49 protein-coding genes (1 of these 49 cut by a window edge) are annotated in these 57,671 nt (G+C 30.9%); 15 read left to right on the top strand and 34 right to left on the bottom strand.

The genetic code is table 11. The features are described 5' to 3' along the window. Nucleotides 1–218 precede the first annotated feature (218 nt). The gene (locus KPL50_RS07250; RefSeq protein WP_216297790.1) at nt 219–449 is read left to right on the top strand and encodes a hypothetical protein; all 231 of its coding nucleotides are present in this window, start codon (nt 219–221) and stop codon (nt 447–449) included. On the opposite strand, the gene glpK is transcribed toward KPL50_RS07250, so the two are convergent. The 6 genes from glpK to KPL50_RS07280 form a co-directional block, all read right to left on the bottom strand. Continuing rightward, on the bottom strand, nt 421–1,911 hold the full coding sequence (glpK, locus tag KPL50_RS07255; protein ID WP_216297791.1) for a glycerol kinase GlpK: 1,491 nt from the start codon (nt 1,909–1,911) through the stop codon (nt 421–423). The genes KPL50_RS07250 and glpK overlap by 29 nt on opposite strands. A gap of 199 nt (nt 1,912–2,110) precedes the next feature. Then, the gene (locus tag KPL50_RS07260) at nt 2,111–3,169 is read right to left on the bottom strand and encodes a GerMN domain-containing protein (protein ID WP_216297792.1); all 1,059 of its coding nucleotides are present in this window, start codon (nt 3,167–3,169) and stop codon (nt 2,111–2,113) included. Nucleotides 3,170–4,053: 884 nt separating this feature from the next. Continuing rightward, nucleotides 4,054–5,496: an MDR family MFS transporter gene (locus KPL50_RS07265; RefSeq protein WP_216297793.1), complete on the bottom strand. Its 1,443-nt coding sequence runs from the start codon at nt 5,494–5,496 to the stop codon at nt 4,054–4,056. A gap of 157 nt (nt 5,497–5,653) precedes the next feature. Further along, complete coding sequence (locus KPL50_RS07270; protein WP_216297794.1) at nt 5,654–6,667, bottom strand: hypothetical protein; 1,014 nt, start codon at nt 6,665–6,667, stop codon at nt 5,654–5,656. Between the two features lie 11 nt (nt 6,668–6,678). Beyond that, complete coding sequence (locus KPL50_RS07275; protein WP_290443210.1) at nt 6,679–8,049, bottom strand: MBOAT family O-acyltransferase; 1,371 nt, start codon at nt 8,047–8,049, stop codon at nt 6,679–6,681. A gap of 409 nt (nt 8,050–8,458) precedes the next feature. Next, entirely contained in the window at nt 8,459–9,058 is a 600-nt protein-coding gene (locus KPL50_RS07280) for a 50S ribosomal protein L25 (protein WP_216297796.1), read from the bottom strand. A 368-nt stretch (nt 9,059–9,426) separates the two neighbouring features. On the opposite strand from KPL50_RS07280, the gene KPL50_RS07285 reads away from it, so the two are divergent. Next, nucleotides 9,427–10,530 carry an AI-2E family transporter gene (locus tag KPL50_RS07285; protein ID WP_216297797.1) on the top strand — a complete coding sequence of 368 codons (1,104 nt, stop codon included), beginning with the start codon at nt 9,427–9,429 and terminating at the stop codon, nt 10,528–10,530. A 54-nt stretch (nt 10,531–10,584) separates the two neighbouring features. On the opposite strand, the gene KPL50_RS07290 is transcribed toward KPL50_RS07285, so the two are convergent. Then, nucleotides 10,585–10,872 carry a hypothetical protein gene (locus KPL50_RS07290; protein ID WP_216297798.1) on the bottom strand — a complete coding sequence of 96 codons (288 nt, stop codon included), beginning with the start codon at nt 10,870–10,872 and terminating at the stop codon, nt 10,585–10,587. Between the two features lie 171 nt (nt 10,873–11,043). Continuing rightward, nucleotides 11,044–12,435, bottom strand: coding sequence for an amino acid permease (locus KPL50_RS07295; RefSeq protein WP_216297799.1), 1,392 nt, complete (start codon nt 12,433–12,435; stop codon nt 11,044–11,046). A 651-nt stretch (nt 12,436–13,086) separates the two neighbouring features. Between KPL50_RS07295 and KPL50_RS07300 the strand changes: the two genes are divergently transcribed. Then, nucleotides 13,087–14,052, top strand: coding sequence for a hypothetical protein (locus KPL50_RS07300; protein WP_216297800.1), 966 nt, complete (start codon nt 13,087–13,089; stop codon nt 14,050–14,052). 371 nt (nt 14,053–14,423) lie between these two features. Here KPL50_RS07300 and KPL50_RS07305 read toward each other — a convergent pair whose 3' ends face one another. Next, entirely contained in the window at nt 14,424–15,122 is a 699-nt protein-coding gene (locus KPL50_RS07305; protein ID WP_216297801.1) for a LiaI-LiaF-like domain-containing protein, read from the bottom strand. Between the two features lie 451 nt (nt 15,123–15,573). Here KPL50_RS07305 and KPL50_RS07310 point away from each other — a divergent pair, with 451 nt between their 5' ends. Beyond that, nucleotides 15,574–16,260, top strand: a complete 687-nt coding sequence (locus KPL50_RS07310; protein ID WP_216297802.1) for a DUF1287 domain-containing protein — start codon at nt 15,574–15,576, stop codon at nt 16,258–16,260. Nucleotides 16,261–16,552: 292 nt separating this feature from the next. On the opposite strand, the gene KPL50_RS07315 is transcribed toward KPL50_RS07310, so the two are convergent. From KPL50_RS07315 to KPL50_RS07330, 4 genes are read right to left on the bottom strand one after another with little or no spacing between them, the layout of a single operon-like run. Further along, complete coding sequence (locus KPL50_RS07315) at nt 16,553–16,705, bottom strand: hypothetical protein (RefSeq protein WP_216297803.1); 153 nt, start codon at nt 16,703–16,705, stop codon at nt 16,553–16,555. Nucleotides 16,706–16,735: 30 nt separating this feature from the next. Next, nucleotides 16,736–17,674, bottom strand: a complete 939-nt coding sequence (locus tag KPL50_RS07320; protein ID WP_216297804.1) for a type II toxin-antitoxin system PemK/MazF family toxin — start codon at nt 17,672–17,674, stop codon at nt 16,736–16,738. An 11-nt stretch (nt 17,675–17,685) separates the two neighbouring features. Further along, the gene (locus KPL50_RS07325; protein WP_216297805.1) at nt 17,686–17,862 is read right to left on the bottom strand and encodes a hypothetical protein; all 177 of its coding nucleotides are present in this window, start codon (nt 17,860–17,862) and stop codon (nt 17,686–17,688) included. After that, nucleotides 17,843–18,037, bottom strand: a complete 195-nt coding sequence (locus KPL50_RS07330) for a hypothetical protein (protein WP_216297806.1) — start codon at nt 18,035–18,037, stop codon at nt 17,843–17,845. The genes KPL50_RS07325 and KPL50_RS07330 overlap by 20 nt, the downstream gene beginning before the upstream one ends. Before the next feature lie 552 nt (nt 18,038–18,589). Between KPL50_RS07330 and KPL50_RS07335 the strand changes: the two genes are divergently transcribed. From KPL50_RS07335 to KPL50_RS07345, 3 genes are all read left to right on the top strand, one after another. Further along, on the top strand, nt 18,590–18,832 hold the full coding sequence (locus tag KPL50_RS07335; RefSeq protein WP_216297807.1) for an SHOCT domain-containing protein: 243 nt from the start codon (nt 18,590–18,592) through the stop codon (nt 18,830–18,832). Nucleotides 18,833–18,934: 102 nt separating this feature from the next. Further along, complete coding sequence (locus KPL50_RS07340; RefSeq protein WP_216297808.1) at nt 18,935–19,630, top strand: response regulator transcription factor; 696 nt, start codon at nt 18,935–18,937, stop codon at nt 19,628–19,630. A gap of 22 nt (nt 19,631–19,652) precedes the next feature. After that, a complete protein-coding gene (locus KPL50_RS07345; RefSeq protein ID WP_216297809.1) occupies nt 19,653–21,062 on the top strand; it encodes a HAMP domain-containing sensor histidine kinase in 1,410 nt (469 codons plus the stop codon). Between the two features lie 50 nt (nt 21,063–21,112). On the opposite strand, the gene KPL50_RS07350 is transcribed toward KPL50_RS07345, so the two are convergent. The 3 genes from KPL50_RS07350 to KPL50_RS07360 all read right to left on the bottom strand — a co-directional run bounded on the left by KPL50_RS07350 (nt 21,113) and on the right by KPL50_RS07360 (nt 23,793). Further along, nucleotides 21,113–21,964 (bottom strand): DMT family transporter, encoded by an 852-nt coding sequence (locus KPL50_RS07350; protein WP_216297810.1) that lies wholly within the window; start codon nt 21,962–21,964, stop codon nt 21,113–21,115. Between the two features lie 238 nt (nt 21,965–22,202). After that, on the bottom strand, nt 22,203–22,757 hold the full coding sequence (locus KPL50_RS07355; protein ID WP_216297811.1) for a GNAT family N-acetyltransferase: 555 nt from the start codon (nt 22,755–22,757) through the stop codon (nt 22,203–22,205). A gap of 112 nt (nt 22,758–22,869) precedes the next feature. Continuing rightward, nucleotides 22,870–23,793 carry a DUF2156 domain-containing protein gene (locus KPL50_RS07360; RefSeq protein WP_216297812.1) on the bottom strand — a complete coding sequence of 308 codons (924 nt, stop codon included), beginning with the start codon at nt 23,791–23,793 and terminating at the stop codon, nt 22,870–22,872. 370 nt (nt 23,794–24,163) lie between these two features. Between KPL50_RS07360 and KPL50_RS07365 the strand changes: the two genes are divergently transcribed. Together KPL50_RS07365 and KPL50_RS07370 are read left to right on the top strand one after the other, a co-directional pair. Continuing rightward, complete coding sequence (locus KPL50_RS07365) at nt 24,164–24,868, top strand: cytochrome c biogenesis CcdA family protein (RefSeq protein ID WP_216297813.1); 705 nt, start codon at nt 24,164–24,166, stop codon at nt 24,866–24,868. 86 nt (nt 24,869–24,954) lie between these two features. After that, entirely contained in the window at nt 24,955–25,575 is a 621-nt protein-coding gene (locus KPL50_RS07370; RefSeq protein ID WP_216297814.1) for a TlpA disulfide reductase family protein, read from the top strand. A gap of 124 nt (nt 25,576–25,699) precedes the next feature. On the opposite strand, the gene gnpA is transcribed toward KPL50_RS07370, so the two are convergent. The 5 genes from gnpA to KPL50_RS07395 form a co-directional block, all read right to left on the bottom strand. After that, nucleotides 25,700–27,865, bottom strand: a complete 2,166-nt coding sequence (gene gnpA, locus KPL50_RS07375; protein WP_216297815.1) for a 1,3-beta-galactosyl-N-acetylhexosamine phosphorylase — start codon at nt 27,863–27,865, stop codon at nt 25,700–25,702. 76 nt (nt 27,866–27,941) lie between these two features. Further along, the gene (locus KPL50_RS07380; protein ID WP_216297816.1) at nt 27,942–28,106 is read right to left on the bottom strand and encodes a DUF6903 family protein; all 165 of its coding nucleotides are present in this window, start codon (nt 28,104–28,106) and stop codon (nt 27,942–27,944) included. Nucleotides 28,107–28,112: 6 nt separating this feature from the next. Then, complete coding sequence (locus KPL50_RS07385) at nt 28,113–28,997, bottom strand: carbohydrate ABC transporter permease (protein ID WP_216297817.1); 885 nt, start codon at nt 28,995–28,997, stop codon at nt 28,113–28,115. A 9-nt stretch (nt 28,998–29,006) separates the two neighbouring features. Then, on the bottom strand, nt 29,007–29,897 hold the full coding sequence (locus tag KPL50_RS07390; RefSeq protein WP_253200498.1) for a carbohydrate ABC transporter permease: 891 nt from the start codon (nt 29,895–29,897) through the stop codon (nt 29,007–29,009). Between the two features lie 99 nt (nt 29,898–29,996). Then, a complete protein-coding gene (locus KPL50_RS07395; protein ID WP_216297818.1) occupies nt 29,997–31,355 on the bottom strand; it encodes a carbohydrate ABC transporter substrate-binding protein in 1,359 nt (452 codons plus the stop codon). 168 nt (nt 31,356–31,523) lie between these two features. Between KPL50_RS07395 and KPL50_RS07400 the strand changes: the two genes are divergently transcribed. Continuing rightward, nucleotides 31,524–32,387, top strand: coding sequence for an AraC family transcriptional regulator (locus tag KPL50_RS07400; RefSeq protein WP_216297819.1), 864 nt, complete (start codon nt 31,524–31,526; stop codon nt 32,385–32,387). A 90-nt stretch (nt 32,388–32,477) separates the two neighbouring features. Here the strand turns inward: KPL50_RS07400 and KPL50_RS07405 are convergent, their stop codons facing one another. Then, the gene (locus KPL50_RS07405; RefSeq protein ID WP_216297820.1) at nt 32,478–35,882 is read right to left on the bottom strand and encodes an ATP-binding protein; all 3,405 of its coding nucleotides are present in this window, start codon (nt 35,880–35,882) and stop codon (nt 32,478–32,480) included. A gap of 284 nt (nt 35,883–36,166) precedes the next feature. On the opposite strand from KPL50_RS07405, the gene KPL50_RS07410 reads away from it, so the two are divergent. The 3 genes from KPL50_RS07410 (at nt 36,167) to KPL50_RS07420 (ending at nt 39,904) form a co-directional block, all read left to right on the top strand. Further along, nucleotides 36,167–37,552, top strand: a complete 1,386-nt coding sequence (locus tag KPL50_RS07410) for a sulfurtransferase (protein WP_216297821.1) — start codon at nt 36,167–36,169, stop codon at nt 37,550–37,552. Nucleotides 37,553–38,231: 679 nt separating this feature from the next. Then, nucleotides 38,232–39,476, top strand: coding sequence for an HlyC/CorC family transporter (locus KPL50_RS07415; protein WP_216297822.1), 1,245 nt, complete (start codon nt 38,232–38,234; stop codon nt 39,474–39,476). Between the two features lie 236 nt (nt 39,477–39,712). Further along, nucleotides 39,713–39,904, top strand: a complete 192-nt coding sequence (locus KPL50_RS07420; RefSeq protein WP_216297823.1) for a hypothetical protein — start codon at nt 39,713–39,715, stop codon at nt 39,902–39,904. Between the two features lie 135 nt (nt 39,905–40,039). Here KPL50_RS07420 and KPL50_RS07425 read toward each other — a convergent pair whose 3' ends face one another. After that, nucleotides 40,040–41,146, bottom strand: a complete 1,107-nt coding sequence (locus KPL50_RS07425; RefSeq protein ID WP_216297824.1) for a DEAD/DEAH box helicase — start codon at nt 41,144–41,146, stop codon at nt 40,040–40,042. 183 nt (nt 41,147–41,329) lie between these two features. After that, on the bottom strand, nt 41,330–41,908 hold the full coding sequence (locus KPL50_RS07430; protein WP_216297825.1) for a hypothetical protein: 579 nt from the start codon (nt 41,906–41,908) through the stop codon (nt 41,330–41,332). A gap of 303 nt (nt 41,909–42,211) precedes the next feature. On the opposite strand from KPL50_RS07430, the gene namA reads away from it, so the two are divergent. Next, a complete protein-coding gene (namA, locus tag KPL50_RS07435; RefSeq protein WP_216297826.1) occupies nt 42,212–43,255 on the top strand; it encodes an NADPH dehydrogenase NamA in 1,044 nt (347 codons plus the stop codon). Between the two features lie 93 nt (nt 43,256–43,348). Here namA and KPL50_RS07440 read toward each other — a convergent pair whose 3' ends face one another. After that, nucleotides 43,349–44,164, bottom strand: coding sequence for a ZIP family metal transporter (locus tag KPL50_RS07440; protein WP_216297827.1), 816 nt, complete (start codon nt 44,162–44,164; stop codon nt 43,349–43,351). Nucleotides 44,165–44,422: 258 nt separating this feature from the next. Next, nucleotides 44,423–44,812, bottom strand: coding sequence for a DNA mismatch repair protein MutT (locus tag KPL50_RS07445; RefSeq protein ID WP_216297828.1), 390 nt, complete (start codon nt 44,810–44,812; stop codon nt 44,423–44,425). A 216-nt stretch (nt 44,813–45,028) separates the two neighbouring features. On the opposite strand from KPL50_RS07445, the gene KPL50_RS07450 reads away from it, so the two are divergent. After that, the gene (locus KPL50_RS07450; RefSeq protein WP_216297829.1) at nt 45,029–45,736 is read left to right on the top strand and encodes a lipopolysaccharide assembly protein LapB; all 708 of its coding nucleotides are present in this window, start codon (nt 45,029–45,031) and stop codon (nt 45,734–45,736) included. 33 nt (nt 45,737–45,769) lie between these two features. On the opposite strand, the gene KPL50_RS07455 is transcribed toward KPL50_RS07450, so the two are convergent. The 8 genes from KPL50_RS07455 to KPL50_RS07490 all read right to left on the bottom strand — a co-directional run. After that, the gene (locus KPL50_RS07455; RefSeq protein WP_216297830.1) at nt 45,770–46,207 is read right to left on the bottom strand and encodes a DUF2383 domain-containing protein; all 438 of its coding nucleotides are present in this window, start codon (nt 46,205–46,207) and stop codon (nt 45,770–45,772) included. Between the two features lie 54 nt (nt 46,208–46,261). Continuing rightward, entirely contained in the window at nt 46,262–47,398 is a 1,137-nt protein-coding gene (locus KPL50_RS07460) for an ABC transporter permease (RefSeq protein ID WP_216297831.1), read from the bottom strand. Then, complete coding sequence (locus tag KPL50_RS07465; protein WP_216297832.1) at nt 47,376–48,080, bottom strand: ABC transporter ATP-binding protein; 705 nt, start codon at nt 48,078–48,080, stop codon at nt 47,376–47,378. Before KPL50_RS07465 ends, KPL50_RS07460 begins: the two co-directional genes overlap by 23 nt. Nucleotides 48,081–48,098: 18 nt before the next feature. Then, a complete protein-coding gene (locus KPL50_RS07470) occupies nt 48,099–49,238 on the bottom strand; it encodes an ABC transporter permease (protein ID WP_216297833.1) in 1,140 nt (379 codons plus the stop codon). Nucleotides 49,239–49,366: 128 nt separating this feature from the next. Further along, entirely contained in the window at nt 49,367–50,041 is a 675-nt protein-coding gene (locus KPL50_RS07475) for a response regulator transcription factor (RefSeq protein WP_216297834.1), read from the bottom strand. 49 nt (nt 50,042–50,090) lie between these two features. Beyond that, the gene (locus KPL50_RS07480) at nt 50,091–51,281 is read right to left on the bottom strand and encodes a sensor histidine kinase (protein WP_253200499.1); all 1,191 of its coding nucleotides are present in this window, start codon (nt 51,279–51,281) and stop codon (nt 50,091–50,093) included. 128 nt (nt 51,282–51,409) lie between these two features. Then, nucleotides 51,410–54,661 carry a DEAD/DEAH box helicase gene (locus tag KPL50_RS07485; protein ID WP_216297835.1) on the bottom strand — a complete coding sequence of 1,084 codons (3,252 nt, stop codon included), beginning with the start codon at nt 54,659–54,661 and terminating at the stop codon, nt 51,410–51,412. Nucleotides 54,662–54,783: 122 nt separating this feature from the next. Continuing rightward, nucleotides 54,784–57,671, bottom strand: partial view of a diguanylate cyclase gene (locus KPL50_RS07490; RefSeq protein ID WP_216297836.1) — the 3' portion only. The gene runs 2,554 nt beyond the window's last position; 2,888 of the gene's 5,442 nt are visible here — the last part of the coding sequence; its start codon lies beyond the right edge, outside the window; the stop codon is at nt 54,784–54,786.

The following is a 57,671-nucleotide window of genomic DNA, read 5'->3' on the forward strand; positions in this document are numbered from 1 at the left end:
CCTTCATCAAAGTTTACTATTATTACTTCAGAATATACCACTGGGGGTATATTAGAGAAGTATTATTTATCTTTAAATATGTTTATCCTTAGTGCATTTATAATTTCAATTTTGATGCAAAAAAAATCCAGCTCAATTGCTGAATTTTAAAAAAACTATTGATTTTGTATCCAATTTATCATACTATATAATAAATACAAAATGAAAGGATGATTCATATGAAGAAGTCTAAAAAACAATTAATTCAAGGTATGTCCTTCACAATTGACATGAACAAACTGAATTTAAATAGAAGAAAATTTAAATCCAGTGAAATTGGAAGAGGCACAGGAGTTCAAAAGATCAAAAAAGGAAAAGGTTCTTATACCCGCAAGAATGTCAAAGTAGATGACAGTTATTGTGGGTATTTTTTATTCCACCCTATTCAAGCTTTATACCTGATCTCCTAACAGCTATATGCCATCCATGAAGTAATTCTTTTCTTTTTTTCTCTGTCATAGATGGTTTAAAACTTCTTGATATTGCCCAATGCTTCGATACTTCATCTCTGCTCTTCCAATATCCTACTGCAAGGCCTGCAAGATAAGCTGCGCCCAGTGCTGTAGTTTCTGTAACTACTGGTCTGTCTACTTGAACGTTTAAAATATCAGATTGAAACTGCATTAAGAAATTATTTGAGCAAGCTCCTCCATCTACTTTAAGTTCTGTAAGTGTAATTCCCGAATCTTCTTGCATTGCTTTTAAAACATCGTGTGTTTGGTAAGCAAGCGCTTCGAGAGTCGCTCTTATCAAATGTTCTTTCTTTGCTCCTCTTGTAAGCCCTACTATTGTTCCTCTTGCATAAGGATCCCAATAAGGGGCTCCAAGTCCAACAAAAGCAGGAACAACATATACTCCATTTGTATCTTCTACTGCATTTGCATATTCTTCGCAATCTGCAGCATTATCAATCATTCTAAGCTCATCTCTTAACCATTGTATAGCTGCTCCTGCTATAAATACACTCCCTTCAAGTGCATACTCGACTTTTCCATCTATCCCCCAAGCAATAGTAGTAAGTAATCCTTGCGAAGATTCAATTGCCTTGTCCCCTGTGTTCATAAGCATGAAACATCCTGTACCATATGTATTTTTAGCTGTTCCCGGTGCATAACAAGTTTGTCCAAACAAGGCTGCTTGTTGATCTCCAGCTGCTCCTGCAATAGGAATTTCTCCTCCAAACAAGGAAGCATCTGTATGTCCATAAACACAACTAGAAGGTTTAACTTCTGGAAGCATTGATTTTGGTATGTTCAAGGTTTCTAAAATTTCTTCATCCCATGTAAGTTTATGAATATTGAATAGTAATGTTCTTGAAGCATTTGAATAGTCTGTAACATATGTTTTTCCTTTTGTTAAATTCCAAATTAACCATGTATCTATATTACCAAACAATAAATTACCTGCTTCTGCCTTTTCTCTAGCGCCTTCTACATTGTCTAATATCCATTTTATTTTTGTTCCAGAAAAATAAGCATCTAAAATCAATCCCGTTTTAGCTCTTATTACTTTATCAAAGCCCTTTTCAGTTAATTCATCACAAGTTTCTGCTGTTCTTCTACATTGCCATACAATTGCATTATATACTGGGACTCCTGTTCGCCTGTCCCAAACCACGGTGGTCTCTCTTTGATTTGTAATACCTATTGCTGCTATATCAGACGCCGTAGCATTAATTTTAGCCATTGCTTCTGTTGCAACACTAATTTGACTTGACCATATTTCCATTGGGTCATGTTCTACCCAAGCTGCTTTCGGGAAAATTTGAGTGAATTCTTTTTGTGCAGATGTTACAATAAGTCCCTTTTTATCGAATAGAATACATCTTGAACTTGTTGTCCCTTGATCTAGTGCCATTATATATTTAGCCATTGTGAAAAACTCCCTTTTTAAATTAGTCATATTGAACCGTTTACAATTTAATACATAAAAAAAGCCACATCAAAATAAAGTATAACACTTTATAATAACGCGGCTCATATTCTTTGCCATTTATTATCTATTAATAGGATAAGTATAACTTATTATTAGATTTTTTGCAATGTAAATGGTTTCCTTTAGTCACTATTCTTTATTTTAATTCAACACTATTCTTATAATCTACAGTAAAAGACTCACCTTTTTTCATCATTATATGTCCTGAAGAGTAAGGGCTGCCTTCTATTGTTATATAAACACTATCTACACCATAATATGCGCCCAATGTATTTGTAATAGACTGTAAAATCATGCCTTCATATCCGGACCCTGCATTCATTTCACTAGTTAATTCCTTTGTGAAATCCACGTAAACCCTATTATCCTTATTTAGATAGAGACTTTTTATTTTGACATTAGGTCCAAGCACCTTGCCCAAATCTTCTTTAGGTAAATCCTTAAAAGCACTTTCAAAAATCATTTTTGTTATATCATTAGTTTTAAAAGAAAGTTGCTTATTTACGAAATATAACTTATCGTCATTTGCATTTGGATAATAAAATTTTACTGTTTGTGTAAATGCTTTATCCTTTTCTATCTTGCTTAAGGAAGAGGTAATCTCATCACTATTTAAAACAAATGCTGTTTTTACTAAACCAACATTTGGTGCATAATAATCTAAGTTCTTTCCTTCTTTATTCTCTGTAGTAACCTCAAGTGCTTTATATTTACCTAAAGGCGTAGTCACTTCTACATCCACATTTGAAATATATCTTTTCCTATTATCAGAGAGTGTCCAAGTGGTTCCTTTTATTAGTGGCTCTTTTAACAAAATTTCTTCCTTACTACTAGGACTTTGGGTTAAATTCTCTCTATAATAACATTCAGCTCTAGATAGCTGCATAGTCAATTTTCCATCTTTATTTTCTAGCACTTTAACCACTTCTGTACCACCATTATTAGTTCTTAGTTGCACACGATTTTCTGCTAAATAATCCACAAAAACATTAAATGCAGCATATTCATTTCCTTTACCCTCATACACATATTGGGAGTTTTCATTAAAGGAAAAATAATCTTTAATAGTAAGTGGCAGCTTAGTAACTATTGGAACTGATTTCTCTATAACAGGCACAACAACCTTCTTATCTGTGCAACTGCTTAGAAATACAAGTGAAAAAATCAAGCTAATAATTATCAGAAGTTTTTTCATTTTTTTACCTCCTTTAAGTCTCATTTTAATATTATTATACATCTTTTAATCTTTTATTCCAATATCACTTTATATACGAATTTTTCACTATATTAGTTCACGCTAAAGTTAAAGTATTTGACTATATTTCAACAAAAATAAAGTTGAAACACTTGAAGGCGCTAAAAAAATAGAAGCTAATTCCCCATATATTAATCCCGATGGGTTTAGCTTCTATTTCCTAATAAATTCTTCTTTCAATGATTCTCTCCTAACTAATTTCCCGCTCATAAATAATAATGATTCTAATATTGTTGATATTAAACTCTTAAGGTTTAATCTGGTACGGGTAACTTCAAATTATTTTTTATTAATGTTAGCAATGGATCAAAGTATCTTTTATAGGCCTAATCGATATTTTTTCCACTACTTATGAATTAAGTTTCTTGTCTATGCTGATTCAGCAATTTTCAACTAATTTTTTTAAATATACAAATCAGTTTAAATTGATTTTCCTGGTGTAACCACCCCACTTTCAATTATAATAAATGGTTTTTTAATATTATTAATTTTTGGGCCACACCCTTTCGTTCTTAAGATTTTTTCAATGTTTTTTAATACTTTTTAATATTTAACCTTACACTCTGAATTGAAAGCTTTCTTCTTTGTGTAACATCAGTATACTTCCCTTTTTTTACTATGTCAATAGTTATTACTAATTAATATTATGAATAATTGGTGAATTATTCTGACAATTATTAGGTTTCATATTCTAATAGCTGTTACAATGAGCATTTTTCATCTGCAATTCGGTCAAAAAAAAAAGGGCCTCCCCCTTGAGGAGGCTTCCTTTCAAGCACTTTAGCTTACTATCATTTGAATCAATATTAACAAAATATATCCTTTTATTCTAAAATGCTATATTTTGAATTTGCATCAAATCTAAAAGAAAGTATCAGTGAAATTATAGCAATTATGATAAATGCTATAAATACTACATGAAGTCCTGAATTTAAGGATAGTTTTATTTGCTGCAAACTTACTCCACTGCTTAAAGCGGTGGTCTGAGAATATAAATTACTTGGTTGTATACCCTTAATTCCCAAATTATTAAAATATTTAACTATATTAGTATTTAATATGATTCCAAACATACTAACTCCTATAGTTTGACCTAAGGTACGTACTAGTGCATTTACTGCTGTGGCCGCGCCTCTTTTACTATATCCTACAGACGCTTGTACCATTATTGTTAATGTAGTAAACGCTCCCCCAAAACCAAATCCCATGATAAACCCAGAAATTATAACTGACATTATTGGAGATTTAATAGTTAAAGTAGTTAGTAATCCACAACTAATAATCAAAATTAAAGTAGATATACCAATGATTATTTTTTCACCATATTTAGGAATAGCTTTAGATAAAACAAATGAAGATAATAGCCATGAAATGGACATAGGTGCCATAGAAACTCCAGAAGCTGTAGCCCCAAATCCCAAAACATTTTGCATATATATAGGTAAGTAAACCTCCACACCTATTAAAATTCCTGAAGCTAAAAAGCTTATGGAATTTACAATAGTGCTAGTTTTCGTAAAAATTTCAAAAGGTATAATGGGTTCCTCTGCCTTTTTCTCCACATAGTAAAATAAGATCAATAATGCCATTGTAACTACTAAAGCTACTATAATATTATTTTTTTCACCAGATAAACTGCCTAGTAAAAACGTTATAATTGCAAGGGAAAATAGTAAAGTACCTACATAATCCATCTTATGTTTTTTCCTTTCAAAAGTTTCAACTAAGTTTTTTTGTAAAAGTACTATAGAGATTATTCCAAAGGGTAAATTTATAAAGAAAATCCAATTCCACGAAAGATTTTCTATTAAAAACCCACCTAAAAAAGGTCCCATTAAACTTGCTATTCCCCATACTGTACTTAACCATCCTTGAACCTTTGGTTTTTCTTCTACAGTAAAAATGTCACCCACGATAGTGTAGGTAACCGTAAATATTGCTCCCGCTCCCAATCCTTGAACTGCACGAAATGCTATAAGCTGGTACATATTTTGTGATATTCCACAAAGAGAACTTCCCAGTAAAAAAATTATTATTCCAATTGAAAGAATATTTTTTCTTCCATATAAATCAGATAATTTTCCATATATTGGCGTCGAAATAGCTGATGTCAATAGATAAGCAGCGAAAACCCAACTTATAAGCTCAAACCCATTTAATTCTTTAACTATAGTTGGTATGGCAGTAGTTATTACTGTTCCCTCTACAGCGGCGAGAAACATTGACACCATTAATGCAATGACTATACTCGTTTTTTTTGATTCCATACTTTGTGTCACTTCCCTCATTATAATGATTAATGCCTATATTTAATGTATACAAAAAATAAACAGCAAAGGCTATTGTATCATTAATCCATAAAATTTGCACAGTAAATTAAAAAACAGGCCCTCTACTAACAATTACTTAGTATAGGACCTGCTATTACTGTGAATAACGGATATAATCTGATTGCCACTTTTTATATTTTACATCCTTGCGATGGTCAGTTAAGGTATAGTTTTCTTTTAGAAATTCACCTAACTTCAAAGTAATTTTATTAGAACCAGAAATATTTAAATGACCTATATTAAACATATCTGTTTTAAAGTCAAATCCCATTTCATCAAATATTTTGTTATAATTAATAAATGGAATGTTATTGTTTTTTGAAATCTCTGCTATCTTATTAAACATCTTAGCAGGTTCCTTCTCCCAACTCTTATTTGTAGATGTACTATTATAATCATGAGGAGTAGTGGTAAAAATTAATTTGAACCCTTCTTTTTTAGATAGATCAATAATTTTATTCAGATATTCTTCTGACTTAGGTGAAAGATCTACCATTTCTGTTGTTGAAATATCTGAAGTACTTTCTTTTCCATACTTTTCAATACCAGCTTTAAATCCTTTTTCATAATAAGCATCTGCAGTGTCAAATTCAAAATCATTTTTTGTTAACTCTTTCCAACGATCATGATATTTTAAAATGGGAAAAAAATAGTCAACCCATTGGTATCGCGGTGTAGAATTAATAATAGCGTCTACTTTATTTAAAGAAAATTTTACGTTATCTAAAGCATTTCTTACATATCCCTCAGCACCAAATTTGTCAGTTAAACCTAAATAATATAAATCCACTACAACAATTGGATTTTTATGGTTTTTTATAACATCTTTCAGTATATAATAGGTCACATCTATTGGTTGTCCGCCAGTGGCATAGTTAAAGCTTGTTATACCATACTTATTCCAGAGTTCATTAGGATTTATTCCACTATTCATATGGCTTGAACCTAATAAAACAACATCCAATTGGTCGTCTGTATTAGCATATATCCCTTGTAATAGTTTCGCGCGATGATTTGTTTTTAAGATAAAAATAGAGTTAAGCATTGAAACAATTAGCAATACTATAATAACAAAGATAGACCCTTTAAAAAATGCTTTTTTAACCATGGGTTGTCCTCCTAAAATTGTGAATAAATAAACTGTTTCATACTATATCCCGGTCCATACATTCCGAGGATTAAGATAACTACAATTACAGATATATATATAGTCCATCTAAATATTATGTTTTGTTTAGATAATTGAATTCGCAGATTCCATTTTTTTTGCATAAGATCTACTATTATAACTAAAAATATACCAACAATTGCAATTATAAATTCTTTTGAGTCTAATCCTAATTTAAAGATAGAACCATCCAAAAATACACGTGGATTAAAGTAAAAAGAGTTCTTAATTATTCTTAAAGCATTTAAAAATGTATCAGCTTTAAAAAATATCCATGCAAAGTTAACAAGCATAAAAGTTGTTATTACTTGAAGAAACTTGAAGCTAAATGCTTCGGTGTTAATTTTAAAAGATTTTATAGCCTTTTCTTTAATGGGTTTAGTCAGATATCCTGTAATCTGATAAAGCCCATGAAGTCCTCCCCAAACTATAAAATTAAAAGTAGCGCCATGCCATAGACCACTTACTAAGAATACAATCATAATGTTGTAATAAGTTCTTAATTTACCACGTCGATTTCCACCTAGGGGGAAATACAAATAATCTTTAAACCAACTAGTAAGTGAAATGTGCCAGCGACTCCAAAATTCTTTTATTGATTTTGACAAGTAAGGTTGCTTAAAATTATTAGTTATTTTAAAACCTAAAACCTGAGCCGCGCCTCTTGCTATATCTGAATAAGACATGAAATCAAGGTAGATTTGAAAAGTGAAAAATACTGTAGCTATTAAAATAGTAAATCCTTTATAATTATTAGGCTTACTATAGACAGTATTAACTAGTAGTGCTAACCTATCTGATACTACTATTTTCACAAAAACGCCCCATAACATTAACAAAAGACCGTTTTTAACTCTCTCATAATCAAAAACATGTTTCTCATCAAACTGATGTAACATATTCTTAGATTTTTCAATAGGACCTGCCACAACTTGTGGAAAGAATGATACAAATAGAGCTAATTTCCCTAAATTTCTCTCTGCCACTACATCTTTTCTATAAACATCTATAATATAGCTTAGAGCTTGAAGAGTATAAAAGGATATCCCTAAGGGCAACAGATATCTAAATAATGGCATATGAATTGAAATGCCGAATATATTTAATCCCCGCACCAAGCTAACATTAAAAAAATTATAATACTTAAACAAAAACAAAATGCCTAAATTACTAGAAAAACTTGAAATTACCCAGAATTTCTTTAGTTTCATTGCTCTTTTTTCATTGCTTATTTTATTTGCATTTTCTATTAATAGTCCAGTTAAATATGTAATGATAGTAGATGTTGCTATAAATACTATATATTTAGGATTGGCTCTCATATAAAATAAGTAACTGCACATTAGAAGCCAAACCCATCGAAACTTATGTGGAATTATAAAATATAGGGTAGAAATAATTAAGAAAAAAGCAAAAAAATTAAATGACGTAAATTGCATCCATATACCTTCTTTCTATGTAAAATGATATCCATAGGCATAATACATTTTTTTATTCTAAAAAAACACTAGTTTCAAGTCAGTGCTAGCTCCAATATTTATTTAGGCGTATCTATGTTCTTATAATATACTTTTATTGTGACAGACAAATGTCATATGTGATAATAATTTATGAACAACACTTTTTATCTCTATCCATAATTTATAAAAAAAATAAGAATGTTGATGAAAATACAATTTTCATCAACATTCTTATTAGCTATATATTGTTTATATTAGATAAATGCTCTAATTAAGCCTCAACTACAGGTTCAGCAACCGCTTCATCAGTAGTATCTTCTGCAACTTGTTCTTTTACTTGTACTATAACTGCATAAACTTGATCTTCTTCATCAGTGATTTTTATTTTCTTATCTAAATCAAAATCCTTTATTGTAATTGTATCTCCAAGTTTTTTTTCTGCCACATCAACGCTTACTGCATCTGGCATTAAAGCCATAATTCCAGTAACATCTATGTCGGATTTTTGAACCTGTAACTGAAGTTGATTATCTAAAAGATTAGCTTCACCTTTAAAAGATAAAGGTAATTGCAACTTTATTTCTTGATCTAAAGAAACAATTTGTACGTCTATATGGTTAATTATTGCTGATACAGGATGTCTTTGGATTGCTTTTACAAATCCAAATTTCTTGTCCTCTCCGTATTTAACCCATACTTTCGCATTAGAACCATGTTTTCCAAGAATCTTTTTTAGTGGTACAAGTTCAAACTTTACAGGAATTGCTTCCTTGATCTTATCGCCATAAATTACGCCTGCAATAAAACCGTCTTCTTTAAATTTTTTATTTCCTGGAATTCTTTCAAATGCATCTAAAATAACTTTTTCCATAATAATAATACACTCCTCTTGGCTTACAAAGCCATTCTTTGGCCTATAAAGCCTTTTGCTTATTCTTTTGCATACATATGTTACCGATAATAATTTTCATATTATATTATTTTGTTTTTATAACCAAATAAAAAAACCAGCGTCATTACTCAAAAGGTAACATTAGTAATTAAAACATATTTATATTATAGCACATAATAGCAAAGAGAAGTTATTCAATATTTTATCATTTTTTTAGTATAAAAAGGAATATAATAATAATAATAACATTAATCAATTAAAAACTTTGATCTTCGTTAATATAACGCTTCAATTATTTTCACAAACTGATATACTTATATTTATAGATATTGATTGGAGGAATTACATTGTTTCGATATAAAAAAATACCTTTTATACAGCTTATCCCAATGATTATAATCACTTTTCTTCTTTTTAGAATAATAAATAATCTTGAAAGCATTGGTTCAGTATTCAATAAAATATCTTCTTTACTTACTTATTTTATTTGGGGTTTCTTTATAGCTTATTTACTTAATCCACTTATGGTATATATTGAAAAGGAAACAAAAATAAAAAGAATTTATAGTATAGGAATAATTTATACATTATTTATAGGGTTAATATTCTTAATAATCACTTTGGTTACCCCTAGTGTTATTAAAAGTGCCGCTGATTTATTTAATAACATTCCAGAATTTGCAGATAAATCATATAAGTGGTCTACTAATATTCTATCTGAAAATAAACTATTAAATAAATTTGATATTACCTCTTACTTAAAAAATTACCTTACTACTTTTAATAAAGAAATATCAACATATTTTGCCCCAGGTTTACAAGTGATAATTGATTACCTAATGGGTTTAAGTTCACTGTTTATAAAATTACTGTCTGGGATTGTAATTTCAATTTACTATTTGATTGATAAAGAGTCCATTATCTTTAATTTCAAAAAATTCATTTATTCTATTTTTAGTGAAACCCATGCTCTTAAGTTACTTGATTTTTTAAAAATAGTTAATTCTACTTTTAAAAAATATTTTGTAGGAAAAATAATCGATTCCATTATCTTTGGTATTATTACTTTTATAGGGTTTATGATATTAAAAATACCTTATGCACTGCCTTTTAGTTTAGTAATAGGAGTGACAAATATGATCCCTTACTTTGGAAACATTATGGGAATGATCCCAGCTGCTGCAATAACATTATTCTTTAGCCCCATAAAATCTGTAGAATTAGTACTATTTATTATAACCTTAAGTAATCTTGATGGATGGTTCATACAACCAAAAATTATTGGAGATAAGGTAGGAATTAGTCCACTTCTTATAATACTAGGGATTGTTCTCGGTGGAGGGCTTTTTGGAATTTTAGGAATGTTGCTTGGGGTTCCCACTATAGCTTTAATAAAGATCTTGTTGGAAGAATTTATGAATAAAAGAACTGAAGGTAAAGATATTCAATAAGTATAATTATATGGTTTAATAAAAAAAAGTACGAAATATTTCGTACTTTTTTGATTACTCTTCTATATAAGTAATATTACCATCAAAAATATAAGTAAGTGAAGTTTTTGTACCTTCTACCACATACATCATTTTTTCAATTACAACTTGCTCTTCCTTATTGGTTGTTATAGAAAGTTTATCTTCTTCATTAACTTCAGACTTTAACCCAAATTCATATATAAAATCATTTATGAGTCTTATCCACTCAGCTGTGTCATTAGACCCTGTGCTTTGATTCTTCGCGAAATTTTTTAGTGTTTTATCTAATTGTTTTTTTGAAAACATCAATATATTTGCCATTCTTTTTGCCTCCTAATTCTAGCCCTATTAAATTATAACATAAAAATTGAACTCACACCTAAGTTTATACCTACTTAATAAGAAGAGCTATTAAAGCAATACAAAAACGCCCTTGTAATTTTATAAATTACAAGGGCGTTCCTCTTTCATTTCTATCTATTAGTCAAAGATCTATGCCTGCATGTCTTTTCTTAATCCATCAACTTTTTTGTCTTTTTTATTGTTTTGAAGCATCATGTATAAGTATACTGGAATACCTAGTAGCATAAGTAGAAACCCATACATTACAACCTGTGAACCTGTTCCATAAATTGCATATAAAGAATATGCAAAAGCAAGCAATGCTACAAAAGAATTCTTCAAGAAATTCCAAACATTAAAATCTGATGAATGCTTCTTTAAAAGAACTATATCTGCTGCCACCGAAAAAGAATAAGCAGGTAAAAATGCCAATGTAGCAAGTAATATCATAAAGTTAAATGCAGCATTTAATGAACCTACGTAATTTAATATAAGAAGTATATTAGCTGCAACACCGCTTATTACAAGTGAAGCAACAGGAGTTTTATATTTGGGATGTATTTTCCCAAATACTTCTGGAAATAATTTATCCTGAGAAGCGCCAAAAGCACTTCTAGCAGTGGTTAATACCCATCCTGAAGTAGCTCCTAGTGTGGATATTATAGCACCTATTGCTATAAAGTTTCCACCCCAAGTTCCACCAGTTGCCGCGTTAATTATATCCGCAAGAGGCGCTTTTGAACCAGCTAAAGTTTCCTGATCTAGAACACCCATAGCAACTACTGAAACAATTAAATATACAGCTGCTGCAATTAAAGTACCATATATTGTGCTTTTTCTAATATTTTTTTCAGGATCTTTAATTTCCCCTGCAGGAACTGTTGCACTTTCAATTCCTACGAAAGCCCATAATGCGATTGCAATTGCTGCTGGTAAGGTACTCATTCCTGAAACTTCCGCACTAGATACTGTACTCAGCATATCAGGATTAAAATTTGAACCTGCAATTACTACAAATACTACTAGAGCACTTAGTTTTAGCACAGTTGTTACAATACTAACCATACCGGCTCCTTTAACACCAAGAATATTTACGATAGTGAAAAACCACAATACAACTGAAGTAATTAAAAACGCCATTATTGGAGTTGTTGCCCCTGGGAAAAAGTATGTGAAATAAAGCATAAAGGCAGTTATAATGGCGGCGTTTCCAACCCAAGCACCTATCCAATAGGTCCACGCAATTAAGAATCCTGCAAAATCTCCAAAGGCAGCTCTAGTATATACAATAGGCCCCCCTGTTCTTGGCATAGCTGTTCCTAGACTAGCAAAACTTAATGCAATTAGTAGTGATCCGATAGCTGTAATTACCCAAGCAATCATAGCAGTTTTAGGATTTGATGCAGCAGCTAGTGATGCAGCAGAGGTGAAAATACCTGAACCTATACAGTTACCTACAACTATAGCAGTTGCAGCAGCAAGACCAAGCTCCCTCTTTAACTTCACGTTTCCTGAATCGTTAATGTCATTGACTTTACTCATAATACGCCCCCTTATTATTGTGAATAAATCATTATACTATAGCAATACAAATAAATGGTTGTCCATAAAACTTGTAAACTATAAATAAATATATCTAATTATATATATTCCTTAATTCAATCTCATATGTTAGTTGTATAATTGTTATTACCATTATTAAATCAAGTAATTATATAAATATATATTAATATATCATATTTTTATTAAAAAAACGATATAATTTTTTAAATTTTCTAAATATTTCAATAATTCTTTTATTATTCTCATCATACCTATCTGGAAATACGAACATCTTAAAATTAAAACACTGATTTTGCAACTTTTTTCTTAAAATAACAGTTAAAAAACCAAAAACCTTATATGAAAAATTGCCTCAGCTTCTAAATAGGAGAATAGAAGTACCAGTTTCTTATATTTATACATTTTGCTTAGTCATATTTATTAGCTCTACCTTATCAACATTTATAATAACAGATAGTATGAGAATGGATAAAAAACTCCAAGGATATACTAATATTCGAATTTTGAATATTAGTATTATATAGGTGATGTTTATACTCTGCTTTATGCTATTTATTCTTCTGAGATGAATTTTGAAAAGGCTACTGAGTATTATGGAAAACAGAATAATGAAAGGCAAAATATTATAATTTGAGAGATAGTAGATTTATTGGTTTAAATACTTTTAGCAGTACTGAAAAAGGATACCCACTGTGGACGGATGCCGAAGGTAATTACTCAATTTCTAATTTACCTAAGGGAGAGTATAACGTTGAATTAGATATTCCTTTAATACTATTAGCTAAAAACAGAACAGTTTATCAGAATAACATTGGCATAGATAGGATTATATACCTTTCTGAAAATGAACACAAAGAATTAAATTTCAACTTCGTACCACCTATAAATATAAAGCCAAAAGGAATAACTTACCCTCAAGATAATAAGGTAAATATTAAGTGGGAAAAGGTTGAAGGAGCTGCGTATTATTATGTAAATATAACAACTATGTATGATCCAATTAATTTAGTGGGAAGCAGTGGTGCTTTTCCAATTAATCAAAAAATAGCTGATACAAGTTATACCCTTGATATTGAGAAGATGAACAACCAGAATCTAGCGCAATTTACAAACGAAGATGGCTTAGTAAATAATTATGAATGGGCCATAGAACAGATTTTAAAACTACCTAAAGAAGATATTAAAGAAGAGCAATATTCAAATTTAGCTGATATATATTTAAGGCTTAAAGACTTTAATGGTGCTAAAGGGTGTTTCAATAAGGCTAGAACCTTAGGGCTTGATTATTTGTATGATTATCCACTACTAGAACTATACCTTGAAGATTTTAATGAAGCATTAAAATTATCTCAGAATATAAGTGGTTTTCTGTATAGTGGCAACAAAAATAATTTTATTGAAGCTCTTAAAGAAATTAAAAATGTAGATAAGACTTCCGAAGATTACAAGGCTTTTAGAGAAATTTTAAGAAGTGTATTAAGTAGAGAAAAAGATTACAAGAAAAAATATAAAGACAACAATTCTAAGATTAAAAATTCAACATTAAGTAAAATGATGACTGAAATCGCAATAGACTACAACTTGAATGAAGAGTAAATATTATTCCCCCCCAAGCACGGTTACTTTTAGTAAAAAAGGCTATAACTTGAATGAAAAACGTTAACTGATTTTGTAATTTATAATCATAGAGGTGAAAGCATGTAGGAGTGTTAATATATAATATAGGTTTTTCTTAAGTCACAGTTACTTTCAATGTGAATTTTCTCCGGAGTGACTTGCAATAAGAAGCGAAGAAACTATTAAATTCCATTTAGAAATTCTTCTTTTGCGAATGTAAAATCCTCGTAAGCCTGCCAGGACGGCGAATGTGAGCGGTAGAGGATTTTATATGAGCAAAAGATTAGAATTTCTTAATGGAATTTCAAGTTTATAGCTCTTATTGCAAGGCACGCAGGAGGATTTGCTACTTAATTATTCCTATCTAAGTTTTTTACATCCACCCCTCCAAAAGCTACAAAACATTGCAAAGTTAAAACTGGTGCCTCTGGATTAACATAATTTTTGCCTCTAGTTTTATTGGACCATCCTCCGAATATAGGAATGCCTTTTACTATAACCTTCCATTCAGGAGGAACTATTATGTTCACTCCACCAAAAGCAGCCGTTACATCTATTCTTGCACCATCATTTAAAATACAAGCATCTCGAAGATCCAAATCAATTCCTCCAAAAAGAGAAACAAGACTCCCCCCCCTAAAGTTTTTAGATATATTTCTTGTTTTTACACCTGAGAAAAGCGCTAAGTTATCCACCACATCCTCGTCAATTTCGCTTTTACTAAATTCATGATTCTCTTTTTTTAAGGTTTTAGGCACGAGCATTGATACACCAATAGCTATAATTATTGCAGGCCAAAAAAATCTCATCAGACTAACTGTAATGATATCAAGCTTTTTCAATTGAAGTAATACACCAATAACTACTAATGTAATACCTGAAGTCTTAGAAACAGGTCCTTTACTTAACTGACTTATTCCAGCTCCTACTAGTATAAGTGGCCACCACATTGATATTAGGTTACCTAAATGAAAAAGTCCTAGTTGTTGAAATAATGCTCCAATTCCAATTAGTATAAAGATGATTCCCAAATAAAATTTACTCTTCAAAATAATCCCCTCCAGTATTCCTTATAGATACATAACCGTTGTTAACTGCTATGCACTTTGAATTTTATATATTTAAATTATATGCATCTCATTATACCATTATATGGTTTTTTGTACTAATACAAAATTAATTGCTATAGTTTTCTTATCTTCTCTAGTAGATTTCTTCATTAGTTTTTCATTTTATAAAATAATCCTCATAATTATAGTCAACCATGCTGCCAATTATTTTGTTATTTCAATGTGATTTTTTTAAATTATCACTTGAAGTTAAATCTAAAATGGTTATAATTAGTATATTAGTTCATATTTTTATAATTATCAAAAAATTGGAGTAATTATATATGAATAAAGCTATTGAGGTTGTAGAAAGAGTTCCATCAATTATGGAAACAAATCTTCATAATATTTACTTCTTAATCAGTATCCTCTATCAAAGAAAGGTGATAATATGAAAAAAAAGTCTCTTTTTATTTTAATAATTATATTTTTAATCCTAACTTCCATTTATCTATTTATTCCATATAAGCAACTTATTATTGAATATATTTTCAACATTTTCAAACCCAAATTTCAAGTATCCGAAAATTTTTCAAAAGTTGATAACAACAAAAATGGAGTTGCAGATGTATTAGATATAGTTAATGGCGCTAATAATGAAGTTAAGCGTAAAACAAAGTATATTAGTAATTATTATAGTGGCGGATACCCACCTGAAAGTGAAGGAGTATGCACCGACGTTATTTGGAGAGGATTTAAAGCTGCTGACATTAATTTAAAAGATCTTATTGATGAGGACATAAAAAGCAATACTAAACTTTACCCTAGAGTACAGCTCAAACCTGACCCTAATATTGACTTTAGAAGAGTACCTAATCAAGATGTGTTTTTTAGCAGATACCTCCTAAGTCTAACCACTGAAGTTAAATCTAGAAATCAGGAAAATTTAAAAGAGTGGCAACCTGGTGATATTGTGGTATTCACAAAAGGTTACGAGCACGTTGGTATTATTTCTGATAAAAGAGATAAAGACGGTATTCCCTATGTTATTCATAATACCAAGCCCCATGCTAGCACAAAGAAACTTTCTTGGTTTACATCTCCTATACATGCTCATTATAGGTGGAAATTTAATTAGTAAAATACTTTCAATATTTTGATATTCATCAAAACACATTTTTTATGTTATTTTCAAGGTATATTTTAATTAGATTAATATATACACCAATTATCATCTACATTAATCTAATTACAAAAAGAGAAAAAAGAGGTATAAGGAAAAAATCCCTATACCTTATTTATTGTTATTAAACTAACCCTTGATAATACATCTTTATTAATGCATATAGTTTTCGTAGGGCCTTAGATTCCCATAGTGCTAAAGAGTACAACCATAAATTGCACCCTTATATGTTTTTCAAATTGTAACCTTATGGCATAGGAGGGTCTACGCGATTTGGAGATACCGTAATTATGTCAGGTTTTAACGGTGTTACAGTTTTTGCACTTGTTACTATATTTATAAATGCTCCTCCTAGTATTACTACTGATAGGACTAGGGTTAAAATGTTTGTCTTTTTCATGTTAATCATTTCTCCTTTTCCTTTTATATATTAAATGCCTTTCACAGCATCTAATTCCCCTTTTAAACCTTTTAAATAGGCATCTTTTGTTATGTCAAAATACCAATCATTAGCATTTGTTTTTTCAACTATTCCAATTAATCGTTCCATAGCTTTGAGATTATGTTGTAACCTTGCGATATTGTACAATACCCCAATTCTGAGCTTATCATTAGTAAGTTCCCTATATACTTGACTAAGAGTTTTATATATTCCTACTGCTTTCTTTATATCTGTCTCCTGATAACACCTAGCAACGGAAAACATGCTCAAACTGTAGTCCTGTTGCATTATATCAACTTCATTTACATATCTAAGGCTCTCTTTTGCATTTATTAACGCATTTTCCATATCGTTATATCGCATATATATCAAGCTTTTAGAGTAATATCCAAACCACAGGAATGAATTTGTTTTTGATTTTTCAATGAGTTCATCAAGTAACTCCATACATTTATAATTATCTTCTTTTAAATAAGCAGTTTTAATTTCACTTTTTAATATATTTAATTCTCTTTGTAAATCCATTTTTCCTGCCCCCATGAAAAATAATTCTTCTAAATCTTCTGATTCTAAATTTTTATATCTACTATCTAATTGTAAATGTTGCTTTAAGCAATTATTAATCTCAAACATTTTGACATTATCCACATGTCCAACTTTATTTAATAAATCTGATTTATTCACAGTTATAATTTGTTCACATAAAACTCTTGATTCCATATCTAATCCATAACCATCAATTTTAACGTGACTCTTGGAGTTTCTATTTAAATTAGAAGTTAATCCAAGTACATTTATAGTATCACTTTTTAGAATATGCTTAAAATTAGAGATAATGATAACAGGGTGTTTACCTGCAATTACATTTTTATAACTTTCTTTTATATTGCAAGTCCATATGTCATTTCTAAAAAAACCTGTACTCATTTTAACTCCCCTTAATATATAATTTTCAACCGTTTGGCAACGCCAATGTAATTTAAGAAAATCCCTTGCCTTTCTTTTTCAAGCATCCATTCCAACATATTTAATCCTGCATCTACAAAACCCAGCTTTGTATTTAGAGTAATTTTACCTTCTTCGGTAATATATATTTTAGTTATTGAATCTAACAAGGTCTATTTCACCCTCTTCGGTTGCTATTACTACACCTTCAACAACTCTTATGAACCCTTCCGGAACATCTCCAACCTCACATGCTCTATTTAATATATCTTCATATGTTGCTAACCCTCCAACCTCTTCCTTAATGAACTTGATTTCTCCATTAATCATTTTTGCGTTTAACATAATAATCCCCCTATTTTTTATTTAGTTTTCTAAGAACTTCTTTAACCTATTACCAATTTATTTGCTTATAAATATATAAACCTTCTTTGGAAGGCTCTACACTATCTAGTTTACACTTATTTACATAATCTAGCAAGATATAAGTTCCAACATTATGGACATGAGTTTATCATAATTTATAGTATCAAAATACTTAGATATGTCAATAGCAATAACCCATTTATAACCGTCGTTGATGTGTTCCTTACATTTTTCAATCGCATGGTGTTGACTTCACCTCAAGAAAATTCACATCTCTATAACATCTTAAAACGACTTAAATGCTATGTTTAATCGGTTATATGTAAACACTTTGAATATTATTCATAATACCAAACCCCATGCTAGCACAAAGAAACTTTCTTGGTTTACATCTCCTATACATGCTCATTATAGGTGGAAATTTAATTAACTATGGATTTATTTTTCTCCATAATTCCTCCATAATTAAATGCTATTATTTAATTATAGTAAATAGTGTAAATGAGTAATTGAGTAAAGGGAGGAAATATTATGTTTGGTAGAGGTTATGGCCCTGGCGCTTCTTGTTTTTCTGGTGGAAGTGGTTTGTTTCTAATGATGGGTATAAGACTATTGATATTCGCTGCTTTAGTGTTTGTAGGTATTAAACTATACAAGAAATATGCTACCCACTCACGAAGTGCATTAAAAATGTTAGATGAAAAATTTGCTATGGGAGAAATTAGCGAAGAAGAATATATTAATAGAAAAACTGTACTTAATAAGAAAAACTAGAGAAAATCTCTAGTTTTTCTTATTAATAAACATACTTATTTGATATAGCTTATTTTAAGGATATAATAGTATTAATATTTAATAAACTTTGAGGTGAAACCTATGAAAGACGCAAAAAAAATTTTAGTTGTAGATGATGAAAAAAGAATTCTAGAGGTAGTAAGGGCTTATTTAGAGAAGGATGGTTTTCAAGTAGTTACTGCACTAGATGGTGAGTCTGCATTAAGAATATTTAATAACGAAGTTATCCATCTAATAATTTTAGATTTAATGCTTCCTAAGATATCTGGAGAGGAAGTTTGTAGTAAAATAAGAGCCACTTCGGATGTTCCAATAATCATGTTAACTGCAAAAGTTGATGAGGATGATAGAATTGATGGTATAACTATGGGTGCAGATGACTACTTAACAAAGCCCTTCAGTACCCGTGAACTTGTAGTTCGAGTAAGGGCACTTATAAGAAGGACTTATAGAGACTCTTCCCCCTTAGCTGATTATTTAACCTTTAATAACAATGATTTAGAAATAGATGTTAAAAAAATCCTTGTAAAAAAACATGGTCTCCCTGTAAATCTCACCACCAATGAATTCAAAGTATTAGTAGCCTTACTTACAAACCCTGGCCAGGTATTCTCTAGGGAACAGTTAGTAGACAAAGCTTTTGGCATTGATTACGATGGATTTGATAGAACTGTCGATTCATATATAAAAAACATCAGACAAAAAATTGAAGATATTCCCAAAGAACCCATATATATTATTACAATTTATGGACTTGGGTATAAATTTATAGGCTAATTATAATTTTAGGAGGGAACAGATGAAAATTTCCTTAACAAAAAAACTTTCTTTAGGCTTTCTCTTAGCTATTATTACCTCTATTCTTATAACAAGTCTTATATCCAATTACAGGATTGATAAAGAGTTTAATAGATATCTGGTAGATGAACATACATCAAAGATTGAAAGTATAGTAAAAATTGTAGAGGATTTATATACTGGTACTAATGGATATTCTGATTTAAATAAAGATGAAATTCAAAGATATGCAGTATCACAAGAACTATTTATACAAATTAAAGATATAAAAGGCAACTTAATTTTTTCCTCTGGTAGCACACATTTGCAAAACAGAAGCAAGGGTGGGTCAATGATGGATTCCATGATGCATCAAAGCTCTAATAATAACCTGGGAGAATATTTAGAAGCAAAGCATCCCCTACTTAAAAATGGTAATACTGTTGGTTATTTAGTAGCAGGCTACTTCAGCACCTCCTACTTAACTAACGCTGCATTAACCTTTACTAAGACGTTAAATCAATCATTTATGTTATCAGCTTTTATTGCATTACTTATTGGGCTATTCATAAGCATTATTCTTTCAAAACAGATATCAACCCCCCTAATAAAAATTACTTCTACCGCTAATAAAATGAGAGATGGTCACCTAGATGTTAGATGTTCTATAAAGACAAAAACAAAGGAAATCCACGAACTTTCAAATTCAATTAACTATTTAGCGGAGACGTTAAGCCAGCAAGAAATGCTTAGAAAGAGATTTACTTCTGATATGGCTCATGAAATAAGAACCCCCCTTACAACACTTAAAACACACGTTGAGGCCATTCTTGATGGGGTATGGGAACCCACCAAAGAGAGACTAGAAGTTTTTTCTGAGGAAATCGATAGGCTAACAAAGCTAGTAGATAATTTACGTAATCTTGCAAAACTCGAGCAAGCTGATTTGAATTTAAATAAAACAAAATTTAATTTATCCAACGAGTTAAGTGGAATTATTAATAACTTCCAGTTGTTATATAGTAAAAGCGGTTTTACACTTACTTCTACCCTTTCAGATAATATAGCTGTTTCAATGGACAAAGATAAGCTTAAACAAATTATGTATAACCTTCTAACTAATGCTTATAACTACTTAAATAAAGGTGGCCAAGTCCAAATCCTATTGGAAGACACCGTAAATCATATTGTTATAAAAGTAGTGGACACGGGTCTAGGTATTGACGAGAAAGACTTACCTTATCTATTTGAAAGATTTTATAGAAGCGATGTTTCTAGAAATAAGGATTCTGGTGGATCCGGCATAGGTCTTACTATTACAAAAGCACTCGTAGAAGCACATAATGGTAAAATATTTGTGGAAAGTAAAGTTGGAGAAGGCTCAACCTTTATTATTGAATTGCCTAAATCATTACTGTGTTCAATAGATTAATATAAATAATATCATATATAAGCATTTTAAAATCACAATAATATGTAGAATTATTGTGATTTTATAGTTGAATAAAAAGCAGTTCCTAAAATAATAATACCGCCTAGAATTTCTCTTACAGTCGGTACCTCTCCAATGATAAGTAGCGCAAAAATAATGCCATACACTGGTTCTAAACTAGAAATAATTCCTGCTGTTTGTGTTTTAACACTTTTTAAACCATTAATAAATAATGTGTGAGATATAGCAGTAAAAACAATACCTAGTAAAATTAGTAATAATATATCCGTAGGTTTAAATGTAGGTCTTAACAAAAATATAAAAGGAATTAATACAAGTGTAGCTACGAATTGTTCATAAAAAGCTATCACTACGCTTGAGTATTCTTTCACATATTTTCTATTAAGCATTGAAAGAATTGCATATGTGAAACTAGAAAGTACTCCCCACAGAACCCCCTGTGTTAAATTATCGCCTAGTTGAAACTTTGGAACTACAAGTGCTACTCCAAGTAGTGTAATAATTGCAATTACAATATCTCTCATCACAATTTTCTCTTTAAAAAAATAGGGTTCAAGAAAAGTAACAAAAACAGGAAATGTAGAAAATATCAGTAGCCCTATTGCTACTGTTGACACCTGAATGGACTTAAAAAAGGCACTCCAGTGAACGGCTAATATAAGTCCCATTATTGTAAGGTAAAGATAATCCTTTTTTACTTTTAGTTTTATGTCTTTCTTAAGAAAAAGCATAATAATCAATAAAAAAACACTTGAAAAGAAAACTCTTCCCAGTACAATTATCATAGGAGACAATGAAAGTAATTTTCCAAATAATCCTGCTATTCCAAACAAAAAGACAGCTAAGTGTATTTGTGCTAAGTTTTTATTTTTTATATTCACATAATTGCTCCTTCCTTGTCTTATTTTTCTTTAACTTCTCATATTTAAAGTATTCATAGAATAACTTTTATAATAATCCTACCTTATTATAAAAGTTATTCTACAAATATATTGAAAGTCCTTCAAAGTTCAAATAGCATTTACAGTTTTTAACCTTTCGCTTATAACATAAAAACACAGTAGATTTTATACTTGCTCTACTGTGTTTTTTTATTCTTTGTGTTGTTTTTCATACTTATTATTTTATGCTGCTTAAGGTTTCCCATTCAGATCTTAGTATTCCATATAAATACATATCATACCGTCTGCCATCTCTATGAATAAACTCTCTATATACCCCTTCTCTTTTAAAGCCTAATTTCTCATATAGCTTTATAGCAGGTTCATTGTATTCAAGTACAGTAAGCTGTATTCTATGGAAATTCAGTTCGTCAAAGCCAAACTCTATAGTTAGTTTAAGAGCTTCCTTTCCATAGCCACATCCCCTATGTTTTTCTCCTCCAATTCCTATATATATTAAAGCGGTTCCATTATTCCAAGATATATCTTCAAATCCTGTAACCCCAATAAGCTCCTTTTGCTGAAGATCTTTCACAGCAAAAATATAAGCTGTATTAGATTTTCTCACTTCACTAACTAACTCTTTTACATCTTCTATTGTTTTAGGAATTGCACTTACTATATCGTAATGACGCATGAAGGACGCATCGTTGTACCACCTTTGAAATTCTAAAACATCTTCTTCATTTATTGCCGTAAGCATTATTTTTTCCCCAACCAAAAGATTTTTCATAATATTACCTTCCCTTTAGCTTTAATTCCATATTAAATTATCACCTAGGGTGCTAAAATATGGTTAAATCATCATTCGAAAAAATAGACTAGCTATACGCTAGTCCATTTTATTAGACATCACTAACTAGACATTTAGAAAAATTAAAAATATATTTTTTCTCTAATTTGAAAGGTTGATAAGATAGTTTAGATTTTCGTAGACCTGCAATTCCTAGGTCTTGTTCTCTATTAATTATCTTAACATCACTAAAGCATCTATCAATAAAAGTTTTGTTTATAAAACTGTATACTCCACTATAGTCCATATCTGCCTTTTCTATATGAATTACTGCCAAATTATCATTTAGTTTTTCTCCCAAACTAAACGCAACTATCTTTTCATCTACATAAACAGCAATACCCTCAATATCTATTATTTTCAAATTTTCCAGGACATCCTTTATTCCCTGTAATTCGTAATAAAGCTTATCATCATTATCTTCATTACCTTCATACCATTTTTCTGCAGCTTGTATTACATCACTTATCACGTGTTCCTCTTTAATGTCTTTAACTTCATATTTGTACTTCTTTATAAAAGAATTATAATGATTTTTTTTACCATGGAGCTTCTTACCAGAAAGCTTTATAAGTTTTTCAGCTTCATACAAATAATCAAAATTATCTCTATCTTCTTTTATACAAATATCCCTAACATCATCATATATGTTACTTATTTCTTCCATAAACCCTTCATCAAGATCTTTGAATAAGTAATGCATATTGTTTTCTGTCTTATAATCCATTAGTGCATCTATTATTTCTTTTAGATTTTCCGTACTGTAGCCCAAGGGCTGCATAAAATAGTATCTTCCTGCAAAATCCTGTTTCTTTATTATTAGAGCCCCTTTATGAATAGTAAAACAAATATCACAAGCCTCTCTCCATATATATAAAGTTGTAAAAGAATATTCACAACTTAGAAATTTATATGGATATATAAATTTTTCCAAAGTATCTTTGTCTTCAATTGTAAGTCTTTTAAAAATCATCATATCAACCTTTCCCCTTAGGATATACCATAAATATCATCATATTTTTACGTTCATCTACAATTTTATACTGTTTGTTCATTTTTTGCAAGTAGATACTTATATGAACCATAGTTACCAAATGTATACCTACGATGATAGCATAGTACAATTTTTTTTCTGTAGTTATATTAGCCACATTTTTAAATATAAATACAGTATACTACAATATTATATTATGCTATAATTTTGTATCTTGTTATTTGTATAATGTAATAATATGATATATCTCAATACTATGATATATCATATTGTTATGATATCATATTGTTAAAGGAAACCATGTAATATTTCACTTAATTTGATTTTTCAATATTCTAGGAGGTGCTCATACTTGGACAATATTTCTCTTATACTAGCTTTTTCAGCAGGGTTACTTTCTTTTTTATCTCCCTGTGTTTTACCATTAGTGCCGGCCTACATAAGTTATATAACGGGAACAGCTATTAATGAATTAGATGATAAAAAAGCTAAATTAAATGTATTATATAAATCTTTTGGATTTGTCATTGGTTTTTCTATTATTTTTATTTTAATGGGAGCTTCTATAACAACCCTTGGTAAACTTTTTATTTCAAATCAAACTATTTTCAGAAAAATAAGTGGTTCTTTAATGATAATATTCGGTCTTCACACCATGGGACTACTAAAAATCAAACTACTTTATAGAGAAAAAAGATTTTTCTCCTTTAATAAAGCTAGTGGTAAATTTGGTTCTATACTTATGGGCATGGCCTTTGCTGCTGGCTGGACGCCCTGCATAGGACCTATTTTATCTTCTATCCTTATATATGCTAGCAGTTCTGAAACCATAGCGAAAGGTATTCTTCTGCTTTCAGTATATTCCTTAGGTCTTGCTGTTCCTTTTATTTTAACGGCTCTTGCTATAGGTAGTTTTACAAAGCACAAAAATGCTATTTTTAAATATTTACCTGTAATATCCACTATAAGTGGAATACTATTACTTTTAATGGGTGTACTGATTTTTACAAATAAAGTGAATATTTTAAGCCGTTATTTAGATTTTTTTAATTTTTAAGGGCATTTCAGAAGACTTTATTTTGCTTTATAACATCCATAATAGAGAACCACTATATTATAATTGAACTGATTGGAGGATTAATAATGAAAAAAATAATTTGGCCCCTAGTAATTATTTTAGTATTTGGCATTAGCATTTATACTGTAGTTGATTACAATAAAAGCAAGTCCAAGGATTTAGACTTAACTACTAACGAAAATTCTAAAACCAATAGCGCAAACCCAAATGCAAGTACAACTACTAAGAAAGATCCTGCTTCTGGCACTCCCTCTTCCACTGTGAAAAGTCCAGATTCTGATAGGATTGCAGCTTTAGATTTTAAACTGAAAGATTTGAACGGTAAGGATGTGTCACTTAGTGATTTTAAAGGGAAAAAAGTATTTCTCAATTTTTGGGCAAGTTGGTGCCGTCCTTGTAAAGACGAAATGCCTGATATCGAGAAGTTATATGGGTCAACAAAGGACACTGATTTAGTTATCCTAGCTGTAAATATTGGTGAGGACAAAGCCACAGCAAAATCCTTTATGGAAAACAACAAACTTAACTTTACTGTTTTATTAGATTCAAATCAAAGTGTAGCAGCACAATATAGTATTTCCGCAATTCCAACTTCTTTTTTTATTGATAAGAAAGGTAATATCGTGTCCACTGTAAGAGGTGGTATGACTCTAGAACAAATGAAATATAATATTAGCAAGTTATAAATATATACTCCAAATTCAAGAATATACAAAACCCCCCTGGAAATTCGCAATAATTTCCAGGGGGGTATTTAAGTATTTTTTTGGTACACATAAGTCTATAAGCTATCTTTATATTATAATCTCATTAAGCAGAAATCCACTTAATTTCATAAGGCTCCAAGCTAATGGCAACTTTTTTATCTTTACTCTTATAAACCTCTGTGTTCTGGACCTCAGCTGAATTATTTATTATTGCAACATTACCTGTTTCAAGGTAAGCTGCGCATTCAGTATTACTATTTGTTGTATACCAATTATACATTTCTTCTTCCTTTGAGACAGACCAGTAAATAGCTCTTAGAAGCAACCTCACATTATTTGGTCTATATGGTAGCCCTGATATGTAAACCGCTCTTCCCTTTCCAAATTCGTTTACTGAAAGATTAATATCCCCTCTACTACTAGAAAGAATTTTAGTGTTATCTCCCACGCTATAAACATCCTTGATTCCTTCTCCAAAATCGAAGGCTTCATTATTGTCTTCCAATATAAAATGTTTTTCTTCAGAAACCTTGTCATACCTTGTATAACTTAAGGTATAACCCATTTCTCTCTCCACACCTAACACATCTGAAAGCTGAAAATATCTACCTTGATGTTGATAAGCTGAAGGCTCTCCAACACCTATATAGCCCCCACCGTTGTAAATCCACTGTCTAATTTTTCCTGTCACCTCATTATCTAGCCAAAAGGAGGCCCCTGACCAAGCTGTTCCAGCATCTCCTGCATTTATTATTACTCCAATATCACTTGAAATACCCTTGCTTTTAATATCTTCAAAGCTTATAAATTCAACATCTACTGGCATACCACTTAAACATTCTATAACTCCAACATAAGAATATATTTTTTTATACCAAAGAGCATGCGCTACCATATTAGACTGCCAAGTTCTAATTTTTCCCCAAGCATTTAATATAGCCACCTTAAATTTAGGGCTGTATGGCTTTGTGCCTTTAATCCTATTGTGAATTTCTCTAAACTCATCGGTTATTTCCGTTACCCTTTCTACAAAGTCTGGAAACTTTAATGCTAAGCTTAAGTATCCTCCATATCCCATTCTATCTACTGGATTTCTTAGTATTGCTCTTCTTGCCTGAACCCAATTTTCTACTAATTCTTTAGTTGGATTTCCACCTTCATAGAAGGTATCTGGAAAAAAGTAAGGCAAAAACCTACCTTCTGTATACTTAACATGAGGAATGTCTGCAATCATTCTAAGTGTAGCCCCGCTTCCCACGGAACCCACTACTGCATCTAAGTTAATGTTTTTAAAGTAATCTCCATAAGGCTCAGTGCCAATCCAAGTATCACCTAAAAACATCATGGCTTCTTTTCCATTATCGTGACAAAGTTCCACACACCTCTTAGCATTTTCTGTTACAAATTTCTGAACAAAATCCATCCAGTCTAAAAAACTCTTTGCTGGAACTCTAAATGGAGAATTATAGTAGCCTTCATCTATAAAATCCTCTGCTCTAAGCTTATATCCCTTAACCCTTTCAAACTCATCTAGAGCCTCTGGGTTTACAGTTGCACTATATCCGAACCAATCAACATATTTTTCCTTTCCATTGTTATTAAAAGCTATTGTGAAGTGGTAAAAGAAAGTAGTAAATCTAACTACATCTACGCTTGGATTTTCCTTTAGCCAATTTTCCAAATAACAAAATATATGTTCTCTAACATCCTTATGATATGGATCATAAGCTACATGTTCTGGTGTCGTCCAATTGTTAGTCAAATGATTATACATATGGGTTGTATCCCAGGTCTGATATGCTAAAAAGCTAACCGTATAACTGTGCCACTTTCTAGCATCTTTAACAATTACTGTTCCAGTGTTTTTATTAAATTCCCAAGCTTCATTATCAACAACAGTTCCAGTAGTTCTATCAATAACTTCCCAATACTTCTTGCAATCATGGTTTTTATCTATATCAAATTGTCTGCTAAAATAGCCCTCTAATAAATCTATTTCTAAAATACTTGAAACTGCAGTATTATGTTTTGACATAAGGTACTGCATTTGTAAATGATCCATATTGTCTCTTGCCCATTTTTGATCATTTCTAATAGTTAAATAAGTTGCATATACCTTAACTGCCATATCCATCAATTCTTTTGAAAGCTCTGTACCATCACTATTTCTTATGGCGTCTGCTCCCCACTTTTTTATAATTTCTTTAACATCTTCATCTATGCCACATTCCACAGGTAATGTAACCCTGCCTCGATCTATTTTTACCATTTTTTTCCTCCTACCTTGGTAATTTAATAACTTTCTTAATATTTATAAAAATGTAATAACCTGTCAACTTATTTTCTTACTTATATTTTTTATTATAAATATGTAACTCTGTTAAAAGGCCCAAAATACCCACTAGCATAATTGACAATCCAAAATACCCTTCAATACGTTGTCCTTTTATTACTAAAAAAACCGAAAAAATGCAGACGAATAACATAATTAAAATTTTTATTTTATTCATTTTCTTTTACTCCTTTACTCCACCAAGCGTCATTCCCTGAGTTAACTTCTTTTGTACTAGAACATATAAAATCAACGTTGGAAGCATTACTAACACTAATCCTGCATACATTTGTCCATAACTTGCTGCTGCCCTTTGAGATTGCATCAGATTTATTAGTCCTACTGGCAACGTCTTCGATGTACCTGGCATCAAAGTTAAAGCTATAATATATTCATTCCAAAAGGATAAGAAATTAAATAATATAACTGTTATTATGCTAGGTCTTGCCATTGGAATCATTATACTGATCATAGTTCTAAAATACCCCGCGCCATCTATGAAAGCTGCCTCTTCATAGGTTTTTGATATGCTCCTAAAAAAATTAGATACTAAATAAATTGTAAAAGGTATGGCTGTGGAAGCGTAAACAAGTGCTAATACAAAAATATTATCTAAAAATATCCCTTTATCAAATATTTTCATAATCCGCTCATTCCATCCAAGGAGCATTAAAAATATTGGAACTACTATATAATTTACATTGATAAATAAACCGGCTGTGAGCAATAAATTTATAAACTTCCTACCCTTAAATTTAAATCTTGCTAAAACATAAGCCGCAGGTATAGCAATGACTAATAATATTACCAAGGCAACTGTAGTAACTATAACTGAGTTTATGAAATACTCTCCCATCCTTGCCTTTTCTATTGCATCTATAAAATTTTGAATGTAAAATCCCTTTGGCATAGTCCATGGACTAGCATAAAACTCAGAATTTTCTTTAATTGATGCAAATAACACCCAGAGTACCGGTACTATTATACTAATAGCCAAGGTTATCAGAGCAACATATATAAATAGTTTGTATAGTTTATCTGTATTCGCTTTCTTTCTTCTCTTATTCATCTTATCCTCCTAATACTGCAAGACTTCTCGATCTGTGATTTTATTAATAATTCCTGATAACAAGAATGAAAATAAGAAAACTACAACGCCGATTGCCATACCGTATCCATAACTTGCATTACCATATGCCTGCTTGTACATATAACTTAAAAACACCTCTGATGAACCATCTGGTCCCCCACTTGTCAATATTTTTATAAATAAGAAACTCAGGTTAATTGAACTTATTATAAAGAAAGTTAGCGTCGTCCTAATAGTATCCCAAACTAAAGGTAACGTAATATCAAAAAATTGCCTTATTTTATTAGCTCCATCTAATTCTGCAGCCTCATAGAGATGAACAGGTATGGAACTAATACTTGCCATATAAATCACCATATAATAACCTAAAGCCTGCCAAATCATAGCTACAGCAATAGAATATATCACAATACTTTGATCTCCAAGATATTGTATATTTCTCCAGTTATCTGCATGAAATATCCTAAGTAAACTATTTAAAAGTCCACGACTAGGATCATATATTGCTGAGAATATGGCTGATATTACTGCAACTGATAAAATATTTGGTATATAAAATATTATTCTAAAAAAGTTTTCCCCTTTAATATTTCCCCTTACTAAAATTGATGCAAATACTATTGCAAGCGTCATCGTAATAATTGTAACTATAACAATTATAAAAATTGTGTTTTGAAAAGATTTTAAAAACATTTCATCCGTCATAAGTATTTTAAAATTATTTAATCCTACAAATTTTTTTGCTGATGATAGCCCTCCCCACTTATATAGTGACATATAAAAAACACTTAAAGTTGGATATAACATGAAAATTGAGAACAAAATAAGTGCAGGGGTCAGGCAAATAAATATAAATCTTTTTAAACCTTTGTTATTCAATTCTGTCCCTCCCTATAAGCTAATAGCTCGCATACAAATCTATAGTAAATAGCAACGATGGATAATTAATCCATCGCACTATTTACATTTTTTATAAAATTATTTAGTATCCATAGCTTTCTTAATCTTAGCTGCGGCCTCAACAACAGCTTTCTGCCATTGATCTACAGTCTTCTTACCTGAAACAATTGAGTTAACAGTGCCAAAAAGAATTCCTTCTGCACTTGTTAGATCAACTCCTTCTACTGCAGGAGCTGCTGCAAATCCACCCATAGCTGCTTTTGCACCCTTATCATATACTGAGTAGAATAACTTATTTGCATCTTCATCTTTCATAAGCTTTGATGCACCAACTATTGGTTGTACTGCACCAGATTTTTCATATATTATTTTTGCTGCTTCATCAGAATACATATAAGCCATAAACTGCTTAGCAAGGTCAGCATTCTTCGCCCCATTTGGTATATACATTTGTTCAAAGAATGTATATGAATAAGCGTCTCCACTACTTGTTACCTTTGGTAGGGCCGTGAATCCCCATTGAAATCCAGTTGCTCTTGGAGCATCCTTCATTTCTCCTGGTAACCAAGTTCCATTAGGAATAAATAAAGCCTTGTTATCAAGTACTAATTGTTGATTTTTTGTAAACCCTTCTTTATTTGCTTGTGCTACGGTATCTGGATGAGTATATTTAGCTAACTTTCCTACTAATTCGAAAGCTTTAGTAGCTTCAGTACTTGTCCAAGCTGCCTCATCATAATTCATTGCATTGTTAAATAAACTGGCTCCGCCTACTTCATTTAAAAGGGCATAGAAGAATGCATCAAAGTATCCTGTTGTAGGATACGTAAATAATGAAATACCATCCTTTTTAGCTGTTTCGCCAAGTGCTAATAAATCATCCCAAGTTTCTGGTAGCTTATACTTTTTACCCTCTCCAATTAATTCCTTATTATAGAAAAGTCCACAGGGTCCATAGAATAATGGTGCCAGATAGGTCTTTCCACCTCCATAAGGATTTGTAGTTAGAGTGTCTGTAAAACCTGGTATTATCTTATCCTTAACCTTAACGCTTTCTCCTGGCACTTGCATATCAAGTACATCTGATATATCCGTTATAGCCTTTTCCTTTATTAAGGTATCAGTTAATTTCCCTTCTGAACCTACAGATAAGTAAATCATGTCAGGAACATTCTTAGCTTGGATTTGAGGTCTTAAAATATCTGCAATATTCTTTTCAAGAGTTAACTCAACTTTAACTCCGGGATTTGCAGCCTCAAATTTAGCGGCTAATTCTTTCCAATGCTCTGCTCCATAACCACCATTTAATCCAGCAATTTTCAATACTTTTCCTTCTGGTGTTTTAGTAGTGACAGTAGATGTTTTAGGTGTACACGCAGCTAGTGAAACAAGTAAACAAAGTGACGATGACAATGCTATTAATTTTTTAAGTCTCATTTTTTTCTCCCCCTATTCTAATTTTTAACTCTATATCCCAAGTATATAATAGTTTACAAACTTTTACTTTCATTATATTGTTTACTTTTTTAGAAATATTTATTGATTTATGCAGAATTAGTCAATATAATTAAATTATTAGTACATAGTTACTTAGGAGGTGTACCCATGTCAACTACTTTATTTGGATTTAAAAAAAATGAGATAAGTAAGATGCCCATAAAATTCCTATATATTTCAAAGGCAAAGTATGAAAGCGATTGGCATTGTACTATGCACACTCACTCTTTTACAGAGCTATTTTATGTGTTGCATGGAAGTGGCATTTTTAAAATAGAAAATTTCCAGTTAAATGTGAAAGAAAACGATTTAGTTATTGTAAATCCTCATGTATCCCATACTGAATCCTCGAAAGATTCTAATCCCTTAGAATATATTGTTATTGGCATAGATGGATTGTCTCTGATGACTGATACTGATGATGATTCTAATAGTATACACGCTTACAATATATATAATTATAGTAAATACAATCATGAAATTTTATCCTATATGAACAGTCTACTATATGAAGTTCAGCACAAGGAAGAATATTATGAAGAAATTTGTGAAAATCTTTTTGAAGCTTTAATCTTAAACATGAAAAGAAGAACAAAATCAAATTTAATACTCTCCCCAACAAAAGATATTAATAAAGATTGTGCTTTTGTAAAAAACTATATAGATATTCATTATTCCTCAGATTTATGTTTAGATCATTTAGCTTCAATTACCCATATGAATAAATATTATTTAATACATATATTCAAAAAATTTATGCAAACTACTCCTATTGATTACCTCATTGAAAAAAGAACATCTGTGTCAAAAATTCTACTAGAAACCACTGAGTATTCCATGAATCAAATTTCCCAAGTTGTTGGTTTTACAAGCCAATCATATTTCAACCAGCTCTTTAAAAAAAGAGTTGGAGTAAGTCCACTAAAATACAGAAATCAATTTAATAGCAATGCCACTAAAATTCATAACTAAGACTTTAAACAAAAGTAGTGCCATGTTATGCCACCCAAACAAAAAAACACCCACAACAAAGTGAGTGTTTTAAATGGAACAGGTATAGTTCTACTTATATATATCCGAGAATTCTATGGATAAATTCCCTTCACAGTTTGTTTCAAATACCTCTTTATTTTTAAGATTATTATCTTCTTGCGTCTTATCAACTATTTTAGCTGGCAGTGTTATAATAAATTCGCTTCCCTTTCCTTCAATACTATTTGCATGAATTTCTCCATCGTGCATTTCTACAAGAGACTTTACTAAGGCTAGTCCTATTCCGCTACCTTCATTCTGTCTTGATGTAGATTTATCAATTTGTGCAAACCGCTCAAAAATAAATCCTAACTTATCTTTTGGAATTCCTATACCTGTATCCTTTATGGATATTTCAATAAAATCACCTTTATCATGTATATTAACTAGAATACTTCCATTCTCCTCTGTAAATTTAACTGCATTAGATAATAAGTTCAACATAATTCTTTCTATTTTTTCTTCATCAAATGCAATTCTCTTTTCCTCTATATCAGTATCAAATATAAGGGTTATACCATGGTTTTTTATATACTCAGCTACAGATTGTGATATTTCCTCTACAACATAAACTATGTCTCCATTTTTTAAGTGAAGGCTTATGTAATCTGCCTCTATTTTAGTTGTGTCTATTATATTGTTTATAAGTCTAAGTAACCTTAGGGAATTTTGATTCATGATATTGATATAATATTTTATCTTTTCATCCCCTAGTTTTTTTGAACCATCAAGGGATCTTATTAGTTGTATTGTACTGCAAATTACATTTAGAGGAGTTCTAAGTTCATGTGACAAATTAGCAAAAAATTCCGTTTTGACCTTGTCATATGCCATAAGCTCTTCAACCCGTTTACTAGTTTCGGCACTTTTTATGCTAAGTTCCTTAACTTGGTTTTTAGCTATTCCAAGCTCATGTACTAAGGATAATGCTTGTTTCACTGAATGCTTTAAGGTTATCAGTGTATTTATTCTACACAGCAGTTCATGAAAATTAAAAGGCTTCCTTAAATAATCATTTGCCCCACATTCAAAGGATATAACCAAGTGCTCTAGGCTACTATCTGCAGTCATAATTAAAACTGGAAGTTCAAAAATAGATTGCTTTTCCCTAATCTTCTCACATACCTTATAACCTAAAATATCTGGCATCATCATATCAAGAATTACTAAATCTAAATCTGAATTCTCTTCTACTATTCTCAATGCGTCCAAACCGGAGGACGCTTCTAATACTTCATATGTGTCATTTGACAGATAATTTTTTAATACCTTACGATTAACATACTCATCATCAACTATTAAAATTCTATATTTATCAATGCTTGTTGGTTTTATATTTTCATTTATAATTTTTCTACCATGCTCGAGTGATATGCTTACTAAGTTAGGCTTTAGATCTAAGTTCTTTGGATATTCGGCTAGTGTTTCTCCCCTCTCCGCAATATCTTTATTAAATAGCCTTTCATGAGGATTAATCTGTAGGTCTTCTTCAGTGCATAATGGGATAGTAAAAACAAACTCGCTTCCTTTTCCTATTACTGAAGAAACTACTATAGTACCACCCTGTATTTGAATAAGTTCTTTAGTTACATAGAGTCCTACTCCAGTGCCACCATACTTTTGTGGAATTCCTTCTACCTGCTCATATCTATCAAAGATTTTATGAAGCTCCTGCTGTGGAATTCCTATTCCGGTATCCGCAACAGAGATCTCGAGAAAAGAATTTTTTACGGCATAGGATAATATTATTTTTCCTTCATGTGTGAATTTTATAGCATTACCCAGTAAATTATATAGAATTTGCAATATCCTGTCTTCATCTCCAAATACATAAGGTGCGTTTTTGTCTATATTGTTAATAAAACCAACATTTTTATTATTTAGAGATATTCTACTGAATTTTATTACCATTTCTACCACATTACTTAGATTAACTGGCTTTCTATGTAATACGATTTCATTATTTTTAAGCTTAGAAAATGTCATCATATCATTGACCAAGTTAGATAACCTTTTAGCACTAGAGTTCACCAAAAATAGCTCCTCTCTAAGCTCTACATCTAAATTACCACCTTTATTATTCACTATCCCTTCAGTTAAACCTATTATTCCGTTCAATGGAGTTTTTAGTTCATGAGAAGTTACAGCTAGAAAATCATCTTTTAAATCATTTAAAGACTTAAGCCTAGCACTAATATTTTCTACATTAGAAAGCTCGTCAGCTTGACGCTTTGCTAAAACATAATAATTGACAATAATAAATATTAATATGCCAAGGGATGCAAAAGAATCAGTAATTATGATACTGTACTCATACAAGATATCGTTAATTCTTGTAATAAATAATGCAAATAGCCCTACCACAACTATGTAGTCAGTTTGTCCCCTCTGTATATATTTTTTAGAGATTTTATACATCATATAAAGTATTGATAGAAGAGCAAATACCTCAAAAGGTGCTATAAAGTATAAGTAATACTCAAATGGTATAAAAATTACAATTAATGTATAAATTGAAGCTAAGTAATTTGATGCTTTAACTAACCTACGTGATATTAATTTTTCGTATGAATTATATATAAACAAAATAATAAATGGAATGTACGAATAAAAAGTCCATATTTTTATTTTTCGTGAAAGCATAAAACTAAAATGTGGCGATAATGTAATTAAGAAACCTTCACCAAGAAATAATATTCTAATGGCAATGATCACGCTAATTATTGCAAAATATAATTGAGCCTTGTCCTTTCTTCTATTAATAAATACTCCAAAACTATATATAGCAGCCATAATGGTACATCCAAAAAGAATTAAACTGAAAGCTAACTTTTTCTCTCTCATAGCTGTAACTTCTTCTGATTTGCCCAATACTAATGTATCTATATATCCGTATTTATTATAAAAATTACTAACGCGAAGCACTAAATATGTTTCCCCCTTTTCTAAGTAAAAGGACCCAATAGCTGGGTTTAATTGTGGTGTCATTTCATTTTTAGTTTTGCCCACCTGACCAACAGAGGATATTAATCTATTGTCCGCCCATAGTTCATATGCACTTTGGATAAAATCTATGTTTACTGAATAAAGTTCCTCCGTATCATCCATAAGTAACTTTATTCTGTATGTACAATACCCCTGTTCACCAAAGATGCCTGGTAAATGTTCGTAGCCAAGATTTGCTTTTTTATCACTTAGAAAATCCTCAGGTAAAAGTAATTTATTATTATAAAACTCCCACTCTCCATTAAGTTTTATCATTCCATCCTTTTTAAAATCCCAATCCCTTAAGTCTAGTACCCCTTTCACTGCAACGGGTATGTTCTTTTGTGTATGACTAATTTCACTACTCGCTTTAATAATTGTAACAAGAATAATTAAAGTTAACGATAGTAAAATAAATATTTTAATTTTATGTGACTTAATTTTCGCCATGAATTAGCTCCTTTAATATTTGTACTTATAGTGTGTTTTGCAACTATACAATCACATATATAATAACATAAAATAGCAGTTTATATACCAAATATACTATAAATGTCTTACATTTGATAAATACCAACAAAATTCCACACCTAATGACATGATTTTTGCATCTTCAGATAATAGTATATAACAGCTATAGAAAATTCAAATAGTTAATGCTTTACTTATCAGAAAACTATATTAGCATCTTTTGTCGGAATATGATAAAATTTTTCTGTTTGGGAGGGGTTATTATGAAAAAATTTACAAAACTTACGTTGGCTACCCTTATTACTGTAACTACTGCAATGTCTTTTATTGGGTGTTCAAGTAATAAAGAGGTAAAAAAAGCCACAACTGATAATAATGTATCAGGGATTAAAGTTATAAGTACTAAAGATTTAAAAGACAAACTAGTTAACAAGGACTGGATAGTAGTGGATACAAGAGCAAATGACGCATTTAATGGTTGGAAACTAGATGGGGTCATTCGAGGTGGACACATTAAAGGTGCTACGGATTTTTCTGCTAACTGGTTAAAAGCAGAAGATAAAGAAAAGGATAAAATTTTAGAAAGTGCTTTAAAAACAAAGAATATTTCAGAAGGTAAAAATGTTGTACTCTACGATGCAAATGGAAAAGATGCACAGGCCGTTGCAACATACTTAAAGCAAAAGGGAATAATAAATATTTATACATATGACGTTAAACAGTGGGCTGCTGATAATAGCCTTCCAATGGAAAACTATGCAAACTATCAAATGTTAGTTCCACCATCCTTTGTTAATGACTTAGTTAATGGTAAAAAACCAGAAACCTATACTAATGATAAATACAAAATTTTCGAGGTTGCCTGGGGCGTCGAGTCTAAAGATGAAGATTACAAAAAAGGACATATAAAAGGTGCAGTGCATATAAATACAGATGAAATAGAATCTGCTCCACTTTGGAGTATTAACTCTGATGCTGCTCTTCAAACATTTGCAGAAAAAAACGGATTAACACCAGATACAACAGTTGTTCTTTACGGACCCGACCCAATGGCATCCTTTAGAATTGCTGCAATAGCAAAGTATATTGGCGTTAAGGATGTTAGGGTTTTAAATGGCGGAACAGCTGCTTTTAGAGATGCTGGTTATGAAACAGAAACAATTTCTAATCCTAAAAAACCCGTAAGCTCTTTTGGCGCTATTGTACCAGTAAATAAGGGATATATAGTAGACATAAACAGTGCAAAAGAAATATTAGCGGATAAAACCAGTAGTAAGCTAGTAGATGTAAGAAGCTGGGATGAGTATACTGGCAAGATATCTGGCTACAGTGATTTAAAATTCATGGGAAGACCAGCAGGCTCTACATGGGGCCATGCAGGTAGCGACCCAAATCATCTGCAAGATTATAGAAATATAGATAACACAATGCGTAATAAAGACGAAATACTAGCTATGTGGAAGGAGCAAGGAATTACTCCAGATCAAAGACTTTCCTTCTTCTGTGGTTCTGGTTGGAGAGCCGCCGAAGTTCTAACTTATGCTGATGTAATGGGACTAAAAAATATTTCATTATACAGCAATGGATGGTATGAATGGAGTGCCAGCCCTAAAAACCCTGTAGAAAAAGGTGAACCAAAAGCTAAATAAGAAAAACACAAAAGGGCATATTTAAAATATTGCCCTTTTATGTTATATTTTAATAGAAAACACAATATAATAAGAAGGTGCATCATATGAAAAATTCTACAAACACAATTTTCAAAAGAATAATTTCCCTGTTACAAGTACTTATCTTAGTTCCACCTTTGATGTTACAATACCTATCAGATCGAAAAATGGGACTCATGAGATATTTAGTTTTTAAAAAAGATGTGTTCTCAAAAGAAATTTTCACTTCTAACATAACATTCACATACATTATCCTCTTAATTTTAGGAACTATTTTTTGTATTGTTTTTATAATATATACTTTTACTAAAAAATTAAATAGTTCACTTCTAAAACCTATAATTACCCTTTTTATATGGAATTTAATCTCCATATTATATGTATTTTCTTATAAATTTCAATTACTTCTATCTTATCACTTTTTCTTAATAGCTTTTTTTATAATTATAGCTCTACAGTATATAAAAATAATTTTAATGACACTATATAATAAAGCAACAAAAAAAATGATTTTTTAACTAGTGATTGACTTAAAATAAATGTATTTGAATACAATATAATACAATATTTTAAAATATTAATGATAAATTTATTTAAATATCCCTCAATTTATGGTATACTTTTTCTTAGGTTATATCTTAAGGAGTGTGAACATATTATGGACCCCGATGGTACGTGGCAAATTATATCTTTAGTAATTTTATTAGCATTTTCAGCATTTTTCTCTGCTTCAGAAACTGGTTTGATGACTTTAAGCAAAATCAGGTTAAGGCATATGGTGGATTCAGAAATTAAAGGTGCTAATCGAGTTAGTAATTTACTTAAAAACCCAAGCAAGCTTCTAGGCGGGATCTTGGTAGGAAATAACATTGCTAATATTGGTGCATCTGCACTGGCAACTTCCTTGGCAATTAAATATTGGGGAGACTCAGGAGTAGGTATTGCTACTGCCGTAATGACAATTCTAGTATTAATTTTCGGTGAAATTACACCAAAGTCAATAGCAGCCCAAAATTCTGAAAAAATTGCTTTAAAAGTTGCGAGGCCACTAAGTATAATTACCTTCATTTTAAATCCAATTGTTGTAGTATTAATTTATATAACAAATACATTTGTAAAAATACTCGGTGGAGAACCCAATAAACAAAAACCTTTTATTACTGAAGAAGAATTAAAAACTATAGTTAGCGTAAGCCATGAAGAAGGTGTTTTAGAAGGCGAAGAAAAGCAAATGATCTATAATGTTTTTGAATTTGGAGATTCACAGGCAAAAGATGTTATGACGCCAAGGACTGATATGATTGTGGCAAATGTAACCTCCACTTATGAGGAACTCATAAGAATTTTTAAACAAGAACAATTTTCTAGAATTCCTATATATCAAGACACTATTGATAATATTATTGGAGTTTTATATCTTAAGGATTTAATTTTCTTCGAAAATGAAATAGAAGAATTTACTATAGAGAAACATATGCGTGTACCATACTTTACCTATGAATTTAAAAGTACTGTGGATTTATTTGCTGACATGCGTTTAAAAAGAGTGCCTATAGCAATTTTATTAGATGAATATGGTGGTACTGCTGGACTTGTAACAATTGAAGATTTAGTAGAAGAAATTGTTGGTGACATAGACGATGAATATGACGACGATACAGATCAAATTGAAGTTGTCAAAGAAGATGAATTTATTGTTGCTGGTAATACTAGAATAAACATGGTTAATGAAATGATAGGATTAAATATAGAGTCAGAGGATTTTGATACCATAGGTGGATTTGTTACAGGAATACACGGACGACTTCCAAAAACAGGTGAGACAATAAATTATAACGATATAAAATTCATTATACAAAACACCAGTAGAAATCGTATAGTAAAACTAAAAATTATAACTTAATATAAGAAATGAAATGCACAACACCTAATATTATTGGGTATTGTGTTTTTTTATTGAAAAATATAAAACACCTTTTTAAAAGTGACTAATAAGTGTACTAGTTATTTTTTCAAATGATTAATAAGTATATTAGGGTTTTAATTAGTTAAAACTATAGGTGTAATAAAGCAATTAAATTTTATTAAATTGCAATCTATCTTATAAAAATAAAAATAAAAATTAAAGGAGGGTTTATAATGAATAAGTTCCAAGGAATGGTGGAAGATGTAATGGACTCAATAGAAGAATCAAATTCTTTTAAATGTGAAACACGAAGTGATTTAAAAAAAGTAGCTAAAGCACTAGTTGAAACCAAAGGAACTATACCGGATTTTGAAAAGTATGATTTAGCTTCAAAACATTGGAAGAGTGCTAAGAAATTTATTTAACCATGCTTATTAAGCAAAACACAGTAAAGTTAATAGCTTTTTAAAAATACTTAAAGTTGGCTATTAAAGCAACTTTAAGTATTTTATCATTTAATTATTCTGTAAAATGAATTATTTATTATGCAATAAAACCCACTATAAAATCATTCTAGGAATTTGACCTTTTATTTTCTTTTCTATAGCATCTAAAATAAATTTATCCTTCGGAGCTGCAAATAAATATGTAAATCCCTCTTCTCCAGCTCTTCCAGTTCTTCCTATGCGATGTATATAGCCTTCAGCAGTTTCTGGTATATCGTAATTATAAACATGACTAACTCCGTTTATATCAAGCCCTCTAGCTGCAACATCTGTAGCAATTAAATACTGTATATCACACCTTTTAAATTCTTTCATTATTTTTTCTCTTTTTGCCTGAGTTATATCTGAATGTAGCTTTTTACAATTATAACCCTTTTTATAAAGAGCCATCTCAAGGTCATCAACTCTTCTTTTAGTTCTACAAAAAATGATAGCCATAAATGGATTATCTTTATCTAAAACCCTGCATAAATCTTCTTGTTTTCTTCTATCTGTGGTTTCTATTAAAAATTGTTTTATATTTTTAAGAGTTGTCTCTTCTTTTTTAACGATTACTTCTATAGGGTCATTCATATACTTATATGCCATCTTTTTCACATCTGAACCCATAGTTGCTGAAAAACATAGCGTCTGTCTGTTTTTCGGCGTTTTTTCTATTATATCTTCAATATCGTTTTTAAATCCCATAAGCAGCATTTGATCTGCCTCATCTAATACTAATGTCTTAAGCTTATCAAGTTTTATCGTACCTCGCCCTAGATGATCTATTAATCTTCCTGGAGTTGCAATTACTAGGTGAATATTTCCCTTTAGCTTTTTTAGTTGTACCCCTATATCCTTACCACCATAAGCAGCCAAGATATTTAAGTTTTTACCTTCAGAAAGTTTCTTAGCTTCACTGGTTATCTGTATTGCAAGTTCTCTTGTAGGTGTCACTATTAATCCTTGAATTGTATTTATATCAGCCGACATATTATCAAACATTGGAAGTAGAAACGCAAGCGTCTTACCTGTACCTGTTTGTGCCTCCGCTATAACATCTTTACCATCCTTTATTAATTGGATACTTTGTTCTTGAATTGGAGTTGGGTCAATTATCCCTTGAATTTTGAGCATGCTTAGAATATCATCCTTAAGCCCTAGTTTTTTAAATTTTATCATTCTTATTTACCTTTCTATTTTAAACATATTTTTATAAATTTATTATACCATTGGTGCCACCCACGTGGCAAGTGGCATGTTATAGATGCCACTTGCCACGTGGGTGGCACCAACAAAAACAACCAATCCATTTGGATTGGTTGTTTTTGTTATTTGTCTACTTTTAAAAATAGGCTATGTAATTTATTTTTTTAATTCTTGAACTCCAGTAACTTTACTTGTAGCATCCATTTTAAATGTAGATTTAGCTTCATCTGTAGTAAAATATACATTTCCTTCTACAATAGCATCTTTTAACTGAAAGTTGCTTGCTGAAACATAAAGGTCACCTTTGAAAGTTCCATGTTCTATACTGCCCATAGGACTTTTAAAAGTTAATTTTGGCGCAGTCAAAGTAAATCTAGCAGTTACTTTACGATCTGCATCTTGTGTGTATAAACCTATCTTACGTTGTATAACTTCTTTACCACTATCATCTTTTTTGCCGTTTTTAAACTCTCCATCAACTACAAGATCTTTTTCAATAGTTAAGTCCTTTAAAGTTGCAATAATCCATGTACCCTTACTGCTTATGGCATTTTCAAAAGCAGCTTCAGTATTTACTAATGATGCTGTTGTTACTACATCAGTTTTTGCTGGTGCTACAGCTTCAGTTTTTGCTGGTGCCGGTGTTGCTACAGGTTCTACTGCTTTTTTAGCGCCACATCCTGTTAATAAAGTAGCACCTATAGCCAATGTTAATATTATTCCTTTAATTTTCATATGATTACCTCCGTTGATTTTTTTTGTTAATATGTTACATTATCGAATAAGTTCAGTATATCATATGATAAAAATATAACAAGATAAAATATGAATTTTATGTCGTTATATGTAAGTACTAAATGAACAAAAACAATTAAATCATAATTTATCACTAAATATTCTATATAAATTTATATATTATGGTTTTCTATATCTTCAATAAATAAAGTGCATACTTTACTATCTTTTAAATAATGCTATACTTATACACAATAGTCAATAGAATCTATCATAGACTATATAAGAAAGAGGCGATTACCAATGTCAAAATTATTTAGTGATTTAAAAATAAAAGATATGGATTTAAAAAATAGAATAGTCATGGCTCCAATGTGTATGGATTCTTGCAACGATAAGGATGGAATAGCTAACAACTGGCATTTTATACATTATTCAACTAGAGCTATTGGTGGTGTAGGGCTTATCATTGTCGAATCAACAGGAATCGAGCCTGGTGGACGTATAACTGATTATGATTTAGGCATCTGGTCCGAGCATCACGTTAAAAACTTATCAAATATAGTAAAGGAATGCCATAAATATGGAACAAAAATAGGTATTCAAATTAATCATGCTGGAAGAAAATCTGAAACTCTTTCCTATCCAATTATAGCACCAAGCTCTATAGCTTTTAATGAACATTATAGGCTACCAAATGAAATGACAAAAGAAGATATTAATAATACTGTAGATTTATTTAAAGCTGCTGCTAAGAGGGCATTAACTGCTGGCTTTGATTTACTAGAATTACATGGTGCCCATGGGTACTTAATAGGACAATTTTTATCCCCTCTTACCAATAAAAGAAAAGATGAATATGGCGGTACAGAGGAAAACAGGGTAAGATTTTTAAGGGAAATTATACAGGCAGTAAAGACGGTTTGGCCTAAAACTAAACCATTACAATTAAGAGTATCTGCTGAAGACTACGCTTTGGGTGGAAACAGTGCACATGATACTGCATCACTTATAAATCTCATAAAAACCCTTGGTATAGATATTGTAAATGTTAGTTCCGGTGGAACTGTACCTGCAAGAATATCTACCTATCCAGGATATCAAATTTGTTATTCTGAAATAATTAAGACCCAATGTAATATTCCAACTATAGCTGGTGGCCTTATCACTTCACCTTTAATGGCAGAAGAAATATTAAACAATAAAAGATCGGATTTGGTATATTTGGGGAGAGAACTCTTGAGAAATCCTTATTGGGCATTTACTGCAGCTAAGCAATTAGACGAAAATATAGAATGGCCTATTCAGTATAATCGAAGCAATATCGTAAATAAAAACGGATTTTAACATAAAGTTATACTTTTACAATTTAAAGAAAGCACTGTGAAAGCTCATTAAATTCAAATGTGCTTTCACAGTGCTTTTATCCTATTTTTAATATTACCCCAAGGCAACATCCAATATCATCATAATTACAAATCCTAACATAGCACCAATAGTTGAAATATCTGTTTTCGAATCCTGTTGTGATTCAGGAATTAATTCTTCAATAACTACAAAAATCATAGCACCTGCTGCAAAAGACAGTGCATAGGGAAGAATAGGCCTCATAGCCAATACTGCAAAGGCCCCTATCACGCCAGCTATAGGTTCTACTATTCCTGACGCCTGTCCGTACATAAAGCTTTTAAAGCGAGAAAAACCCTCTCGTCTTAACGGAATAGAAACCGCAGCTCCTTCCGGAAAATTTTGAATACCAATTCCAATTGCTAGTGCCACAGCTCCTGCTAAGGAAGCTGACGGTAAACCAGCTGCTACTGCTCCAAATGCAACTCCAACAGCAAGCCCTTCTGGAATATTGTGAAGCGTTATAGCTGAAACCAATAAAACACTTCTTTGCCAACTAGTTTTTATCCCTTCTGCCTGGTCTATTGGTTGATTAAGATGTAGGTGCGGCAAAATTTTATCCACTGCAAAAAGGAAGCCTCCTCCTGCGAGAAACCCTACAGCAGCAGGTATCCATGGTGCTGTACTTGTTTGCTCCGCCATTTCTATAGCCGGGGCCAATAAGGACCAAAAACTTGCAGCAATCATTACTCCTGCTGCAAAACCAAGCATGCCATTTAGTACATTTCTATTTATCTCTTTAAAGAAAAATACTAACGACGCTCCTAAAGCAGTTAAACCCCAAGTAAATAATGTTGCAAAGAGAGCTTGAACTACAGGGTCAAAACCCCTAAGCCATTCTATTATCATTAAAAATCCTCCATTCTAAAATCTTATTTGCTTTCATATTATATGTTTTATATCATAATTAAGCATTTTGACCTTTTTAAATTTAATATATGCATTATAACAAACATGCCTTTTATTTAAGACTACTACAAGTTTTCATTTTTGTAAATATTAATTATCAACTAATATTTTTTATCTTTTTAATTGATAATACTATTTACAAAACTAACATTAAATGCACCAATGTATACCTAAGTATTTACATTGGTGCATTATTGACTATTTCATACTTTTAAAGAAATCAATTAATATTTCTTTTTCCTCACTATCAAAATCATACATATCCAAGTCTCTTTCAGTAATCCATTTAATTTGACTTATATCCTTATGCGTATTTATATAGTGTTTTACCTTACCAGTATAAACCAATAAAGTATCCCCACTGTCCGTAGCTAAAACATATTCTTTATATGGCATCATATCAAATATAGTACAATTCAAATCTTTATCTATTGCTTTACAAACACATTGTTCGGAAGTCTCCTTGCCCTTTATATCCTTACCAAAAATGCTCCATACCTTTTGTATTTTCTTTTTACCCCTAGCGGCGATTAGCACTGCATTAAAATCATCACATATTATTATTGAACATCTTACAACTTTCCCCATATTGTTTACCCCCTTAATATAAACTTATTCCTTTTCTTATTTTGTAAAAGATTATGTAATTGTTAAAAATATTATAAGACACATTCATATAAATAACAAGTCTGAACTTTTTAGCAATAAAGGCAAAAAATTTTTATTCCACATGGATTGAATGTATACTGTTTTATTTTGTGTCAATAATTGTAATGTGTGAACGCACATGAAAGGAATAAATTAATGAAAAATAGTATTAGTTTAAACAATAATGAAGATCTAGCTCGTGAATATATAGAAAGAGGCAAAGGACTTTTTAACGATGGAGAGATTGAAAAAGCATTTAAAGAATTTAATAAAGCAATTTTCTTAAATAATGAATATGAGGCCGCTTATCTTGTGAAAGGTCAAGCACATATTGATATGTATGAAGCCTACGAAGCTGAAAAATGTATAAAGAAATATCTAAAACTAGTTCCAGGTGACCCTATAGGTTACTGGAAGTTAATTAATATACATGACTTAACTGGTGATTTTGATAAATGCGTTTACTATTGCGAAAAACTTCTTGAAGGTGATAGTTCAAATATAGACATTTATTTTAAAAAAGCAGAGTTCTTAGCGCTTCTTAACGATTTCAGAAGGGCTTTAGAATGCTTCGATATTTGCCTAAAACTAAATCCTTATTTTTATGAGGCATTATGTGGTAAAGCTAGCATGCTACTATCATTGCATAATAAAAGAGAAGCTCTTGAAATATATAATAGTGCCTTAGAAGTAGATTCTTCTAAAAGTGCTGCCTATTTTGGAAAGTCTGAAGTATATATGGCTATGGGAAATAGCCTAACTGCCCTAATATTTGCAGAAAAAGCCTATGACATAGAACCTGATAATGAATGGTATAAATGTCATTATACCCTATTAAAAAACATAAACATAACTATTAAATAGCAAATGCTCCCATCTATAAAGTGGGAGCATTTACTATTTACATGTTCTCATTATTTCTTGTATTTTTATTAGATGATTGTCATAGTCGGCTACAACAGCCTCTACTTCTCTCATTAGACTAGGCTCCAAACCCTTATTCTCCTGAATAAACTTTTCGCCCTGCGTTATCCCCATTTCTATTGCTGCTGTGGCATTCTCACAGACTTCCAAGTCAGTATTTACAGGTATAAGTTTGATTTTTTCAAAAAAATCTGCCATAGTGCCCATTATTCCAAGAGTATCAGCGGCATTACCCCCTAGTTTTTCAATCCTATTGGTAATTGCCTCTTCATGTCTTTTGAAGGATTCTATAATTTGGACCAACTCATTTTTAAGTTCGGGACCTTTAGCTTTGTGGAGATAATCTTTAAATGTAGTACCTCCCATGTGTATGCCTTTTAAAAATTTATTCATTTCTTTTACATCATTCATAATCTCACCTCAGTTTATTGTGAGCATTTGGTATTTATATTATGCATATTATTTCTAAATTACGCCACCAATTACATCAAGTGGATCAGTTTTTCTAAGTTCTTTAATAGGTGCAAGTAAACTTAAAAATGATACAAGAATCGGTATCATCAACGCTATTACAGCACCAGAAATACTCCATAAGGGAATGAATTTACCACTTGGATAAAGCACGGTTAGGTTCAAAATAAAGGCTGCACACGTACTTAATAGTATTCCACCAATATATCCAAGTAAGCATACAGTGGCATTTTCCTTCCAAAGTTTAAAATAGAGGGCTGATTTTTTATAGCCAATGGCTGATAGTACTCCAAATTCATATTTTCTATTAAGAAAATTAATGTAATTCAAATTCCCGAGAGATATACATAGTACAATAATTATTATAATATTAAGCATATATGATAAACCATTCATGGAATTAAGAACTTCATCTATCTGTTTTGACATATTGTAATAATCCATAATCACAACATTTTTAGGTGTTTTTTTAGATAAATAGCTAATTAAATCTTTATCCAATATATCTTTAATGGAAAAAACTATAGAGTGCTTTATTACTGTATCTCTAGGAACTCCATCCTTATTATCACTTACTACTGCTAGCATTACTGGACCATCTGTAATGCCTGATACTTTAAATTTCCCCTTTACTGCGTAGGTATCGGATACCTCTGAACCAATATAATCCCCTGTTTTTAATTTGTTTTGCAGTGCATATTTTTTAGGTATAATAATTTCATTCTTGTTTAACCTTGGAATACTACCTTCAATTAATTTCACATTAAGAGTATCAATAACTGATGATATATCCTTTTCATAAAAATTCAAGACATTAATGCTCATGCCACCGAAAATATTACTATACTGAAGAGAACCATATTCACTAATTAGAGGGATAATATGACCTACATTATTATCATTAGTTATTCTGTCTAAGTAATCTTTTGGAATAGGCTCTTCATTATTGCTAGATACTATTGTGTATTTACTAAAAACATTAGTAGCTACTAGCTTTATCATCTCAATGCTGCTTTTAGTCACTAGTGAAAAAGTGTAAATTAATAGCACACTTACCATCATAGCTATTAGTATTGGCAATGTTTTAGAAATATTGTTCTTAATATAGTTAAATGTTGATAGCGGATTCATTATATCCCTCCATTTCTCTTTTTTTAATTGAAGTAACAGAGCCATCCCATATATTAATTATATCATCTGCATTTTCGAGTATGGAAGCATCGTGTGTTACAACGATGACTAAGGCACTATTTTTATACTCATCTAGTAGTTTCATTACTTCCCTTGCACTTGAATGGTCTAAGGATGCAGTAATCTCATCAGCAAAAATTACTTTAGGGTCATTTATAAGTGCTCTAGCAATTGCAGCCTTTTGTCTTTGGCCACCAGATAATTGATGGGGCTTTTTACCCGCTAAATGCTCAATGCCAAGCTTTTTCAATAAACCCAAAGCTTTTTCTTTAGCTTTCATACTATTGTCATTTATTGGTGTTAACACGTTATCTATTACGCTCATATAATCTATAAGAAAATGTCTTTGAAAAATGAACCCAAATTCTTTACGCCTAAGCTCCGTACTTTTAGAAACAGATAGTTCCTTAAATTTCATATCTTTGTAGCTTATGGTACCTGATGATGGAATTTTAAGTCCTGCTAAAGAGTATAACAATGAACTTTTACCACTACCAGAGGGTCCCATTATTCCTATTAGCCTATTTCCTTCCAAGGAAAGATTAATATTTCTTAATGCGTAAGTTTGCTCCTCTTTTCCCATATCATATATTAAGTTTAAATTTTCTACTTTAAATAACATAATAACTCACTCCTTTTTTTATATTTCTTCTATCATAACTATAGGATCTAGCTTACCTATCATTCTATTTACAGGTATTAAGGTAAATAGGGTTGTAAATAACGGTACATAAAGTGCCATTAAAAGTGCTTTTATAGAAAAGTGTACTGAAACTCCTCCAATCGCTCCAAAACCTCCATCATTAATTAAAATAGAAAACAACCATCCAAAAATCACTCCTAGAATAAAGCCTAGTAGATTTATAATAAGCACTTCCCAAAATGCCTTCTTCATTAGCTCTCCCTTGCTATACCCAATAGCATTTAAAATCCCAAATTCTTGTTTTCTGCTGAAAAATTGTACATATTTAGAGCTACCAACTGAAATAACCATTACTACAATAGCAAGTATACAAATCATATCTAATGTGCGCATTTGGGATGCTCCTTTATTATAAAGTTTGATTATTCCACTTAAAGTCATAACTGAAATCCCTTTTTTAGGAAGGCTTAATAGTAGTTCATCCACCTCTTTTACTTTATTGTCCTTTGGGAAAACTAATATAGATTTTTTCACTATATTTGTATCCTTCGTACTTATTGAGGTTTTAGCAGTATTATAAGGCATAAATGATAAATAATTGTCCCCTTCTACTATTCCTACCACAGTATACTCACCATTTAAGCTATCATTTTTTTGGATTGAATTTCCTATTTTATCCCCTATCTTAGCGTTCTTATTTTTTGACATCCTATAATCTAGTGCCACTTCTTTATGATTTTCTAGTGGTAGCCTTCCTTCCTTTAATGTTATTTTATGCTTTTTCATAACATATTCTATATTTTCAGGCCTTATACCTAAAACGGAAGCGTTGGTTATAGAGCCAGGTATAACATATCGTGTTTTAAATAAAACAAAGGGGATTATGTCATCCACATTGGGGTTATCTTTAAGGCTGCTAAGAATATTTTCTGGTATAGGCTTTTCTATTTCAATACTTTGCAGTGTCATATGATTTTTATATGGACTTACATTTAGCTCGTACATAGAGTCTCCTATAGATTTCACCAAGGTCTGCATAACGTATAAAAATGAAACAGCTACTAATATTGATATAGTAGAGGTAATAAGTTTTTTCTTGTTATTTTTACTATAGCTTAAAGCTGATAAAGGTTTCATTGTACTATCTCCTTTTAAAACATAAATTTTTAACTTCCTTCTAATAAAATAATACCAATTCTTGGAGAAATATAAAAGTAACCGTGGTCACAAAGTAAAGTGACCACGGTTACTTTATAAATATATATCTATTTCTCAAGTAAGTCCTTAATATATATCGCTGCTGATGTTCTATCAGAAATACCTATTTTACTATATAGATTACTTACATAGTTTTTTACTGTACCACCAGATATATATAGTGAAGATGCAATTTGCTTATTAGTAAAACCTTGAGCTAGCATTTTTGCAATTTCAATTTCTTTTTCTGAAAGTCCAAAAGAACTTAACAATTTAGATTCATTCTTTTTAACAATGTTTTCAGAGCACTGCCTATACTCTTTGGCTATTTTACCAGCAAGTTTAACTGCAATTTTAGAGGGCAATATGAAAGCTCCTGCGTAAGCATCCTGCACCGCTTTTATAAGTCCATCTCCCTCTATATCCTTTAAAATGTAACCGGTAGCACCATTGTTTAAGGATTCAACAATATATTCTTCATCATCAAAGGTGGTAAGAATAAGTATCACTATATTGGGATAAGTTTCCTTTATTAATTTAGTACATTGTACTCCATCCATATTAGGCATTCTTATATCCATTAGTACCACCTGAGGCCTGGTTTCAGAGCATAATTCTAGTGCCTCTACCCCATCCCTTGCTAGCCCTACTACCTCTATATTTTCCTCTAATTCTAATATTGTCTTAAGCCCGTCCCTCATAAGGGTTTGATCATCTGCAATTAACACTCTTATCTTATCCATAAAAGCCTCCCCAAAAATAAATCATTCTAATATTATATTTTTTTAAAAATTATTGCTTGCAAGCTTTTGAATAGGGAAGCGTAATGAGTAATTCTAAGCCCTCTTGCACATCAGAATTAATATCGAAGCTTCCTTCTAAGTCATAAACCCTATCTCGCATAGCGCGAAGCCCAAAGCCGTAGTTTAATATACCTGCACCTTCGCCGTTGTCTTCAAGAGAAAAACATACTTTATCTCCTTTTTTCACTAATTTAAACAAAAAAGCAGTACTTTTACCATGGCGAATTCCATTAGTAAGACCCTCTAGTAACGACGATATAATTACCTTTTGTGATTCTTTAGTTAAATTTAATGAAGAGTCTATTTCAGATTTTATTGTTACTTCAGAATGTAGCTGTGTATCCTTAATTACCGCTTCTAAAGAAGGATAAAACTCTAATAACCCATTACCTTTTTCAAGCACCCGTACGGAGCTCCTAATATCATTAAGACCCTTTCTCACTTGTCCTTGTGCGAGGCAAAGTTTTTCTAGTGATAAATTCAAATCCCCCTTCATCAGTCTTTTGCTAGCCTCTATTTCTACCAAAACTGTGGTTAAGGTATGTCCCACTGTATCATGAATTTCCCGTGCTATTTTATTTCTCTCTTTAAGAATAGTCATTATCTCTAATTTTTCATATGCTTCCTTTAAATTCATATAAATGCAGTCTTTTTCTAATTTCTCTATAGTTATTTCTTTTAGAGAAACTTCAATTATTTCTGTTTGCTTCAATAAATATCTTACAAGGAAAAGTATTAAATAAATGATGCAAAAAATTGATAGACTTAAAAGTATTTTTACAAAGATGATGCCAAGCTCAAAATTCACCGTAATACTTAAAGTTACGCAGTAAAGTACAAAGGAAAAAATTGAAGCAATTATACCGAAGGCTAATCTGAAATTTAGTACAATATCTTCCAACATAAAATAATATAAGCATAAAGACAACTGAGAGTTATCATATAGATTGATTAGAAAAATTAATATAAAATCTATCGTCAAAAAAAAATAGTTTAGATTTTTATGATTTTCACTACCATAGATAAAAAACACTCTTATCGTGTAAGAGGTTAGAAATAAAAAAGCTAAAGTAATAATTAATAATTGATTTTCTGCGTTATAAATTGCAGCTATTAAAAATATTCCAGTATATAATATATACTTAATAATAAGCAAAACATCCTTAATCTTATTGTTCATAAAACACCTCACAAATTTAAAATAGTATAAGGCACATTCAAATAGATAACAAATCAGTAGCCTAGGCTAGACTATTTTCATGCGCCTCATACCTAAATTTACAATTAAAAGGATTAATATGCAAGTTTTTATTCCTTCATTTCAAATAATCCAAATATCTCTTCCTCACTTAAAGCTGCAAAGCCTTCACCACTTCCCATTTCATCTCCCATAAGAGAGGATATAAGCTTCTTCTTTTCTTCTTGAAGGGACAAAATCTTTTCCTCAATGGTTCCTTTAGCTATGATTTTCACAACCTCTACCACATGCTTTTGCCCAATTCTATGAGCTCTATCTGTTGCCTGCTCTTCTACTGCCGGGTTCCACCAAGGATCAAAGTGAACTACTACATCAGCAGAAGTTAAATTCAGCCCAGTTCCTCCAGCCTTTAAACTTATTAAAAACACAGAATTTTCGCCATCATTGAAGGCTTTAACTAAATTCATTCTCTTCTCGGAGGGCACGGATCCATCCAAGTAACTAAAGGATATTTTCTCTGCCTTCAGCCTTTTTTGTATATTCTTAAGAACAGAGGTAAATTGCGAGAAAACAAGTACCCTATGCCCCTCCTCTATACTCTTATGAAGAAGTTCCACTAGAGCTTCTATCTTTGCGCTACCGCCACTATAATCATTCATGAGTACTGTAGGATCGAGGCATAATTGTCTTAACTTTGTTATATAAGAAAGTATCTCTATTTTACTATTTTTAAACTCATCATTCTTTACTTTATTTTCAATAAGCTCCATAGCATGGTTTGCATAGGTTTTATAAACTTTCTTTTGCTCCTGCTCTAAATTTACTATTAGGGATTTTTCTATTTTATCAGGTAATTCCTTTAAAACATCTTTTTTTCTCCGCCTTAGAATGAAAGGTTTTATAAGCCTATTCAAATCCTCTAATATCTCAGGACTTTCCTTAAGTTTTTTATGATATCTTACACTAAATCTCTTTTCATCATATAGGTATCCCGGCATTATAAAATCAAATATAGACCATAAATCCATAAGAGAGTTTTCTATTGGTGTACCAGAGAGTGCAAATCTATTCTTAGCCACTATCTCCTTCACAGCCATTGCATTTTGAGAATTGGGATTTTTTATATTTTGAGCCTCATCTAATATGCAATAATCAAACTCTAATACTTTGTAGCTTTCTAAATCCCTCTTTATTAGATTATAAGTAGTTATAATTACATCATAATTCGCTATATCTTTTATTATCTCTTCTCTTGTATCCTTTAATCCATTAGCTGCAGCTACCTTTAAGCTAGGTGCAAACTTCTCAAACTCACTTATCCAGTTATATATTAAGGAAGTAGGTGCTACAATTAAAGTCTTACTTCCCACACTTGCTAATATAAAAGTAATAGCTTGAATGGTTTTGCCAAGGCCCATTTCATCTCCTAAAATTCCACCAAACCCTAAATAATCCAAGGTCTTAAGCCAATTATATCCAATTTTTTGATACTCTCTTAATTTCCCCTTGAAGGTAGCTGGTTCTTTAAAATTCAATTTTTCTATATTCTTAAGCTTATCTTTTATTTCTTTTAATTCTTTTTTCCCTTTTATATATCTAATGCTATTTTCCTCTAAATAACCATCTAGAAAAACACCCTTGCTTTTTGATATTTCGATATGATTATTTTCAATATGAGAAGGAGTCATAACATCTAAAAGCTTTAAGAATTTATTAAGCTCGAGTTCCTCCAAATCAAGGTACTCACCACTTTTCAGCTTATAATATTTAAGATTATTTCTAAAGGCCCTTAATATATTGGTAGTTTCGCGTGGCTCAATATCTCCTATTTTGAAATCCATTTCAAAGTAATTATATTTTCCACTCTTAATATCTCCACTAATTCCCTTTGTACCCAAAGATTTTATACCTTTAAAGTTTTCAGAGTAATACACGTCTCCTATTTCTTGAAGTTTTTCTACATCACTTTTAAAGAATTTAAATATATAGTCCTCTCCTTTGGTAAAGTAAAGCTTATTCTTTATTTCACATAGACCAAAGGCTTTTAATGTTGATATGACTTGAGCTTCCTTTTTAGAATCTCTATATATGATTTTCTCTGTGCAATCCTCAAAAATATTAAACTCAAAAGTTCCGTACTTCACCTTTAATGTTAGGGTAATATCTTTTCCCTCCTGATTAAAATAGAAACTGAACCCACAATTACTCATTACTATTTTATCTTTAATAGACTTTGATAGTGTAACACTCGGTGATAAAAAATTAAGATCTGGAACAAGCCTTCTTAATATATTCTCCTCCTCCATACTTGTCATAGTTACCACCCTTGCCTCATTAAAAACTTGCAGGTATGGATTTATTTTATAACAAAACTCAAAATCCGGAAGATATATATTGCTACCATACAAAAAAACATCATTTTTAGAGCCTAAAGCCACCGGCATTCCATTTAATGATTTAAGCACATAATTATTTTTTATTAGCTTTAAATCAAAATCCAGGGCTGGCGCCTCATATAAAATTTCAGTGTCTATGGGCCTGGAAAAGAATCCTTCATTCAAATATACCCTATGTTTATTTATAATTTCAAAAAATTCCCGTGTTAAAAATTTAGGAATATTAATGTTTTTCCCATTTATATAACGCTCTTCACTTCTGTGAGCGGTCCTTTGGGAGTGCTCCATGACCTTTAACATTTCAATGAAATCCATAAGTCTTTTATCCTTGGTGCTCAATCTTTGATCTGCCCTATTAAACGTGAAATTTTTGCTATAGTTTATAGGAATATTATTATCATAGGCTAATAAAAAGTGATTGATATCCTTTAAAATGTAAAGATTGCTGGAGGTCATAGTGCTTAATCCTATTTTAAACTCTGCTGTAAGGCTGTTTGTCCACTGATTTTTATTTATATAGACCTCTATTTTAGTTTCATCCTTGTGTTTTTCATCCCCTAAAAGCATAGATAATACATTACTACTACTTTTAAATATAGCTTGCCCCACCACATCCTCTTCTTTTAATAGCGGGTGACTCGCTAAATCTTCTAGCGCACTATAAAAAGTTGCCACTAGATGTTTACAACAATAATTTTCTTTTTTAAACTCATTATTTTCAAAATCAGCGCAGGTACAAAAGGTAGTAAAAATACTTTTTCTTTCTGCATCCATCTCAATTTTTGTGTGATATTCATTAAAAAGTTTCTCCGAAATCACATTGCCTTCTATGCATATTAACTTATCTACATTTGTAATATCAACAGAGGAAACTAAATCATTATTAAGAACCCTTTGCCCCTTAGCATGATTTTTACCACTGGTTCCTTCATTAAATATTTGTAATACCATATCTTCTTTTAACATATTTTCTCCCTAGTTTTTAGAATTTTATAACCTTTTAATTATACCATAAAAAAAGAGTGAACATAAAACTTGCGTTCTATATTCACTCCTAAATTGCTAAGATGGCTTAGATCATTTGAATATTACAACATACCAACTAATAACTGACCCAAGGTGTTTACAAAATTTAAATCTTCAAATTTAAATTCCTTAACTTTAATAGGAACAGTTAAATAAAGTATTCCCCGAACAACTCCTGATTTAATTATAGGAACAGCTAAAACAGAGTTCCAATTTGGCATTCCAGTTACTAAATCATAGTCTATTATAGAATCCCAATCTATTATACATTTACCTTGCTTATCATTAATTACAGCCTCTATTATATCTCCACTATAACCTTTAACCGCAGTCCAATTTTCCTTGAAAATTCTTCTCCCAAATTTTTCAGTAACTTCATCATCATTAACCATAAAAAACATACCATTTTGTGCCTCAGTGGTTTCAATTATTCTTCCAAGTGCCTTAAATATTTTAGTTTCCAAATCATTATCGTCCTTAATAATTTGAATTAACTCCACCATAGCTAGTACATTTCTTGAATCTTGAACTACATTTCCTGACACTATTCCTGATAGTTTATCACTCCCCTTTACGGTGCCCAAAAACTTATCTTCCCATATCTGGCATCTATTTCTACCATTTGCCTTGGCCACATATAGTGCTTGGTCCGCTTTTTCTACCAATTCTTGCTTCCATTTTCCATGGTTTGGATAAGTAGCAATACCCATACTCACAGTTAACTCTCTTTTAGAACCTAGCATTTTTTTATTTTCAATATTCTGTCTTATTCTTTCAGCAATTCCAGTAGCAACATCGGTATCAGTACCTGGTAAAATTACAATAAACTCTTCTCCACCATATCGTCCACATACATCTATCTTTCTAATTGAATCCATAACGATTTTACTAACATCCCGCAAAACTTGGTCTCCAGTTTGATGACCAAATCTGTCGTTGACACCTTTAAAATTATCCAAATCAAACATAATAATTGAGAACACTCCAGAAGTTCCACTAGCCTTTTCAACATTTTCAGATAGTGCTTCTTCGAGGAATCGCCTTGTAAGTGTTCCTGTGAGTTTGTCAATGGAAGAACTGATTTTGAGTAAATAATTTTCCATGATAAAACTTATAAATGAGGTTAAATCCATACATTTATTCAAGCTTTCTTCATTAAAATTGTTTAGCACTCTTTCAGACTCCATATATAAATAACCCTTTATATTCTCTAATTTAATAGGTTCAACAACTCTTTTACTCTCACCTTTTGAGTTTTTTACATAACAATGGTTTTTTCTTACAATAGGTATGCACATTATTGATTTCATACCACTGGGCATAAATCTAAACTCTGTGTTTTTTGTGCTATTAAACCCATCACTAATTAATATAGAGTTTTTAGTTTCCCGGACTCTTTGCAGAATTAGTTTTATATCTGTAATATCATGATTCCCATAGCTGGAAGCAACTACTGAGCATTCATTGTCATTCCCTTCCGAAATAATTAAGCTCCTAGTGGATAAAACCATACTTGAAATAAGCTTTGTAATTACATCTAATGTTTGCAATGGGTCCTCACACATATTAGTAACTATATCATTTATATTATGAATCCCCTCTGGCAAAATGGAGCTGTATATTTTTTGAGCTGATTCAACAAAACTTTTATTATTTAATATTTCAGTAAATGCATCGTAATTAAAAAGAATTGATAAATCATCATTGGTTGAAATGGTGATTTTACCATCTTCTAAATTGCACATTCTACTATATTCATAGGTTTTGCTCATGCCTTTAATCATATTAAACGGCTTCATCATATTATATGCATTAATATAATTAATTCTTAACTGCTCAGGCAATTGCAGGGTACAATCTTTAATTATCTCACAGGCTTCAAAGTAATAATTTACTGCATAGAAATAATCCACCTGCGAAAAATAGTAATCTCCAATAGTACTACAGATTTTCCATTGAAAAAATTTATTTTTCACTTTTTTAGACAAATCCAAAGCAAGCATAAAACTTTCAATCTTGTTTTTGTCTTTGCTTATGAGTCCTTCTAAATATAACCTTTTAATATTAACTAGTTCAACTAAAATATCAACTTCACTAGAAGAGTTCATCTCAAACAAATTAGTAGCCTCTTCAACATATCCCTTTTCAAACAAAACTATACAAATTTCATATAGTGCATTAATTTTATTTGTATTATTCTTATGGCCATGGATTATCGTTTTTACATCTTCAATGTTTTTCTTTATATCCTCTATTCTTTCTGATCTATGGATTTCTAAAATAAACAATAATAATTTGCTATTACTATCTTGAGTAGTACCATCATCATTATATATCTCTAGGGCTTTTTTTATTAAATCGTAGGCTGAATCTATATCTCCTATTCCAAAATAAAGCTCTGCTCCCATTTGATAATATAGTGAGATATCTTTACCCTGGATAGGATATTGTTCGAGCTCCACTTGTGCTAGTAAATGGTATTCATATGCCTCCTTACTATTCCCCATTTTTAATGAAACATAGGAAAGATAGTTGTAGGTATAAAATATATTGCTTTCAAATTCTATATTTTTCGACTTTTCTAATACATCTTTAAAATATTTAAATGCAACATCATAATCAAAATTATCTGAATTACAAGTTGCTATGTTAATTAAAGCAACTAACCCTAGTTCTATACTATTATTTTCCTCACAAATTAATTTAAGTTTATTATAATAGGAAATTGCAGTTTCACTATCTCCATAGTAGTCCCCATAAATTACTCCTATGTTGTTTAAACACCTACTCATCCCTTCAGAGTCATTTATTTCTTCGAAATATTTAAGTCCTTTCTTTAAGCTGTCTAGAGCTTCCGTTGTTTTAGAGGTTTGTGTATACATAATACCTAGAATATTGTACATCAGTCCCTTATACTTTAAATAACCATCTCCACATTTTTCAATACAAC

Origin of the sequence: Clostridium sp. CF012 (assembly GCF_018861755.1) — a bacterium.
Classification (GTDB): domain Bacteria; phylum Bacillota; class Clostridia; order Clostridiales; family Clostridiaceae; genus Clostridium_AD.

Coding starts and splice junctions, on each gene's coding strand:
- KPL50_RS07320 (WP_216297804.1), bottom strand. CDS start 17,674: ATGAGTACAGGTTTTTTTAGAAATGACATATGGACTTGCAATATAAAA.
- KPL50_RS07450 (WP_216297829.1), top strand. CDS start 45,029: ATGAAAAATAGTATTAGTTTAAACAATAATGAAGATCTAGCTCGTGAA.
- KPL50_RS07475 (WP_216297834.1), bottom strand. CDS start 50,041: ATGGATAAGATAAGAGTGTTAATTGCAGATGATCAAACCCTTATGAGG.
- KPL50_RS07295 (WP_216297799.1), bottom strand. CDS start 12,435: ATGAGTAAAGTCAATGACATTAACGATTCAGGAAACGTGAAGTTAAAG.
- KPL50_RS07480 (WP_253200499.1), bottom strand. CDS start 51,281: ATGAACAATAAGATTAAGGATGTTTTGCTTATTATTAAGTATATATTA.
- KPL50_RS07485 (WP_216297835.1), bottom strand. CDS start 54,661: ATGTTAAAAGAAGATATGGTATTACAAATATTTAATGAAGGAACCAGT.
- KPL50_RS07275 (WP_290443210.1), bottom strand. CDS start 8,049: ATGAGAGCCAATCCTAAATATATAGTATTTATAGCAACATCTACTATC.
- KPL50_RS07385 (WP_216297817.1), bottom strand. CDS start 28,997: ATGAATAAGAGAAGAAAGAAAGCGAATACAGATAAACTATACAAACTA.
- KPL50_RS07290 (WP_216297798.1), bottom strand. CDS start 10,872: ATGGCAAATATATTGATGTTTTCAAAAAAACAATTAGATAAAACACTA.
- KPL50_RS07430 (WP_216297825.1), bottom strand. CDS start 41,908: ATGAAAATTAAAGGAATAATATTAACATTGGCTATAGGTGCTACTTTA.
- glpK (WP_216297791.1), bottom strand. CDS start 1,911: ATGGCTAAATATATAATGGCACTAGATCAAGGGACAACAAGTTCAAGA.
- KPL50_RS07250 (WP_216297790.1), top strand. CDS start 219: ATGAAGAAGTCTAAAAAACAATTAATTCAAGGTATGTCCTTCACAATT.
- KPL50_RS07460 (WP_216297831.1), bottom strand. CDS start 47,398: ATGAATCCGCTATCAACATTTAACTATATTAAGAACAATATTTCTAAA.
- KPL50_RS07470 (WP_216297833.1), bottom strand. CDS start 49,238: ATGAAACCTTTATCAGCTTTAAGCTATAGTAAAAATAACAAGAAAAAA.
- KPL50_RS07355 (WP_216297811.1), bottom strand. CDS start 22,757: ATGAAAAATCTTTTGGTTGGGGAAAAAATAATGCTTACGGCAATAAAT.
- KPL50_RS07380 (WP_216297816.1), bottom strand. CDS start 28,106: ATGAATAAAATAAAAATTTTAATTATGTTATTCGTCTGCATTTTTTCG.
- KPL50_RS07420 (WP_216297823.1), top strand. CDS start 39,713: ATGAATAAGTTCCAAGGAATGGTGGAAGATGTAATGGACTCAATAGAA.
- KPL50_RS07280 (WP_216297796.1), bottom strand. CDS start 9,058: ATGGAAAAAGTTATTTTAGATGCATTTGAAAGAATTCCAGGAAATAAA.
- KPL50_RS07260 (WP_216297792.1), bottom strand. CDS start 3,169: ATGAAAAAACTTCTGATAATTATTAGCTTGATTTTTTCACTTGTATTT.
- KPL50_RS07465 (WP_216297832.1), bottom strand. CDS start 48,080: ATGTTATTTAAAGTAGAAAATTTAAACTTAATATATGATATGGGAAAA.
- KPL50_RS07335 (WP_216297807.1), top strand. CDS start 18,590: ATGTTTGGTAGAGGTTATGGCCCTGGCGCTTCTTGTTTTTCTGGTGGA.
- KPL50_RS07410 (WP_216297821.1), top strand. CDS start 36,167: ATGAAAAAATTTACAAAACTTACGTTGGCTACCCTTATTACTGTAACT.
- KPL50_RS07340 (WP_216297808.1), top strand. CDS start 18,935: ATGAAAGACGCAAAAAAAATTTTAGTTGTAGATGATGAAAAAAGAATT.
- KPL50_RS07440 (WP_216297827.1), bottom strand. CDS start 44,164: ATGATAATAGAATGGCTTAGGGGTTTTGACCCTGTAGTTCAAGCTCTC.
- KPL50_RS07265 (WP_216297793.1), bottom strand. CDS start 5,496: ATGGAATCAAAAAAAACGAGTATAGTCATTGCATTAATGGTGTCAATG.
- KPL50_RS07330 (WP_216297806.1), bottom strand. CDS start 18,037: ATGTTAAACGCAAAAATGATTAATGGAGAAATCAAGTTCATTAAGGAA.
- KPL50_RS07360 (WP_216297812.1), bottom strand. CDS start 23,793: ATGATGATTTTTAAAAGACTTACAATTGAAGACAAAGATACTTTGGAA.
- KPL50_RS07310 (WP_216297802.1), top strand. CDS start 15,574: ATGAAAAAAAAGTCTCTTTTTATTTTAATAATTATATTTTTAATCCTA.
- KPL50_RS07415 (WP_216297822.1), top strand. CDS start 38,232: ATGGACCCCGATGGTACGTGGCAAATTATATCTTTAGTAATTTTATTA.
- KPL50_RS07345 (WP_216297809.1), top strand. CDS start 19,653: ATGAAAATTTCCTTAACAAAAAAACTTTCTTTAGGCTTTCTCTTAGCT.
- KPL50_RS07425 (WP_216297824.1), bottom strand. CDS start 41,146: ATGATAAAATTTAAAAAACTAGGGCTTAAGGATGATATTCTAAGCATG.
- KPL50_RS07395 (WP_216297818.1), bottom strand. CDS start 31,355: ATGAGACTTAAAAAATTAATAGCATTGTCATCGTCACTTTGTTTACTT.
- KPL50_RS07405 (WP_216297820.1), bottom strand. CDS start 35,882: ATGGCGAAAATTAAGTCACATAAAATTAAAATATTTATTTTACTATCG.
- KPL50_RS07400 (WP_216297819.1), top strand. CDS start 31,524: ATGTCAACTACTTTATTTGGATTTAAAAAAAATGAGATAAGTAAGATG.
- namA (WP_216297826.1), top strand. CDS start 42,212: ATGTCAAAATTATTTAGTGATTTAAAAATAAAAGATATGGATTTAAAA.
- KPL50_RS07445 (WP_216297828.1), bottom strand. CDS start 44,812: ATGGGGAAAGTTGTAAGATGTTCAATAATAATATGTGATGATTTTAAT.
- KPL50_RS07370 (WP_216297814.1), top strand. CDS start 24,955: ATGAAAAAAATAATTTGGCCCCTAGTAATTATTTTAGTATTTGGCATT.
- KPL50_RS07270 (WP_216297794.1), bottom strand. CDS start 6,667: ATGGTTAAAAAAGCATTTTTTAAAGGGTCTATCTTTGTTATTATAGTA.
- KPL50_RS07455 (WP_216297830.1), bottom strand. CDS start 46,207: ATGAATGATGTAAAAGAAATGAATAAATTTTTAAAAGGCATACACATG.
- KPL50_RS07315 (WP_216297803.1), bottom strand. CDS start 16,705: ATGAAAAAGACAAACATTTTAACCCTAGTCCTATCAGTAGTAATACTA.
- gnpA (WP_216297815.1), bottom strand. CDS start 27,865: ATGGTAAAAATAGATCGAGGCAGGGTTACATTACCTGTGGAATGTGGC.